The organism is Atopobium sp. ICM42b (genome assembly GCA_000564995.1).
Taxonomy (GTDB): Bacteria; Actinomycetota; Coriobacteriia; order Coriobacteriales; family Atopobiaceae; genus Lancefieldella.
Genome location: JDFH01000015.1, coordinates 1 through 56,705, shown reverse-complemented (window position 1 = coordinate 56,705; position 56,705 = coordinate 1). Strand labels below are relative to the sequence as shown.

Annotated in this window: 52 protein-coding genes and 1 tRNA gene; 29 read left to right on the top strand and 24 right to left on the bottom strand. The window is 50.1% G+C overall.

The genetic code is table 11. The annotated features are described in order from the left end of the window. Positions 1 to 243: 243 nt before the first annotated feature. Positions 244 to 1,113, bottom strand: a complete 870-nt coding sequence (locus HMPREF1493_RS04780) for a pyridoxamine kinase (RefSeq protein WP_035428225.1) — start codon at positions 1,111 to 1,113, stop codon at positions 244 to 246. Positions 1,114 to 1,229: 116 nt separating this feature from the next. Between HMPREF1493_RS04780 and purE the strand changes: the two genes are divergently transcribed. The 5 genes from purE (at position 1,230) to purN (ending at position 6,281) form a co-directional block, all read left to right on the top strand. Then, complete coding sequence (purE, locus tag HMPREF1493_RS04775; protein ID WP_035428223.1) at positions 1,230 to 1,691, top strand: 5-(carboxyamino)imidazole ribonucleotide mutase; 462 nt, start codon at positions 1,230 to 1,232, stop codon at positions 1,689 to 1,691. 234 nt (positions 1,692 to 1,925) lie between these two features. After that, positions 1,926 to 2,864: a class B sortase gene (srtB, locus tag HMPREF1493_RS04770; RefSeq protein WP_035428222.1), complete on the top strand. Its 939-nt coding sequence runs from the start codon at positions 1,926 to 1,928 to the stop codon at positions 2,862 to 2,864. A gap of 219 nt (positions 2,865 to 3,083) precedes the next feature. Next, a complete protein-coding gene (gene purF / locus HMPREF1493_RS04765; RefSeq protein WP_035428221.1) occupies positions 3,084 to 4,577 on the top strand; it encodes an amidophosphoribosyltransferase in 1,494 nt (497 codons plus the stop codon). Positions 4,578 to 4,588: 11 nt separating this feature from the next. Next, positions 4,589 to 5,677, top strand: coding sequence for a phosphoribosylformylglycinamidine cyclo-ligase (gene purM, locus HMPREF1493_RS04760; protein WP_035428220.1), 1,089 nt, complete (start codon positions 4,589 to 4,591; stop codon positions 5,675 to 5,677). Beyond that, the gene (gene purN, locus HMPREF1493_RS04755) at positions 5,667 to 6,281 is read left to right on the top strand and encodes a phosphoribosylglycinamide formyltransferase (protein WP_035428219.1); all 615 of its coding nucleotides are present in this window, start codon (positions 5,667 to 5,669) and stop codon (positions 6,279 to 6,281) included. The genes purM and purN overlap by 11 nt, the downstream gene beginning before the upstream one ends. 44 nt (positions 6,282 to 6,325) lie before the next feature. Here the strand turns inward: purN and HMPREF1493_RS04750 are convergent, their stop codons facing one another. From HMPREF1493_RS04750 to HMPREF1493_RS07155, 3 genes are all read right to left on the bottom strand, one after another. After that, positions 6,326 to 6,739: a hypothetical protein gene (locus tag HMPREF1493_RS04750; RefSeq protein ID WP_035428217.1), complete on the bottom strand. Its 414-nt coding sequence runs from the start codon at positions 6,737 to 6,739 to the stop codon at positions 6,326 to 6,328. Between the two features lie 57 nt (positions 6,740 to 6,796). Beyond that, positions 6,797 to 7,081, bottom strand: coding sequence for a SemiSWEET family transporter (locus HMPREF1493_RS04745; RefSeq protein WP_051485274.1), 285 nt, complete (start codon positions 7,079 to 7,081; stop codon positions 6,797 to 6,799). Between the two features lie 68 nt (positions 7,082 to 7,149). Beyond that, on the bottom strand, positions 7,150 to 7,278 hold the full coding sequence (locus HMPREF1493_RS07155) for a hypothetical protein (RefSeq protein ID WP_286127389.1): 129 nt from the start codon (positions 7,276 to 7,278) through the stop codon (positions 7,150 to 7,152). A gap of 149 nt (positions 7,279 to 7,427) precedes the next feature. On the opposite strand from HMPREF1493_RS07155, the gene HMPREF1493_RS04740 reads away from it, so the two are divergent. Genes HMPREF1493_RS04740 through HMPREF1493_RS04730 form a run of 3 tightly spaced genes read left to right on the top strand, consistent with a single transcriptional unit; the run spans position 7,428 to position 9,720 of the window. Further along, positions 7,428 to 8,051 (top strand): DUF47 domain-containing protein, encoded by a 624-nt coding sequence (locus tag HMPREF1493_RS04740; RefSeq protein WP_035428216.1) that lies wholly within the window; start codon positions 7,428 to 7,430, stop codon positions 8,049 to 8,051. Next, a complete protein-coding gene (locus HMPREF1493_RS04735; protein WP_035428214.1) occupies positions 8,044 to 9,039 on the top strand; it encodes an inorganic phosphate transporter in 996 nt (331 codons plus the stop codon). The genes HMPREF1493_RS04740 and HMPREF1493_RS04735 overlap by 8 nt, the downstream gene beginning before the upstream one ends. A gap of 3 nt (positions 9,040 to 9,042) precedes the next feature. Beyond that, positions 9,043 to 9,720, top strand: coding sequence for a tRNA (cytidine(34)-2'-O)-methyltransferase (locus tag HMPREF1493_RS04730; protein WP_035428212.1), 678 nt, complete (start codon positions 9,043 to 9,045; stop codon positions 9,718 to 9,720). A gap of 141 nt (positions 9,721 to 9,861) precedes the next feature. On the opposite strand, the gene HMPREF1493_RS04725 is transcribed toward HMPREF1493_RS04730, so the two are convergent. The 8 genes from HMPREF1493_RS04725 to HMPREF1493_RS04690 all read right to left on the bottom strand — a co-directional run bounded on the left by HMPREF1493_RS04725 (position 9,862) and on the right by HMPREF1493_RS04690 (position 18,712). Then, positions 9,862 to 10,125: a SemiSWEET family transporter gene (locus HMPREF1493_RS04725; protein WP_035428211.1), complete on the bottom strand. Its 264-nt coding sequence runs from the start codon at positions 10,123 to 10,125 to the stop codon at positions 9,862 to 9,864. Between the two features lie 251 nt (positions 10,126 to 10,376). Continuing rightward, positions 10,377 to 12,956, bottom strand: coding sequence for an InlB B-repeat-containing protein (locus HMPREF1493_RS04720; protein ID WP_035428210.1), 2,580 nt, complete (start codon positions 12,954 to 12,956; stop codon positions 10,377 to 10,379). A 169-nt stretch (positions 12,957 to 13,125) separates the two neighbouring features. Then, positions 13,126 to 14,115: a CPBP family intramembrane glutamic endopeptidase gene (locus HMPREF1493_RS04715; RefSeq protein WP_035428208.1), complete on the bottom strand. Its 990-nt coding sequence runs from the start codon at positions 14,113 to 14,115 to the stop codon at positions 13,126 to 13,128. Between the two features lie 87 nt (positions 14,116 to 14,202). Then, complete coding sequence (locus HMPREF1493_RS04710; protein WP_035428206.1) at positions 14,203 to 14,811, bottom strand: L-2-amino-thiazoline-4-carboxylic acid hydrolase; 609 nt, start codon at positions 14,809 to 14,811, stop codon at positions 14,203 to 14,205. Positions 14,812 to 14,921: 110 nt separating this feature from the next. Beyond that, the gene (locus HMPREF1493_RS04705) at positions 14,922 to 15,689 is read right to left on the bottom strand and encodes a nucleoside phosphorylase (protein ID WP_035428204.1); all 768 of its coding nucleotides are present in this window, start codon (positions 15,687 to 15,689) and stop codon (positions 14,922 to 14,924) included. 55 nt (positions 15,690 to 15,744) lie between these two features. Beyond that, positions 15,745 to 16,491 carry an alpha/beta fold hydrolase gene (locus HMPREF1493_RS04700; protein ID WP_035428203.1) on the bottom strand — a complete coding sequence of 249 codons (747 nt, stop codon included), beginning with the start codon at positions 16,489 to 16,491 and terminating at the stop codon, positions 15,745 to 15,747. A gap of 105 nt (positions 16,492 to 16,596) precedes the next feature. Then, positions 16,597 to 17,103, bottom strand: a complete 507-nt coding sequence (locus HMPREF1493_RS04695) for an EXLDI protein (protein WP_035428201.1) — start codon at positions 17,101 to 17,103, stop codon at positions 16,597 to 16,599. A gap of 349 nt (positions 17,104 to 17,452) precedes the next feature. Continuing rightward, positions 17,453 to 18,712 (bottom strand): class I SAM-dependent RNA methyltransferase, encoded by a 1,260-nt coding sequence (locus HMPREF1493_RS04690; RefSeq protein ID WP_035428199.1) that lies wholly within the window; start codon positions 18,710 to 18,712, stop codon positions 17,453 to 17,455. 168 nt (positions 18,713 to 18,880) lie between these two features. Between HMPREF1493_RS04690 and HMPREF1493_RS04685 the strand changes: the two genes are divergently transcribed. From HMPREF1493_RS04685 to HMPREF1493_RS04655, 7 genes are all read left to right on the top strand, one after another. Continuing rightward, positions 18,881 to 19,849 carry a lactate/malate family dehydrogenase gene (locus tag HMPREF1493_RS04685; RefSeq protein WP_035428198.1) on the top strand — a complete coding sequence of 323 codons (969 nt, stop codon included), beginning with the start codon at positions 18,881 to 18,883 and terminating at the stop codon, positions 19,847 to 19,849. 705 nt (positions 19,850 to 20,554) lie between these two features. After that, positions 20,555 to 21,544, top strand: a complete 990-nt coding sequence (locus tag HMPREF1493_RS04680) for an SPFH domain-containing protein (RefSeq protein ID WP_035428197.1) — start codon at positions 20,555 to 20,557, stop codon at positions 21,542 to 21,544. Between the two features lie 17 nt (positions 21,545 to 21,561). Next, the gene (locus tag HMPREF1493_RS04675) at positions 21,562 to 21,762 is read left to right on the top strand and encodes a type II toxin-antitoxin system antitoxin (protein WP_035428195.1); all 201 of its coding nucleotides are present in this window, start codon (positions 21,562 to 21,564) and stop codon (positions 21,760 to 21,762) included. A 1-nt stretch (position 21,763) separates the two neighbouring features. Then, entirely contained in the window at positions 21,764 to 22,909 is a 1,146-nt protein-coding gene (locus HMPREF1493_RS04670) for an ABC transporter ATP-binding protein (protein WP_232215509.1), read from the top strand. A 2-nt stretch (positions 22,910 to 22,911) separates the two neighbouring features. Beyond that, positions 22,912 to 24,756 carry a hypothetical protein gene (locus tag HMPREF1493_RS04665; protein ID WP_035428194.1) on the top strand — a complete coding sequence of 615 codons (1,845 nt, stop codon included), beginning with the start codon at positions 22,912 to 22,914 and terminating at the stop codon, positions 24,754 to 24,756. A gap of 274 nt (positions 24,757 to 25,030) precedes the next feature. Next, a complete protein-coding gene (locus HMPREF1493_RS04660; protein ID WP_035428193.1) occupies positions 25,031 to 27,106 on the top strand; it encodes an elongation factor G in 2,076 nt (691 codons plus the stop codon). Positions 27,107 to 27,919: 813 nt separating this feature from the next. Further along, a complete protein-coding gene (locus tag HMPREF1493_RS04655; protein ID WP_035428191.1) occupies positions 27,920 to 29,677 on the top strand; it encodes a 1-deoxy-D-xylulose-5-phosphate synthase in 1,758 nt (585 codons plus the stop codon). Between the two features lie 214 nt (positions 29,678 to 29,891). Here HMPREF1493_RS04655 and HMPREF1493_RS04650 read toward each other — a convergent pair whose 3' ends face one another. Further along, on the bottom strand, positions 29,892 to 30,986 hold the full coding sequence (locus HMPREF1493_RS04650; RefSeq protein WP_035428190.1) for a glycerol dehydrogenase: 1,095 nt from the start codon (positions 30,984 to 30,986) through the stop codon (positions 29,892 to 29,894). Positions 30,987 to 31,219: 233 nt separating this feature from the next. Here HMPREF1493_RS04650 and HMPREF1493_RS04645 point away from each other — a divergent pair, with 233 nt between their 5' ends. From HMPREF1493_RS04645 to HMPREF1493_RS04625, 5 genes are all read left to right on the top strand, one after another. Further along, complete coding sequence (locus HMPREF1493_RS04645) at positions 31,220 to 32,422, top strand: FprA family A-type flavoprotein (RefSeq protein WP_035428188.1); 1,203 nt, start codon at positions 31,220 to 31,222, stop codon at positions 32,420 to 32,422. Positions 32,423 to 33,073: 651 nt separating this feature from the next. Further along, the gene (locus tag HMPREF1493_RS04640; RefSeq protein WP_035428186.1) at positions 33,074 to 34,417 is read left to right on the top strand and encodes a hemolysin family protein; all 1,344 of its coding nucleotides are present in this window, start codon (positions 33,074 to 33,076) and stop codon (positions 34,415 to 34,417) included. A gap of 46 nt (positions 34,418 to 34,463) precedes the next feature. Beyond that, positions 34,464 to 35,336, top strand: a complete 873-nt coding sequence (locus HMPREF1493_RS04635) for a cyanophycin synthetase family protein (RefSeq protein WP_035428185.1) — start codon at positions 34,464 to 34,466, stop codon at positions 35,334 to 35,336. Positions 35,337 to 35,393: 57 nt separating this feature from the next. Next, positions 35,394 to 35,855: a YtxH domain-containing protein gene (locus HMPREF1493_RS04630; protein WP_035428184.1), complete on the top strand. Its 462-nt coding sequence runs from the start codon at positions 35,394 to 35,396 to the stop codon at positions 35,853 to 35,855. Between the two features lie 65 nt (positions 35,856 to 35,920). Then, the gene (locus HMPREF1493_RS04625) at positions 35,921 to 36,892 is read left to right on the top strand and encodes a hypothetical protein (protein WP_035428182.1); all 972 of its coding nucleotides are present in this window, start codon (positions 35,921 to 35,923) and stop codon (positions 36,890 to 36,892) included. 84 nt (positions 36,893 to 36,976) lie between these two features. Here the strand turns inward: HMPREF1493_RS04625 and HMPREF1493_RS04620 are convergent, their stop codons facing one another. The 4 genes from HMPREF1493_RS04620 to HMPREF1493_RS04605 form a co-directional block, all read right to left on the bottom strand. Next, positions 36,977 to 38,173 (bottom strand): Nramp family divalent metal transporter, encoded by a 1,197-nt coding sequence (locus HMPREF1493_RS04620; RefSeq protein ID WP_051485275.1) that lies wholly within the window; start codon positions 38,171 to 38,173, stop codon positions 36,977 to 36,979. A 189-nt stretch (positions 38,174 to 38,362) separates the two neighbouring features. Further along, on the bottom strand, positions 38,363 to 40,249 hold the full coding sequence (locus tag HMPREF1493_RS04615) for a magnesium transporter (RefSeq protein WP_035428181.1): 1,887 nt from the start codon (positions 40,247 to 40,249) through the stop codon (positions 38,363 to 38,365). Between the two features lie 405 nt (positions 40,250 to 40,654). Next, a complete protein-coding gene (locus HMPREF1493_RS04610) occupies positions 40,655 to 41,197 on the bottom strand; it encodes a LemA family protein (RefSeq protein WP_035428180.1) in 543 nt (180 codons plus the stop codon). Between the two features lie 234 nt (positions 41,198 to 41,431). Further along, positions 41,432 to 41,522, bottom strand: a tRNA-Ser gene (locus tag HMPREF1493_RS04605). A gap of 190 nt (positions 41,523 to 41,712) precedes the next feature. On the opposite strand from HMPREF1493_RS04605, the gene tadA reads away from it, so the two are divergent. Further along, entirely contained in the window at positions 41,713 to 42,219 is a 507-nt protein-coding gene (tadA, locus tag HMPREF1493_RS04600) for a tRNA adenosine(34) deaminase TadA (RefSeq protein ID WP_051485273.1), read from the top strand. 14 nt (positions 42,220 to 42,233) lie between these two features. Here the strand turns inward: tadA and HMPREF1493_RS04595 are convergent, their stop codons facing one another. The 4 genes from HMPREF1493_RS04595 to HMPREF1493_RS04580 all read right to left on the bottom strand — a co-directional run bounded on the left by HMPREF1493_RS04595 (position 42,234) and on the right by HMPREF1493_RS04580 (position 46,032). Next, a complete protein-coding gene (locus HMPREF1493_RS04595) occupies positions 42,234 to 42,728 on the bottom strand; it encodes a hypothetical protein (protein WP_035428178.1) in 495 nt (164 codons plus the stop codon). Between the two features lie 120 nt (positions 42,729 to 42,848). Then, positions 42,849 to 44,168, bottom strand: a complete 1,320-nt coding sequence (locus HMPREF1493_RS04590; protein ID WP_035428177.1) for a class I SAM-dependent rRNA methyltransferase — start codon at positions 44,166 to 44,168, stop codon at positions 42,849 to 42,851. 73 nt (positions 44,169 to 44,241) lie between these two features. Next, a complete protein-coding gene (locus tag HMPREF1493_RS04585) occupies positions 44,242 to 44,622 on the bottom strand; it encodes a DUF1304 domain-containing protein (RefSeq protein WP_035428175.1) in 381 nt (126 codons plus the stop codon). A 42-nt stretch (positions 44,623 to 44,664) separates the two neighbouring features. Then, positions 44,665 to 46,032 carry a DEAD/DEAH box helicase gene (locus HMPREF1493_RS04580; RefSeq protein WP_035428174.1) on the bottom strand — a complete coding sequence of 456 codons (1,368 nt, stop codon included), beginning with the start codon at positions 46,030 to 46,032 and terminating at the stop codon, positions 44,665 to 44,667. Between the two features lie 46 nt (positions 46,033 to 46,078). On the opposite strand from HMPREF1493_RS04580, the gene HMPREF1493_RS04575 reads away from it, so the two are divergent. Next, entirely contained in the window at positions 46,079 to 47,062 is a 984-nt protein-coding gene (locus HMPREF1493_RS04575) for a homoserine O-succinyltransferase (protein ID WP_035428173.1), read from the top strand. Positions 47,063 to 47,191: 129 nt separating this feature from the next. After that, the gene (gene yfcE / locus HMPREF1493_RS04570; RefSeq protein WP_035428171.1) at positions 47,192 to 47,752 is read left to right on the top strand and encodes a phosphodiesterase; all 561 of its coding nucleotides are present in this window, start codon (positions 47,192 to 47,194) and stop codon (positions 47,750 to 47,752) included. 155 nt (positions 47,753 to 47,907) lie between these two features. Here the strand turns inward: yfcE and HMPREF1493_RS04565 are convergent, their stop codons facing one another. Then, positions 47,908 to 48,627, bottom strand: coding sequence for a GntR family transcriptional regulator (locus HMPREF1493_RS04565; protein ID WP_035428170.1), 720 nt, complete (start codon positions 48,625 to 48,627; stop codon positions 47,908 to 47,910). 134 nt (positions 48,628 to 48,761) lie between these two features. On the opposite strand from HMPREF1493_RS04565, the gene HMPREF1493_RS04560 reads away from it, so the two are divergent. The 5 genes from HMPREF1493_RS04560 to HMPREF1493_RS04540 all read left to right on the top strand — a co-directional run bounded on the left by HMPREF1493_RS04560 (position 48,762) and on the right by HMPREF1493_RS04540 (position 53,288). Beyond that, positions 48,762 to 50,159 (top strand): glycoside hydrolase family 1 protein, encoded by a 1,398-nt coding sequence (locus HMPREF1493_RS04560; RefSeq protein ID WP_035428168.1) that lies wholly within the window; start codon positions 48,762 to 48,764, stop codon positions 50,157 to 50,159. 23 nt (positions 50,160 to 50,182) lie between these two features. Beyond that, positions 50,183 to 51,622: a PTS sugar transporter subunit IIC gene (locus tag HMPREF1493_RS04555; RefSeq protein WP_035428167.1), complete on the top strand. Its 1,440-nt coding sequence runs from the start codon at positions 50,183 to 50,185 to the stop codon at positions 51,620 to 51,622. Between the two features lie 76 nt (positions 51,623 to 51,698). After that, positions 51,699 to 51,995: a PTS sugar transporter subunit IIB gene (locus tag HMPREF1493_RS04550; RefSeq protein WP_035428165.1), complete on the top strand. Its 297-nt coding sequence runs from the start codon at positions 51,699 to 51,701 to the stop codon at positions 51,993 to 51,995. A gap of 55 nt (positions 51,996 to 52,050) precedes the next feature. Next, complete coding sequence (locus HMPREF1493_RS04545; protein WP_051485272.1) at positions 52,051 to 52,386, top strand: PTS lactose/cellobiose transporter subunit IIA; 336 nt, start codon at positions 52,051 to 52,053, stop codon at positions 52,384 to 52,386. A gap of 14 nt (positions 52,387 to 52,400) precedes the next feature. Then, positions 52,401 to 53,288, top strand: a complete 888-nt coding sequence (locus HMPREF1493_RS04540) for an ROK family protein (RefSeq protein WP_035428163.1) — start codon at positions 52,401 to 52,403, stop codon at positions 53,286 to 53,288. A 121-nt stretch (positions 53,289 to 53,409) separates the two neighbouring features. Here the strand turns inward: HMPREF1493_RS04540 and HMPREF1493_RS04535 are convergent, their stop codons facing one another. Then, a complete protein-coding gene (locus HMPREF1493_RS04535; RefSeq protein WP_035428161.1) occupies positions 53,410 to 54,927 on the bottom strand; it encodes a zinc ribbon domain-containing protein in 1,518 nt (505 codons plus the stop codon). 166 nt (positions 54,928 to 55,093) lie between these two features. Further along, the gene (gene asnA, locus HMPREF1493_RS04530; RefSeq protein ID WP_035428159.1) at positions 55,094 to 56,095 is read right to left on the bottom strand and encodes an aspartate--ammonia ligase; all 1,002 of its coding nucleotides are present in this window, start codon (positions 56,093 to 56,095) and stop codon (positions 55,094 to 55,096) included. 284 nt (positions 56,096 to 56,379) lie between these two features. Between asnA and HMPREF1493_RS04525 the strand changes: the two genes are divergently transcribed. Next, positions 56,380 to 56,705, top strand: a 326-nt coding sequence (locus HMPREF1493_RS04525) for a Dps family protein (RefSeq protein WP_035428158.1), incomplete at its 3' end; no start/stop codon positions are given.

Sequence of the window (56,705 nt, the reverse complement as noted above, 5' to 3'; positions counted from 1 at the left end):
AATCAATTTCTTCGATTTCCAACTAAACGGATTTTTTACCTTTTTCGCCCTATTTTGAAGCTTAATTTTTGTTTGATAAAAAATGAAACGAATAAAGGACTAGAAAAATGCATTTTCATGCATAACGAAGATTGCTTGCGAAGAATAGGCGCCCACTCTACGCGAGTGAGCGCCTATGACAAAGAAATAGAATGCTTTTTGCGACGCAAAGGCCTGTGCGAGCAGTTTATTTTGTAAAAGCTCTTACTCCTGCAGAAGCTGGGCAATTAGGCCAAGCTTTGTCTCAAACGAAACGCCACGAAGCTCAAAGTTTGGCTGCTCGCGAGTAATTTCCATGGACTCGCAGACAAACTCACCAGCGAACTCAACCGCGTCAGCGATTTCCTGACCACACATAACTGCAGCTAAAAGCGCAGAAGCAAACAGATCGCCGGTGCCGTGCAGCATGTAAGGCAGAAGCTCGGAGACAATCTCGCCACGCTCGGACTCGGTGGCAACAAAATTGCGGATAAGGTCATCGCCGCGAACAATACCCTTAAGGACAACGCACTTTGCGCCCATCGCAAGCAGTGCATCAAGCAGCTCATCTACCTGCTCATCAGTCAAATCCTGACCAGCGTATGGAATACCCGTCAGAATTGAAGCCTCAGTAAGATTTGGTGTCAAAATATCTGCGCCGTTTACCAGGGACTTCATTGCGTCACAAAGCTCTTGCGTATAGGTTGGATACATCTTGCCGCCATCGCCCATAACTGGGTCAACAACGCGGAGTGCCTTTGGATGCTCCTGGTACAAGCGCTGAATGCTTGCAACCTGCTCTGCTGCACCAAGGAAGCCAGAATAAATGACGTCCAGGTCAATACCCTCTTCCTGCCATGCATTCAGGTAATCCTCGAGCATGTTGGTGGTGTCGTGCATGTAGAACGTAGGGAACTTGGTGTGTGCCGAGAAAAGCGACGTAGGTACTGGACAAACGTCACATCCCGCTGCTGACAGAACCGGAATAGCTACGCCAAGCGAGCATTTTCCGTATCCGCAGAGGTCATGCACTGCGGCAATGCGAGGGATGTACGAGCTTTCTCGCTGGTACAGAACAGAGTTGGTTTCATTCATTACAGTTTCCTTTCACGTGGACTGATGGACCAACGTTCTAGAAAATCATACTCTATACTGTGAGATGGATATTTGACGTATCCGCCTATTTTATGAGACGTAACAAAGGAGCAGAGATGGCAGATCAGCCTGTTGTCGGCATTATCATGGGATCAAAGAGCGACCTTGCAACTATGGAGGGATGTACCGCTGAACTTGAGCGCCTTGGCGTTCCATATGAGCTGGTCATTGCATCCGCACACCGCACTCCAGACAAGGTCCATCAGTGGGCCGAGACCGCTGCTGACCGCGGCCTCAAGGTAATCATCGCGGCCGCAGGAAAGGCTGCTCACCTGGGTGGAGTTGTTGCTGCATTCACCCCACTGCCTGTCGTCGGCGTTCCAATGAAGACCTCTGACCTCGGCGGCATGGACTCCCTGCTTTCCATGGTCCAGATGCCATCCGGCGTGCCCGTTGCCTGCGTTGCCATCAACGGCGCCAAAAACGCAGCTATTTACGCCACTCAAATTTTGGGCGCATCTCTTCCAGAGTATCGCGAGAAGATCGTCCAGCTTAAAGCCGAGATGGCTGACGCATAAGCTAACGCGTACCGCACGCACGTAGTCCGCAAATAGAACTCGCATGCGTACTTGCACCCGCAATCGCACACGAGACCCGCGCTTTAGGAGACCTGAGGCGCGGGTTTTGCATACCGCAAAATGTGATTATGCGATGACTTCATAAGATGTACAGAGATTTTTGTTTCGTGCATAGCTAAACTTTTAAAGGGTATGACAAAGGAATGACAAAGAGTACCTTCAGAAGGGAAGTGCATGGAATCAAAAAACGGCAAGCATTTTGCTTCATTCGCCGCTGACGATCAGACGGCTGGAAATACTCACACCTCAAAAACATCCGTCGAGATAGTTTCTATGAAAAATTCCGCGTCTTCAAAAAAAGAGGGAAACAAAAAAACCTCTCCTAAAAAGTCTGGCGAGAAACCCGCTAAGAAGAAAGGTTTTGCCTATATTCTTTCCACACTCTTGCTGGTAGTTGGCATTGGCCTCTTGGTTGTTGCTGGTGTTATGTTTGGCAAAACCCAGCTTGAATACCACGAGCAAGACGTCATCAACGAAGAGCTTGCTACATACGCAACAGTTTCCGAGAAAAAAGACGAGGCTCCAGTTATTGATTGGGCTGGTCTTCAGGCAGTAAACAACCAGGTTGTCGGCTGGATTCAGATTCCAGATACGCAAGTCAACTATCCTGTGTATCAGACTACAGACAACGATCACTACCTGCACACAAACGCAAAGGGTGAGTGGTCAATCGGTGGTCAGATTTTTATGGACTACCAGAACAATCCAAACGGCCTTACTGATCAGCAAACCATTCTCTATGGTCACCATATGAGAAACGGCTCCATGTTCCAGTACATTGGAGCAATGAATGACCAATCTACCTTCGATAAGGTTGAGACCATCTGGTACGTCACACCTACTCAGACATATGAGCTTGAGCCGGTATTTACCTATCACACCGACGAAGACGATGAGGAAGTCAGGCAGTTTAACTTCGGCTCTGTTGATGAGTTCAGGTCTTACTTGAAAGATAGGCTTTCTAGGGCAGTAAGCTCGCGTTCTGATGCAGCAGATGTTATTTCTCGCGCTGATCATGTTCTTACGCTCTTTACCTGTAACTACACTGATCAGTACGGCAGGACTATGCTTATCTGTGTTCCAAAAGCCGAGGCTCAGCCAAAGGCCCAGTAGTCGGCATGCTGACGGTTCAGAAAGAGCATTGGACACAGTTAGAAGCTGTTAGTCAGGGCAGTAAAATGCCACTTTCTTAAAAAATTGTTACACGCTCCGAACATATTTGTTCGGAGCACTTTTTCTTGCAATTTTCCAGGTACACTGTATGTACTGTTGCCAAACGTGAGAGACGTTTGATCAAGGGTGACTCAAGCCGAGGCATCCGGAGGGGATCCAATGGAACTTCACGAGGAATGTGGCGTCTTTGGAGTATGGGCGCCTGACCGTGACGTTGCTCGACTCACTTATTTTGCGCTGCACGCGCTGCAGCACCGCGGGCAAGATTCCGCAGGTATAGCCGTCGGCGACGGTCAGACCGTGCTTATCAGAAAAGACACGGGCCTCGTAACTGAAGTTTTTAACAACGACGATCTCAACGCAATGCCAGGTAAAGTGGCTATCGGCCACTGCCGCTACGGCACCGCGGGTGCCAAGGGCTGGGAGTCGGCCCAGCCACACATGTCGTCCATCGATGAGACCCTCATTGCCCTGGCGCATAACGGCACCCTCGTTAACTTTGACTCCTTGCGAGAAGAACTGTCTTCTCGCCAGATTTCCTTTAGATCGCACACGGATTCCGAGGTAGCAGCCCAGCTCATCGGCTACTTTACTCGTCGTACACACCGTCTGCGCACCGGTATTGCTGCAACCATGAACCTCATCGAGGGTGGTTACGCCATGGTGCTCATCCGCGAGAACGCCCTCTATGCGTTTAGGGATCCTAACGGTATTCGTCCGCTGGTACTCGGCCATATTGGCGAGGAAGGCGAGAATAACTGGGTAGTTGCATCTGAGACGTGCGCGCTGGATATTGTGGGCGCTACGTATGTGCGCGAGGTGGCCCCTGGCGAGATTATCCGCATCTCGGATAATGGCCTGTCTTCTGAGATGGGACTTGCTCCTCGTCAGCAGGCAGACTGCATCTTTGAGCAGGTGTATTTCTCGCGCCCTGACTCTATTATTAGTGGCCGCTCGGTATATTCCGTCCGTCACCAGATGGGTCGTCAGCTGGCAAAAGAGACGCCAGCAGACGTTGACCTGGTAATTGGTGTGCCAGATTCCGGTGTTCCTGCAGCTGAGGGCTTTGCGCAAGAGCTGGACGTACCTTTTGGTACCGGCCTCATCAAGAACCGCTACGTTGCAAGAACGTTCATTCAGCCTACACAACAGCTTCGTGAGCTGGGTGTTCGACTTAAGCTCAACGCACTTTCTGACGTTGTCGCAGATAAACGCATTGTAATGGTGGACGATTCTGTTGTTCGCGGAACCACTTCAAAACAGATTGTTCAGCTACTCAGAGACGCGGGAGCCACAGAAGTGCACGTCAGAAGCGCTTCTCCTAAGGTAGCGTGGCCCTGCTTCTACGGCATTGATACCGCTGACCAGCACCAGCTTGTGGCAGCAAAAATGAGTACAGAAGAAATTTGCGAGTATATCGGCGCAGATTCTTTGGGCTTCTTAAGCCTTGAGGGCCTGCTTGCATGCGTACCCTCAAGGGGTTATTGCGAGTCTTGCTTTAGCGGTAAGTATCCCGTGGAAATTCCAGAGGACTTCCATCAGAGATTCTTGCCAGAGAACAAACCAGACAACTTGCATCCATCGTATGCACTAAAGTTTGACCAGGTAGAACAGCAGTTAATTGATGAGGGCCTTATGCCCTCAGAGCAGTAAGGGGAGAAACAATGACCACTTCCGCTGATCCAACCAAGCAGATTACCTACGCCGACGCAGGCGTTGACGTTGATGAGGGCGCTCGTGCGGTCGACGCCATCAAGGCTGCTGTTGCTACAACTACTCGTCCCGAGGTCATTGGCGGCTTGGGTGGCTTTGGCTCCTGCTTCTCGGCAGCAGCACTCAAAGACATGGAAGAGCCTGTACTGGTCAGTGGCACCGACGGCGTTGGCACTAAGCTTGCTATTGCTCAGCTTCTCAATCGCCACAATACGGTAGGTGAGGACCTGGTTGCCATGTGCGTCGACGACATTGTTCCCATGGGCGCCGAGCCGCTGTTTTTCTTGGATTACGTTGCTGTGGGCAAGCTTAAAGCCGAGGCAGTCGCCGAGGTTGTTGGTGGCATTGCAGAAGGCTGTCGCAAGAGTGGCTGCGCGCTGGTAGGCGGCGAGATGGCCGAGCATCCAGGTGTTATGAATCCTGACGATTACGATCTTGCTGGCTTTGTCGTAGGCGTTGTTGACAAACCAAAGATTTTAGGTCCCGAGAAGGTCATTGAAGGTGACGTCATTCTGGGACTTCCTTCTTCTGGCATTCACTCCAACGGATATTCGCTGGTACGCAAGGTAGCCATTGAGGGCAAAACGGTTGAGGAGCTTAACCAGCCACTAGAGGAGCTCGGTGGAGAGTCACTCGCAGACGCTGTTTTGCGTCCAACTACTATTTACGCAGGTGGATTGCTTGCCGCTCTTCGCGCAGGAGCTCCTATCAAGGCTATGGCACACATCACCGGTGGTGGAATCACCGAGAACCTTAACCGTGCACTGCCAGCTCACCTTGACGCAGAGGTTGATCGTGGTGGAGAGGCTGGTCCTGCATGGGATATTCCACCAGTTATTTCATACGTTTCTAGCGCAGCAAACCTGTCTCTTGATGAGCAGTATCGCACCTTTAACATGGGCGTTGGTATGGCTCTTATCGTAGACATGGACGACGTTGACGATGTAGCAGAAGCCCTCTCTGACCAGGGATTTGAGCCATTTGTCATGGGCCAGATTATCCCAGGCACCGGAAAGGTGGTCTACAACGATGCCAATTAAGCTTGGCGTTCTTCTTTCCGGTTCAGGTACCAACCTGCAGGCTATTATTGATGCCATTGATGCTGGCAAGCTAGACGCAACCATTGAACTGGTCGTTTCTTCTCGCCCCGATGCATATGGTCTGAAGAGGGCAGAGGCAGCCGGTTTGCAAACTCTGACACTCTCAAAAGAGACGTACGAGGATCCGTTTGTCGCGGACATGGTGATTGCTACCGAGCTCAAGCGCTATAACGTCGACTACGTTGTTATGGCTGGTTACATGCGTAAAGTTGGCGTTCCTATTCTGAACACCTTCCCTAATCGCGTGCTCAACCTGCACCCAGCGCTGCTGCCAAGCTTCCGTGGCGCGCACGCTATTCAGGATGCGTATGAATACGGGGTCAAGGTGACAGGCGTTACCGTTCATCTGGCAAACGCCGATTACGACCGCGGCCCCATTATTGCCCAGCGACCTGTTGTGGTTGAGGAGGGCTGGACTGTTGACCAGCTTGAAGAGGCAATTCACCAGGTAGAGCATCAGCTGTATCCTGAGGTGTTACAGCTTTTTGCGCAGGACAAGGTTCACGTTGAGGGCCAAAAGGTTCGCATAGAGGCAGGTAAGTAAATGGCGAGAAGCCCTCTGAATAGTGATGGAACAACCGAGCGTTACTATTCTGCTGCAAGTAAAAGCGCAAATATTGTTTGCGTATAAACAAATGAGGAAGCAAGCCAAATAAGCGGAACAACCAAGTCTCTAATGGTAATAAAACGATCTGATTTAGAGTGTTTTGCTATTTGCGTAAAGATTGCGCATGCAACAGCAATAGCAATAATTCCAACTATATAAGGAACAAGAAATTGCTGCTTAACTACAGTTTTAGTGGTAAGAAGCATTATGTCTACAAAGAAGACCATAGCTATAAAAAGGTAATAAAGTGCGAGCGCTCCACCGCGGAAGAGGTCAAAATTTGTGCGCTTAAAGATTTTGCTCAAGCTTTGCTTTGCAAGAAGGACATATGCCGCTATGAGATACAGGACGACCAGGGGAATATAGACAACTTTAAAGAAACCTATAAGTGCCACATGAACCGTCCCTATCGTTGAGTCTTAGTAAACTGATGGACCTGGCTGGATGCCAGATTATAGCAGCGCTGTAATTGCAGTAACAAGTCCAAAGAGAATACCAGGGGCGTTAGCAATCATAATAGGAACATCGCGCTCTTTCTTGAAAGCGCCGTAAACAAACCAAACAGTGCAGTTAATCATAGCAACCAGAGGCTGGATAAAACTACCCTTGTTTCCAGCAAGATTATTTGTAATCTGTGGGATATAAGAAACATACATCATGACTGAGAGAATACTGCCAAATTGGCCCAGCTTGTTGAAGAAATTCTCGTCAAAAGAAAGTGTGTGCTTTTTTGTCATATAAAATAACCTCCAATGTCTAACAAACAGATTGCTGATACTTACCCAAGTACTAAACAAGATATTCGTTAGTTCGTTGCAGAATAACTTGCATCAATCCATTGACACAGCTCATCAAAGTCAACAGAGCCATCTAAAAGCGCAGAGATCCAATTACCGTACTGATTTGCAACGTATTCAAACAGCTTTTCTCGCATAATCTGGCCTTCCTAGTCCATATCTTATTATGATCAACAGCTTCTCTATGGAGAAGTTGAAATTATCATTATCTCCAGCGTACGCGCCCTAAACAGCTATACTAAATGTGTTTGTATATGTAATAAAAAGTCCAAGTGAAGGGCGTCATATGAGCCGAGTTTCTCGTAGAGAAGATGAGTTCTACAGCATGTTCTCTGAGTTTTCAGCGTTGATTGTTTCAACAGCAAAACTGTTTGTCTCCTATATGGAGTCATTCCCAAGTTCAGAAGATTATGAAGTCCAAATCAAGAACTACGAGACACTCTGCGATGACCAGGTAGGAAAGATTATTTCCACCCTCAACACATCCTTTATCACCCCATTTGACCGCGAGGACATTTCACGTCTTGCCCTGCTTATGGATGAGATTGCAGACGGTATTGAGAGCGTCTCTGCACACCTCAGCATGTATGACATCAAAGAAATGCGTCCAGAGGCAGTTCAGGTGGCACATCTGATTCTGTTTGCATCAGAGGAGCTGCAAAAGGCCTTTGATCGTCTCCCTGATTATCACAAGGATGACTCGGTCATTCGCCATACACGCTCTGCAAATGAGTATGAGGACCAGGGTGATGTTGTTTATCGTAACGCCCTGAGCTCTATTTTCAGAAACGTTGATGATCCGATTGAGGTTCTCAAGTGGAAGAGCCTTTTGGATAGACTTGAGTCTACTCTTGACGCTTGCAAGCACGTTGCAAACGCTGTTCAGAATGTTATCGTGAAAAATGGCTAGCATCCTGCTTATTGCGGTACTTGTTTCCGCTCTGATATTTGAGTTCATTAACGGCTTCCACGACACCGCAAACGCTATTGCTACCACGGTGTATACCAAGGCTTTGCCTCTACGCACAGCAATTATCATGTCAGCTATCATGAACTTTATCGGCGCGCTTATGAGCGAGAAAGTTGCTATGACCATTGCGTCTGGTCTGGTTGATATTCAGCTACAGCTCTACGTTATTTTTGCTGCACTGATGGGCGCCATTATTTGGGACCTCTTTACCTGGTGGTTCTCAATCCCAAGTTCGTCTTCGCACGCGCTCATCGGCAGCCTTATTGGTGCAACCATTGTTTTTACCGGCAGCACAGGTCACATTCTTTGGGCGGGTGTCCTAGAGAAAGTTGTTATTCCTCTGTTTACTTCGCCTCTTATTGGTATGGCCCTGGGCTACTTTATTATGAAGCTGGTATTTGAGATCTTTGCTGATTGGCCACCTAAAAAGGCAAACGGTCTCTTCCACCGTCTTCAGGTGCTCTCAGCTGCCTTTATGGCATACAGCCACGGCAATAATGACGCTCAGAAGACTATGGGAATTATCACGTTGGCCCTGGTTACCGCCGGTCTTCACGACCCTTCTAACGGCATTCCTCTGTGGGTCAAACTACTCTGCGCAACCACCATGGCACTGGGTACCTCCATTGGCGGCGGCCGCATTATGCGCACCGTTGGCGATGGTGTTACTAAGCTCACGCCAGTTATTGGCTTTGTCGCCGAAACAAGTTCTACCGTTGCAATTGAGATTATGACTGCACTTGGAGCACCAGTCTCAACTACACAGGTCATCACCACATCTATCATGGGCGCAGGATCTGCTCGCCGTCGCAGCTCCGTGCGTTGGGGCGTTGCGCGCAAGATTATTGCTGCTTGGTTTGTGACGCTGCCAGCCACCATGGCACTTGGCGGACTTATTGCATTCCTGACCAGCTTTGTTCTGGCATAACCAATGCTCAACGTTGTACTGGTAGAGCCCGAGATTCCCGCAAATACGGGAAACATTGGTCGCACCTGCGTAGTGAGCGGGACTCACTTGCACTTGGTGGGCCCATTGGGCTTCTCGCTTGATGACAAAAGCCTCAAACGAGCAGGCATGGCCTACTGGCAAAGCCTTAACGTTTCTGTCTACGATAACTGGGATCAATTTCTGGAGAAGAACGGTCTTGCCCAAGCATCTGGCGCACCTACTGGGGACGCTGCACACGACGCTGTCTCCACGGTCGACGGCACCTCCGCAACCAGTAGATCCCCGCTACATTTTCTGACTAAGAAAGCTAAAAAGACCTATACGCAGGCAACGTATTGCGATGGGGACTACCTTATCTTTGGTAAGGAAAGCCTGGGATTATCCGAGGAGCTTCTGGCACAGCACGCAGATGAGTGCGAGAGAATCCCAATGCTGCAAGACTCCGCAAGCCTGGTTAATCGTGAGGACTGGAGTCAAAAACACGATGCGCTTGATGGCGATGACCAGTATGCTCACCCAGCGCTTTTGCAGCAGGATATCTGCGGAAACTTTATCGATCCTAACGAGTTCTCGGTCAGTGCGCTAAACGTTTCAAATGCTGCCGCCATTGTGCTGTATGAGGCGCTGCGACAGATTGGCTTTCCGGGAATGGATGTCTAAGAATTAGTTTGTTGAGTTTGTTTATGATGTAGAACGAAAAAAGTGTCAAGAATGGCTACAGAGGTGAGATGCGTGTTAATTAAAATCCGACAACACCATTAGGTGCTGTCGGATTTCTAAATTAAACTTGCTGCTTAATCACTATAAAGCGGTGAGGAATGTTAATCCGCCTAAAATTACACCAGCAGTATTTGGAATAATGAGAATCCAGTCCTTTTTGGGCTCTTTAGTCCAACCATAGATGACCCAAATGAGACAAGAAACTGCTGCAAATAGCGGCTGAAAAGGTTGAGCCTTTACGCCCTGTAGATTTGCAATAATTTGTGGAATATAAGCGATAAAAACAAATACTCCGATAAAAGCTCCGATAGAGCCTACAAATAGATTGATTTGTTTCTTTGACATAAAACACCTCCTCCTTTGTTATTTTAATTACAAGGATGAGGTAACGAGAAAATCAAACTACCTGTGAAATCAGAATTTAATACTGTTGCTTTAGTTATGAAGATTGGTTTGCAGATTTATGGCTAGAGTAATGAGCCTCATTAGGCTTTTCTGATTGTAGAGTTGTGCCCGCCTGTAGCTACTTCAAGAATACGCAAACAAAAACCCGAGTGCGAGGCACCCGGGTTTTGTAGTTGCATTAGAACTTTCTGTTATGCTTCGGTTCTTTTCCTACGACGCAAAACAAGAGAGGTTCCCAAGGAAGCCACAGAGGTTAGAGCTGTGCTAACAAGAATCACGCTTGAAGCGTCGCCAGTCTCGGGCAGAGAGCTTTTACGCTTTGCTGGGGTCTGAGGTGCTGCAGGTGCTTCAGGGTTCTTTGTGTAGTAGAACGTGTATTCAAGCTGGTCAGCAGAAACATATCCGGTGCTGTCACCCTGAAGTGTGTAACCGTCAATCTCACGAGCAGAAACATTCTGCAGGTTGAGCGTCTGGCTGCCAATAATATCGTCGGAATGGATTTGTTCACCGGTCTGTGCGTCAACGTAATGGACGGTATAGCTGTAGCGAGCTTCCTTGCTATACGTAAAGGTCAAGACGTTATTCTCGGCATTCTCATCAAGAATCATAGAGCGAGAAGAAACGTCTACATAGGCGTAGTCTCCGCGATCAGCGGCGTCGAGAGCCCATTTGCTGACAAGAGAACCGATTGGCGCAGTTTCGGTTGTAGTTGCAAGAACTTGACCGTCGTCTGTCTGGTGAATGACCGTGTAGGAGACGGAAGAATCATTCTTCTTCCAGAGTGCGTGAAGGGTAATGTCACCTGTAACTGCTGCGGAGAAGCTGTATACAGAGGGGTTACCATTGGTATAGAGAATCCAACCAGCAAAGGTATAGCCCTCTCGTACAGGATCAGCTGGCTTTGTAGCTGCATCTCCGTAGGTAAGCTCTTGCGAGTTGACTGGCGAACCACCCTCAGAGTCAAAGGTAACGGTTGCGGTAAGAGGCGCCCACTTGGCGTACAACACGGTATTGGTTGCAGGCATAGTGGTGTCGGTAACAGGAGTGCCCACGGTCTCCGAGTTGTCGTACCAGCCCTTGAAAACATAACCAGGGCGTGGAGAAGTTAAAGAGGCGCCAGGAACATCGGTGCTTGCGTTAAACGGCTCTCCGAAGAGATGAGAGTGGGTAGCAACAGTTGTACCAGAGCTTACGTAGGTAACGGTATAGGTATTGCGCTTATAGCGGTGCTCAATCAAGTTGGAATTGTAATCAGTGATGAGGTAATCGTAGTTGTATGGCTGCCAACTGGTCCAACCGAGCGTATCGTAATTGGTTCCATCAAAATGGCCAATGCTCATGCGGTAGCCGTCATACGAAAAACCAGGATGTCTATTCTCGCTCTCAAGATAGCCGTCACCACCGTTTCTAGCAATCTCTGTAATCATGCCAGGTCGAGAAAGCGTGTGGTCTCCGTCCATATCGTAGGTACCATCAAGGTTTTGATAGTAGTAGAAGCGGTAACGTGGACCAAGAGCAGTGGAATTGGTATAGCGGCCGTAAATTTCAAGCACATTATCTGCAGTAATTTTGGATCCTGGGTCAGTTGTTTTTGCTTGGAAAGTGGTTGCAGTACCGCCAACACCAGGGATTATGCCGTACCAATAGTAGGTTCCAGAAGGGTCGTCTGCACGCATGGCAGCGAGCATGTCGTCGCTGTACTTGTTGCCGGTATTGGGGTTGATGGCGTAAGGATTAAACGACTCACCATAACGAAGCGTAAGCGTTGCAAGAATGGAGCCATTTCTCTTTGGACGCACATTGACGGTGATAGTTGCAAGGTTGTAGTAAACGTTAATAGTGGTGGAACCATCTGCTGCAATAGGAGTTGGATCGCTCTCGTGACTGTATGTTTCAAAGCGGAAAACGCCTGTATTTGGTTGGACGGGAGCAGTTGCAGTCATTGTTCCAACAGTTCCGGAAGCTGCGGTGGTTGTAACGTAGTTGTAGTCAGAAGGGTTGTTTGGATCCTGAATAAAATAGGCATAGTGATACGTTGCTGTTGCTGGAGTCCAAAGTGCCTTTGCAGTAACAGGCTCTTGAGGCATGGTGGTAGGTAAAGAATCTGCAATACCATCGTCATTAAGGTCCCAACCAGCAAAGGTATAACCAGTTCGTGTTGGGTTGGGGACGGCAGGAACAGGATCTCCTGGATTTCCAATTACAGGAGACAGCTCACTGCCGGAAGTTGAGAAGTAGATTGCGCTGCGAGGATTGCGATCGTAATAGATGTACTTAACAGCCTTTCCATCTGCGGTAACCTTGAGCGAAAGGTCTGTAGTTGTGCGCACAAAACCTGGATAGGTGACATCGGAAGCGGTAACAATCGAATCGGGCACACCGTAATTTTCTTCGGAGGACGCCTCAACATAATTGCCGGTAGTCATTTCCTTCATGCGCTTAACGGTGTAGGTAACATAACCAGGCATGTAATAGACAGTCTGCTTGATGTAGTGATCTGAGCCAGAAGCAACGCCAGTAACAGTTGCTTGAGCAGGATCTTCCAGGTCATAGCCGGTGATTGTTGGAGCTGTAACAGACCAAGATTCTCCCTCATTTACAACTTGCTTAGAAGGAGCGTGAATCTCTTCGTCGTTTAATACGTTAACGTACGAGACTACAACAGAGTATTTACCTGCGTCTTCAATAGATTCAGCAATTGCAGATGCAGGTAGGCTGCTCAAAACAAGAGCAAGAGCAAATAAGATGCTCAAAACTTTCTTAGCGCGCATTATTTCTCCTCAAACAGCAAAAAAGATAGGTAAATCATAATAAATGACGAGAAGAACTTGCTGTTCAAGCTGTAAATTAACCGTATATACACAATCCACTTCTCCTTAAGGTGCAGGAGAAGTGGGCGAGAAAATCGGTCTATCTGTAAAATTCATAGAACTATAGGAGTTATAAATTGTTGCTTTCGGCTTCAACGGGTTTCTCGGCAGATTTCTTTACAAAAAGTTTGCCAGATTTCTTGAGCTGATAGGCAAGAATCAAGACAGTTACCACCATAACAAGCGTGCAGACGATGGAGCCTTCTGCGCCAAAGCTACCGCCGGTAAGCCAATCTGGCCCATTGCCGGGAGCAAACTGCAGCAAAGAACTGCCTGTAGTGCTACCGCTTACCAGAACGCCAAAGAGATTGCCCTGAGCAAAGTTCCAGGCTCCGTGAATGCCAGCAGCTCCCCAGAGATTGTCAGTTTTGATGATGTAGAACGTCTCTAAGATGCCAAAAAGAATTAGGTCGATCAGGGATTGCATAGTAAAGCCGCTGTTAAACATGTGCAGAAGACCAAATAGGCTGCTTGAAACCACGATTGCAATAATTTTGTTGGATTTTTCTGCCATGACAGGAAGAAGCCAGCCTCTGGTAACAAGCTCTTCTGTTCCTCCCTGAATCAGCCAAAACGGAAAGGTGAGAAGAACAAAACCGAAGGCATAAGGCGTAAAAGTAGTGCCAACCAATTGATAAGATCCGGTCAAAATGAGAATCAACATCACAATAGAGAAGAGAAGAATTCCTAGACCAAAGCCCTTGAGTAGCTCTTTCTTCCAGTTATCTTTGTAAAATCCCAGAGTGACAATCGGACGTTTTTCAAAGAGTTTTACCCACAGGAAAAAGAGGCCTGCGATAAAGACAAAGGAAAGAAGCGTTATCAGAAGATAGTAGTCTCCAAAAATCTCTCTCAGATTGAGGGAATCAGAAAGACGATCTGGTAGATCTGGGTGCGCCATGTAGTAAGGGGCAATAATAAGAGCTGCTGAAATGGTCATTACAATAGCACCAATAATTTGCCCAACAATCAACAAGAACACAGCCAGAAAAGGACTAAGCCAAGCCGGAGTCAGTCTTTTTGCCAGCTTGACGTCGGAAAACATGCGATTTTCTTGCATAAAAACTCCTAGTAGAGGTGCTCAAAGCGCGTCATGTAGATGACAGAATTTCTAGCGGCGGCGCAGGCAAACAGCGTCTACCTGTGATTAGTTTTCTTTATACTCTAAAAGAAAATCGCAGCAATCGCCACCATGGCCTATGGTTTTTGTGCGGCCCCAGATAAGCTGCGGATGCAGATTGCCATATCCCGCATCGTCACTGTCACAGTATGCAGCGGTTATTTCGGGGCAGCCGTATTTTTTGGTTATCTCATAGTAGGGGCAGCTCACAATATTGAGGCGAGCTTCGTTACCATGACTATCTGGATATTCAAAGGCAAATCCTGCGCTTGATGTGCAGCTTTTCTCGATACCTGATTTAAAGAGACTAGGAAACTTGCGCGCAAGGCCAAACGTTTTAATGGCCCATTGGAACAGAGGAACTCGCTTGGCGGCAAAGCGCTGGAAGTATTCGCGAATATACCAGACGGCCTTTTCTTGAGAAATACCCTCCGCACGCAGAGCCTCATATACTGCAATACCAGGGTAAATACGCTTGTAAGAGTGGGCGCGGAGCTCTTTAGAATCGGACGCGTTTTCTGTGCAGAGCGCTTCGTATCGCTTTTGAGCATCCCGTGCAATTTGCTCTGCCTTTGCTGTGCCGATGTCCTCGGAGACTATCGCACATGTATCTTTAATGAGCTGCTGTACTTTCATATGAGCCTCACTATTTGTAGAAATGCCCTGATGAAAAGCAAGTAGAACATGCTAACAATTGTACGCTTAAATTTTACGAAACGCAGTAAGCGCAGGTGCCCAGCAATGGTTTAGGTAAAGTTTCTGAGTATTTCTAGGCCAAGAAGCAGCGCTTTCTCATGGGAGTCTTTGCCAAAGTCCCTCTCGTCATATTCGTGAACGTTTGCCAAAGAGTCTGCTGTAAAGAGAAACTGACCAAACTGCGCTCCTCGTTTTCTGCAGCAAGCGGCTAGTGCCGAGCATTCCATCTCTACAACTGAGCATCCTTCTTGCAGACGATACTCAACCATATCTTTTGTCTCACGGAAGAAACCGTCAGTAGACCAGGTGGTGCACGTCTCAAAAGGGAGTCCGTCTTTTTTGAAGGTTTCTTCTATAACAGAAATTGGCTCCTTATCAAGCTCTATATATCTTGATACTGGAAGATAGTGATAGGACGTCCCTTCCGCTCTAAGAGCTTTAGTTGGGACGAGAAAGGCATTTTCTTGTATCTCTTTTAGAACGCCGCAAGAACCAACTGCAACTATTTTCTTACATCCACAGGTAACCAGTATGTCCATTACGTGTGTGGATGAAGCAGATCCAGTAGGGGATTGAACTAAACAGATTTTCTCGCCATATGAATCCAAAACGTAGACTTTAATGTCTCGAGAAACAGTCACGATTGTTTCTACGATCTCTGCTCCGTGCTCGTTGGCGTAATCATGGACAACGTCTCCAAGAAATGCAAAGAGGCATTTTTCTGGTAGCCGACCTGCGGTCCATTCGTGATCTGCTGAAATAACCTCTGGGGAGGCATCGTCATATTCTAAAAGAGGTATTTCGTTTTTTATAATCACGGAGAGCTCCTGGGTTTTGGAGGACAGATTGATGGGTCAGCGGATGGTAAGGGTCCTATTGGGCATTAATCATGTCTAGGAGTTCTTTTGTATACTCCTCTGGGCAATTGATGGAATATTCGCCATGATATAAGCCTTTCTTTATTTCAAGAATGCTATCAGGCAGCACCTTATGCAATTGCTCTGCTGAACAGATCATCTTTTTCTGTTCTTTTCCTCCGACGAGTATATGGACTTTGGCGTGGACATCTTGAAGGCCGGGTTTTATCTCATAGGATGTATTTGCTTCCAAAAATGCAATCATGTTTTCTTTTGAGATTTGTGACGTGTCCCGATAATAGTCTTCAAATAAATCTTTACGAATATGAAGATAGTCAAATTGCATTTGAGCAAAACTTTTCATTTTTACTAAGCCATAACTTAGAGAAAACGTTGGTTTAATCAGGGCATTTGTCAGCTTGGACGGAATGACAGATGCACTTTCAATGACAGCGTTTTGGCAAATTGAGTTTCGTTGCGTCAGCATTTCTACTAAAATCTGTGCGCCGAGGGACAGCCCTCCAATAAGAAGAACCGAGCCTCCAAATTCTTTATCGATAAAAGAAATGAGCCGACTTGCGTTTTCCTCAATACTTATAAAATCATTGTCACTACCTGCATGTCCGTCAAGAATTGGCAGGACAACGTGATATTGATCCTTCAGCAGTTCAGCCTCAGCTTTATAATTCCACCAAGACAAACCGCCACCATGAAGCAGCATGATTACGTCGTTATGTTGTTTTCCAAATTCTACCGTTTTCATAGCTGCTCGATTCAGTTTGCGACTTTAATCTAAGTGATATATAAATACAAAGCTATCGCATTATTTGCTTGTTATAGTTCTATAAATCTAGTATTTATGCCTAATCTAAATATCCAAAAACTCATAAGGCTTTTCCGAAAGAGAAGATTCGCAGCACTCGGCAAGATACGCATCCTTCTCCTTTAGGCTCTCTGTGTCCGGATATACGTTTAATACTCTGTCCCCCAGATTCCAAAAATCATGTGACCAAGACTGCGGGTTTTCCCATACGTGTGGATTTCCTTTCGCCCAATTCGGAAGCTCCTTGCGAACCTTGGTTGCTACCGCAAGCTGCCCTTTTGCAGTTTTATAAATCGTGTCAATCCTTATTCCACCGTCTACCGGACGTTCTACACGAGTAATCTCCATACCATAGAACATTACCTTTCTTCTTACCCCTTTTTCATAGAGGTTTAACTCAATCTTGTCATATCCTTCGCTTTTGTTGTGTTGAACACTTAGAAAGTCCTGAAGTGCCTGTATCACAGCGGCAGAAACACTTCCGGCGTAATTGGCAGCATCATCAAATAAGTGTAGATCTGCTTCTGCAACATAAATATTTTTTGTGGCCATAACCATACCTCCTTATTTTTTGTAACTTGTATCTGAAGTTTAGTATCTATATAACTATGAACATAGTTATAATCATATAGAGGTATTTTGTCAAAATAGACTTTCTTTCCATCATTATGATGTTGAAGACTGTGATTCTTCACTGAAACTGGGAGCCTAATATCAAAATGCAATATACAAAGTTCTTCGTTTTTGCACAAAAAATAGAGGATGATTCTGCGACCATCCCCTATTACTGTATTCCAGTTATAAACATTTCCCTTAATTAATTTTGCTCTATAAGTTTCCTTGGCAGCTACTAATGAAGGATTATCAGGTATTGCCCCTCAATTCAATTTGCGAATTTAATCTAAGCCCGAGAAAGCATCACAGCGCATTCCACATGCTTGGTGTGAGGGAACATGTCCACAGGCGTCACGCGCTCAATGGCAAATCCACTGTCGAGAAGAACTTTGAGGTCCCTAGCCTGCGTCACAACGCTGCAGCTCACATACACGATTTTCTTCTGAGCTAGCTGGGCAGTTGCCTTGAGGAAGGTGGGCGTGGAACCAGCGCGAGGCGGGTCAAGAATAATAACGTCAAAGTTCTGACCTTCTTTTGCTAAAGCTTGCATGTAGCGAGTGGCATCGTCGCAGATAAACTCAGCATCAAGTTTATTGTTTCGAGCGTTTCTGCGAGCCATCTGAATATTGTTTTCAACCTGATCAACACCAGTGAGCAAGAGGTTGATGCCCTGAGCTTCGGCGGCGTGCGCCAAGCAAAGTCCAATGGTTCCTGTGCCGCAGTAAGCGTCAAGAACTCGTAGGTTGTTGGCTTGAGCAGAGGTTGCTGCTTGTGCGGGAGCACTGGTCAGCGCAGCGCCGTCTTGCGTGGCGCTGGTCTGCGTGGAGCCAGCAAGCGCGCCGTCGATGGCCAGCTGATAAAGCACCTCAGTTTGTTGGGGGTTTGTCTGGTAGAAACTGGTTGAGCCAATCTCAAACGTGCAGCCCAAAAGCTTGTCGCTCATAGACGTTGAGCCCCAAAGCAGACGGGTTTCTCGCCCTAAGATTGCGTTGGTGCGCTTCTGGTTGACGTTCAAGAAGATGCTGGTCAGCTCGGGGTGCGCCTTGCGAAGCGCAGCAACAAACTCCTGTTCATGAGGCAGATGCTGACCGTTGACCACCAGTACCAGCATGACGTCGTCAGTGGCATATCCGCAGCGTACTACGCCGTGGCGAAGCGCCCCTTTGCCGCGATCTTCCTGATAGGCGTGAATGTTGAACTGGCCGGCAAGATACGCCACGTCGTTGAGGATAGCGCGAGCTCGACCATCTTCTACCAGGCATTCCTTTGAGGCAATAATTTTGTGCGTTCCGCTTGCGTAAAAACCAGAGCGAACCGTGCGGCCCTTGCCTGGTGCAAATGGCGTTGCTGCTTTGTGACGATAAGCCAGAGGCTCGTCCATTCCACGAATGGGCTCGATAGTTACGTTATTGATGCTTGCCAGTGGGGCGAGAAGTTCTTCTACCTGCGTTTGCTTGCGTTTAAGTTGGATAGGATAGGGGACCGAAAGCCATTCACAGCCTCCGCAGCTACGTGCAATAGAGCATGTTGGTGTCTTGTATCCCATAGTTCCTCTCCAAATCTTGGGTTACTACTATACCGTTTGCGGGCTTAAATGGCACGTTGAGGGGATTGTTGTATCTAATATGTTTCATTTTTTGTATCGTTTCCCGTTTGTCTAGAAAACCGTTAAGCTAACAGGCACAGTATTTTGGCGAGACAAAAGAGGTGGACTATGGCTCTCATCAGCAAAATTGGTATTATCGGCGCTAATCATGTTGGCGCGCATGTTGCAAACGCCCTACTTTACCAGGGACTTGCAACTGAGCTCTACATTAGCGACACAAATGAGGTCCTCTGCAAGGCTCAGGTAAACGACCTGCTGGACGCAATGCCATTTTATCCACACCCTGCTCGCGTTTTTGAGCTTGATGACCGCTATGAGGAACTTGCTGGCTGCGACATTATCGTTAATGCTGCTGGCCACATTGAGGCTGCAGCAGGTAGTCGTGATGGTGAGCTCTTCGTCACCACTGACGAGGCCAAGAAGTTTGCCAAGCGCATCGCAGACGCAGGCTTCGATGGCGTTTGGGTCAATATCGCAAACCCCTGCGACGTTGTTACCACCGAGCTCCAGTATCTGACCGGCGCCGATCCAAATAAGGTTATCGGCTCCGGTACCACGCTGGACTCCGCTCGACTCCGCCACGCACTTTCCGGCGCTACCGGCTATCCAGCATCTTGCATCAACGCTTGGATGCTCGGCGAGCACGGCAACGGCATGTTTGCTTGCTGGTCACACGTTTCCATTGGCTGCCTCACCCTCGACGAAGTTGCAGCTCAGGCAGGTAAGACCTTTGACCTCCCAGAGCTTGAGCAGGCTGGTCGCATGGGCGGATACGTTACCTACAGCGGTAAGCAGTGCACCGAGTATTCCATTGCAAACGGCGCTGTCGAGGTCATCAAGGCTATTGTTCACGACACCAAGCTGATCACGCCAGTCTCCACGCTGCTCAACGACGTGTATGGCGTTTCTGGCTTCTACTCTTCACTTCCTGCGGTTATCGGCGCCAATGGTGTCGAGAAGGTCTTTGTGCCCGAGCTCTCCGACTCCGAGATTGAGGCATGGCGCAAGTCTTGCGAGCATGTCAAGAGTAACATCGACCAGCTTGGTTGGCTTGAGGTAGACGCTCGTATCGACTAGCGCACCACGGGTTCCGCACCGGCTGCGGCCACGACGGGCGCGAGCAGCACCTGCGAGCATAGCCTGCGAACAGGCAATAGTGCACACCGAACACACCTCGGGGTTTCTCCCGAGGTGTGTTTTTATGCAACCGAGCTGTTCTCCTCCATCTTTTGATTGCCTCTAGTTATGAGCCTGAAAACCGCATCAAGTCTGAGTAAAACAGCTCAGACTTGGCGAGAAAAACCGGCAAATCGCTCAGATATGGTGCGCTTTTCCGGCAAATCGCTCAGACTTGGCGAGAAAATCAGGCTCCATAAGAGTGCTCGTGAAACTAACCTCGGATTCAAAAGTCACGTCCCGAAAGGCCCGCCTGAAAAGTGCAAAGAATCTGTGTTTGGGACACAGATTCTTTGATGAAATCAGGCAGAATCCACCGATTCTTTGATGTTTTCAGGCAAACGTTACAGATTCTTTGCAGAAATCAGGCGCGCTTAGTCCAAGCCTTACAGATCGGTTACTTTTCTCGAAGAGACGAACTTCTCGCCATGCGCCGCATCAAGCGTTTTTCTCACCGCTCACCTCTCGCCGCGCGCCGAGGCCAACAAAACCACCGTCTTACCTGCGATTTTTAAACAATATTTAAATAAAAATTTCTATTGACTTGTAATCAACGTGATATCACAATGATGCCAACATGAAGCTCATTGTCACAAAGGAGATCTTATGAGCACCGAGAAAATCATTAAGTCCAAGAGTGGTTGGCTGTTCCTGCTGATTACCATTGTTCTTTTTGCAGTTGCAGCCCTGTTTTTGGCTAATTTTGTACTCAGCGCTATCGCTGCAGACAGAAATCCTCTCCTGGACCCATCGTTCCCAAGCATCATTGGTGCGCTGGTATTCTTCTTTGCCGGAATGTTTGTTTCAAGCGGCTTATTCAGCCTTCAGCCTGGTCAAGCAAAGGTTTGCGTGCTGTTTGGTAAGTATATTGGCACCGTTAAGGACGAGGGTCTTCGCTGGGCAAATCCTTACTATGCCAAGACTCTTTCCACAAACTTGGGAGACCTTTCTTCTCTCGCTGCAGGCGTTACTCCCAGTGTAAGCGTACATACCTCCATCATTTCCACCCGTGCTCGTACGCTGAACGGCGAAGTTCTCAAGGTCAACGACCGCATGGGCAACCCAATCGAGATCGCCGAGGTTGTTGTTTGGCGCGTGAGCGATACCGCAAAGGCCCTCTTTGACGTCGACGACTACGACAGCTACGTTACTATGCAGGCAGAGACCGCGCTTAGGCACGTCGCGAGCATCTACAGCTACGACCACATGGAGGACGAGTCCGAGTCCAACACCGCAATTACTCTGCGCTCCAACATCGAGGAAGTCTCCGAGGCGCTTCAGTCCGAGCTGAGCCGCAACCTTTCCGTTGCTGGTATCACCGTTGACGACGCTCGTCTCACGCATCTCTCCTACGCTCCCGAGATTGCGCAGGCAATGCTCCGCCGCCAGCAGGCAGAGGCAATCATCGCTGCACGTAAAAAGATCGTCGAGGGCGCCGTTTCCATGGTTGACATGGCCCTCACTCAGCTCTCCGAGAATGGCGTTGTTGAGTTCGACGAGGATCGCAAGGCTGTCATGGCCTCCAACCTCATGGTTGTTCTCTGCGGCGAGTCCGAGGCTCAGCCTGTGCTTAACACCGGTTCCTTGCAGCAGTAAAGCATGGCGAGAAACCCATGGCACCTCGCAAACAATATCCACTTCGTGTAGCTCCAGAAGTCTGGGAGGCGGTTGAACGCTGGGCGCAAGACGACATGCGTTCAACTAACGCTCAGGTAGAATGGATTTTGCGCGATGCTCTGAGAAGGGCAAAGCGCTCTCCAAAAGTTCAAGACACTCGTGTGAACAAGATAGATAAATTGGAAGAAGGAAACTAACATGGCCGACAATATTCCACAGCCACCTGTTCCTAACGCTCCCGTACCTCCCGCTGCTCCTGCTGCTCCTGCGGCTCCCGCCGCGTCAGCCGCACCAGCCGCACTTGCAGCTGCCGCTGCGCCTGTGTCTGCGGCTTCTCCCGCACCGGCCCCAGCCCCAGCAGCCCCAACACCAGCGGCTCCTGGCGAGGTTGTTCCCGTGTTGAGCGTCCAGCACTTTACCAAGAAGTATGGCTCCAAGGTAGCTGTTTCTGACCTTTCGCTCGACGTTATGCCTGGCGACATCTACGGTTTTATCGGCCACAACGGCGCAGGTAAGACCACGCTTATCAAGTCTATCGTTGGTGCTCAGCCATTTGAGGGCGGCGTCATTTTTGTGGATTCAAAGAATGTGCTGGTTGACCCTGTTGGCTCAAAGCAGGTCATCGCTTACGTCCCAGATAACCCAGACATTTACGAGTTCATGAGCGGCATTAAGTACCTCAATTACGTCAGTGACATCTTTGGCGTTCCTGCAGAGAACCGCGTCGAGCGCATTACTACGTTGGCCAACCGCTTGGGCATCACTGATTCCCTGGCAAACGCTATTGGCAGCTACTCTCACGGTATGAAACAGAAGCTGGTTCTGATTTCCGCCCTGCTCCACGAGCCAAAGCTTATCATTTTGGACGAGCCATTTGTTGGCCTGGATCCAGCAGCAAGCTTCGAGTTGAAGAAGATGCTGCACGAGCTTGCCGACCGCGGATCTGCCGTGTTCTTCTCGTCACATGTTCTTGAGGTTGTCGAGAAACTCTGCAATAAAATTGCAATTATTCGTCAGGGCAAGCTTCTTGCCGCAGGTAAAACGGATGAGATTCGCGGCAACGCTTCTCTTGAGGAAGTCTTCCTTGGACTTGAGGCCGGCGCTCCTGGTGTTTCTGCCGAGATTGCTCAGGATATGGCCACCACAAAGGACGGCGCCACTGTTCAGCCAGTCATTCCTGCAGCACCAGCAGCTCCAGCTGCTCCAGCAGCCCCTGCAGCACCTGCGGCACCCGCAGCACCAGCAGCACCTGCAGCACCAGCCGCACCTGCAGCACCAGCCGCGCCCGGAGCACCAGTACCTCCAGGCGCTCCAGTTCCTCCTTCCTTCCCTAAGGAGAACTAGTCATGGCAAATAACGTTCCACAGGCTCCTCAGCGCCCTGATGTGCCTGAGCAGAACCTGCAACTTTCAGGAGATGTCTTTATTCCAGCTCAAGTAAGCGCTGGTCAGGTTCCTGTTCTTGATCGCTCCGAGCTCAAACTGCCTTCTGACCTCAAAGTGTTCTGGATGCTGCTTAAGGTTCAGATCACCATGATTTGGACTACGCAGGTTATAGGTGCTCGAAAGAATTTTGAGAGAAAAGTTGGCGCAAATGCTCTGCCTATTGTCGGTGGCGTTTTTGCAGTTGTTGGCGCACTCTTTATGATGGTCTACATCTACGGCGTTTCAACAACGTTAGCCATTGCCGGCTTCACAAGGCTGCTGCCTCTCGCAGGAATTCTAGCTGGTGCTCTACCTGGTGTTATTTTGACATTTGTAAAGGCCAATGGCGTGCTTTTTGCGTACAAGGATTACGACTTTATCATGTCGTTGCCAATCAAAAAGAGCACCATTATCTATTCTCGCGTAGCTGCTCTTTATGCTGCAGAGGGTATCTGGTCTATCACCATTATGCTGCCAGTCTTTTTGGCTTACTTTAGCTTTGAGGCAGTCACGCTTCCACGTTTGATTGGCGCTTTGTTTGCGCTTCTTCTTGGACCTAACCTTGCAGTTTCTGCTGCAATTCTCTTGGCTTTTGCGGTTGCAGCCCTTGCTGCAAAACTGCACTTTAAGAACTTGGGAATGGTCATTGGCGGCGTTTTTGGCCTTTTCTTTATGGTCGCGTATCTGTTCTTTATCTTTACGGTATCTTTCAACGCGGACAAGTTTGTCCCAGGTGTGGTGGATAACTTCCGTGATACCGTCTTTAACGTTGCAAGTTCAGTTGGCGTAGTTTATCTTCCATCACTGTGGATTGCGGATTTCTTTAATTCTGGTTCCCTTGTTAGCTTCTTGCTGTTTGCGCTGGTCTCTGTTGGAGCTCCTGCGGCAATCGTGGCAATTATTTCTCGCTTCAACGACCGCATTAATGCGCTGGTAAGCGAGGACAAGGTCCAGAAGAAGTTCACCACTAAACAGATTTCCACCAAGTCTGCGACGCCATTTGTTGCCCTGATCAGAAAAGAAATTCAGACCATCACGGGCTATCCAGCAGTCTTTATAAACATGCTTTTTGGCTGCTTGCTGATGGTTATTCTCGCCTTTATTTCTATGTTCTTTAGCACGTCGTCTATCGTGGCCTATTTTGTTCCTGCGTCCGAGGTCCCGCGCTATCTACCTCTGGCAAGAACCATCCTTGGCATGATAACCACCTGGTTTGGCACCTCGATGTTCTGCGCCGCCAACTCCGCCGCCATTTCGTACTCGCTGGAAGGCCGCTCAAACTGGCTGATGGCGACTATGCCTGTATCTCCAAAGCAGATTTTTGGCGCAAAGATTGCCGTTAACATGATCTACGTGTTCATCTTCAGCGTGCTGACCCAGATTTTCTTCCTGATCCCAGGTCACATCACCCTTGAAACGGCGTTGAGAAACGTTATTCTGCCACTCTGCATTGTGTTTCTGGTGTCTAACGTGGGCCTGGCCATTGATATTCGCCGACCAAACTTTGATTGGACTTCCGTTGTCGATATCACCAAGAGAAGCCTTTCGGTCACCGTTTCTTCTCTTGTGGGTACGCTGGGCTCCATGTTTGTTATCGGCGGAACGTTCATGATGATGATTATCCCGGTTATGGACTCGTTCAGCTCTTCAGCAGGCGTGGTCAACGAGACACTTCCCAACATTATCTTTGTCACGCTGTCGCTGGTGAACGCGATTATCGGCTACCTGATCTTTAACAACACCGTTCACCGAGGAGTTAGAATCTAACTTTTGTGATGCACGCGGGTGATATGGCAAAATTTCGCGTCATTTACCTGCGGTAACAGTTCAAATTCTTCTGTCGAGAAGAAACTTTGAGGCACCCACCACATGTCGTTTATCGAATGGTGGGTGTCTCTTTTTACGCTTTGCGGTACGGTAGGGTGGCTAGAGGTTTTCTTGTTCGGTAAGTAGCAGGAAGGGCCGAGGCATATCGCGTTAGACTCGGGCGCGTACTATCGGCTGACCTTCTCGGCTGCTTGCCGCAGTCAGAGGAGGCATCATGGCCGAAAAAAATGTTTCTAAGGTAAAGAATGTGGTCCTGGTGGGCCAAGGTGGCGTGGGCAAAACCATGCTTGCCGAGGCAATGCTGCATCTGACGGGTGCAACCACTCGTTTAGGCGGCCACGCAGGCACAAAGCCCACGCTTGATTACGATTCACAAGAGTCAGAGCGCGGATTCTCTATCTCTACTACTATCGCACCAATTACCTGGGAAAATACACGCATTAACGTGCTTGACGCACCGTGCTATCCTGACTTTGTAGGTGACGCCTATTCGGCAATGAGCGCTGTTGAGACTGCGCTGTTTGTCGTTGATGCAGCTAGTGGACCTGGCACTATCACCACCAGGCTTTGGTTTGCCGCCGAGGACCTGTCTCTCTGCCGCGCGCTGTTCATCAACCGCTTGGACCGCCCTGATGCAGACTACGAGACCGCAATGGCTATGCTCCAGGATCGTTTTGGCTCCTCGCTTGGTGCAGTGACCATTCCAATGGGTTCTGGCGAGGCGTTCTCCGGCATCATTGACGTTGTCCATCAGAAGGCGCGCAAGCTGGTAGACGGCAAGCCTGAGGTAACCGATATTCCTGCCGAGTTCCAAGCAGAGGCAGAAGCTGCCCGCGCTGCCCTGACCGAGCTAGTTGTTGAGGCAGACGATGAGCTGATGATGCGCTACCTTGAGGGCGGAGAGATTACCCAGGAAGAGCTTGAAGGCCTGCTGGGTAAGGCCCTTATGGAGCGCATTTTTGTTCCTGTCTTCTCGGGCTCTTGCGTCCGTGAAGAGGGCGTCATCTCCCTGCTTGACGCCATTGATGGCTGGTTCCCAACTATGTCCGACTTTGGTCGCATTCCGTTGGTCAACGGTGAGCAGCTTGATATTTCACCTGATGACGAGCGCCCTGTTGCGTTTGCCTTCAAGTCGCTGCAGGATCCACAGAACGGCAAGCTTACCTTTGTGAAGGTGCTTGCGGGTACTGTTTCTGCAGGTGCCGAGCTTATCAACGCTCGCACCCGCAAGCCCGAGCGCCTTTCTCACCTGTATCGTATGTGCGGCAAAGACACGGCTGACGTCAGCACCGCCGCAGCCGGCGACATCGTGGTAGTTCCAAAGCTCGAGGCCATGACGGGCGACACGCTTTCCGTTACCGGCAAGGTTGAGGCTGCCGCGTTCAGGTTCCCCAACTCCCTGTACCGCACGGCCATTGAGCCTGATGAGCGCGGTACCGAGGGCAAGCTGTTCGCGTTCCTGGAGAAGGCCGCCGACGCCGATCCAACCCTCAAGGTTGAGCGCGACGAGGATACCGGCCAGACCATTGTTTCTGCAATCGGCGAGGCACAAGTAGCCGTTCTTCTCGAGCGTCTTGAGCAGCGAGCCGGCGTTTCCGCACATAAAGTTGCGCTTCGCATCCCATATCGCGAGACGATCCGTCGAGTCGCAAGCGCTCAGGGTAGGCACAAGAAGCAGACCGGCGGCTCCGGCCAGTACGGCGACTGCTGGCTGCGTATTGAGCCAAACCCAGACGCAGGCTACGAGTTTGTCGACGAGATTGTGGGCGGCCACATTCCTCGCGGCTTTATCCCTGCAATTGACAAGGGCGTTCAGGAGACCATGCGCGAAGGCGTTTTGGCTGGTTATCCTATGATTGACGTTAAGGTTGCTGTCTACGAGGGCTCTTACCATCCTGTTGACTCCAATGAGATGGCATTCAAGACCGCTGCTCGCATTGGTTTCCAGAAGGCTGTTGACCAGGCAGAACCAGTTCTCTTGGAGCCTATGGCTCACCTGGAGATCACCGTTCCAGACAGTTACGCAGGCTCCGTCATGGGCGACGTCTCCGCTTCCCGCGGTCGCGTTGAGGGAATGTCTTCCGGCACCGGTGTTTCCGCTGGTGAAACTACCATTAAGGCGACAATCCCATACGCCGAGGTTACCGATTACGCTACAAGGCTGAGGTCCCTCTCGCGCGGAACGGGCGAGTATACCGTTGAGCTGGCAGGATACGAGCAGGTGCCACACGACATTCAGGCTCGTCTTGCTGCCGAGTACGCCGAGCGTCGCGCCGCCGGCGAGCGCTAGCCCACAGGTCAGACGCACACTGCGAGCGCGGAAGGCGCTGCGAACGCGGCACCGTTGCGGGCACACTGACGCTGCGAGCATGGCAGGCGCTGCGAACACAGCACGGAGTCGCGGCCGGCGAGCGCAAGGTCGTAGGTAAATAACGAGTTTCAAGCAAGAACCCTCGCATCTTTCAGGTGCGAGGGTTCTTTTACGCTGGTGCAATGCGTCTAGCGTTGGTTTTTTAGGCTTTGCGCACAAAATTTCGTAGCTTTGTTAAGCCTCGCTGAAGAATCGTTAAGCGCTTAATCAAGATAACCGGATAACTGGGCTCAATGTCTGACATTTAGAGAGCCTTAATACCTGATATACATTTTTATGCATAAATTTCATTTAATATGCTGGAAAATGAATAGAAAGGTATAAATAATTTAACTATCGGTAAATTCCGCACCTAAGGAACACACCTATGTCAGATATTCTGCTCAATTACGGGTTTATTACACACCTAATGACGATATTCTGCACGTTTCAGGTGTTTTAAGCGTCATGTATACGTCTTTTTGACAGATTATCCGACATAGGTGTGTTCAGTCATCTTCAGCCATCTTCAACCATCATCATCCATCATCAAAACAGTACAAGCAACTAATGATGTTGCCCGTACGGTATGGTTGATCGTGGGCGTAAGCTTTTAGCACTCACTTGCTCATGTGGCTTATTTTCTTGCCTGTCGGTATTGCGCGGCGGCTATCTGGGTACGTATTTCAGACAAACAGCGTTGAGATGGCGATGTTATTCGTGATGGTAGCTTAAATCCAAGAAAGGCCGCACATGTATATAGAGCAAATCAATGGACCGGAAGACGTAAAAAAGCTGGACGCGGAGGCTCGCGTGGTGCTTGCGCAGGAGATTCGCGACAATCTGCTGGTCATGGAGTCAAAGCATGGCGGCCACTTTGGTCCAAACTTTGGCATCGTCGAGGCAACAATTGCGCTCCACACTGTGTTCAACTCGCCTGTTGACCATATCGTTTACGACGTCTCGCACCAGACGTATCCGCACAAGATGCTCACCGGCCGCAAGCAGGCATACATGGATCCCGCGCTCTACGACTCGGTGTCTCCTTACACCGATCCCGCCGAGACCCCGCATGACCTCTTCAAAATCGGCCACACTTCCACGTCCATCAGCTTGGCGCTTGGCCTGGCAAAGGCTCGAGACATTATGGGCGGCAAGGAGAACATCATCGCCGTTATCGGCGACGGCTCCATGTCTGGCGGCGAGGCGCTCGAGGGCTTGAACGTTGCCGGCGAGCTGAACAGCAACTTTATCATCGTCTTCAATGACAATCAGATGTCCATCGCCGAGAACCACGGTGGCATGTACGACCAGTTTGCTGAGCTGCGCCGTACCAACGGAGCTGCCGAGAATAACCTCTTCAAATCGATGGGCCTGGACTACCTGTATGTCAATGACGGCAACGACATCGAGGCTCTTATCGCCGCATTTGAGCAGGTAAAAGACTCAACTCATCCGGTCGTGGTCCACATCAATACGCTCAAAGGCAAGGGCTACGCTCCTGCGGAGGCAAACAAGGAGAAGTGGCACTGGCACATGCCGTTTGACATCCAGACTGGTCAGAGCCCTGCATCCGGTTCCTCCGAGTCGTACGCCAGCATCTTCGCAGAGTATGCGCTCAAGCGCGCAAAGACTGATCCTAAGTTTCTGGTGCTCATGTCGGCTGTTCCTGGTCTTCTCGGCCTTACGCAGGAACGTCGAGAAGAGCTAGGTAAGCACTACCTTGACGTGGGCATCGCTGAAGAAACTGCAGTTGCAATGGCTTCCGGCGCAGCTCACGCCGGCGCGCACGTGGTTTGGGGCTCAAGCGCAACCTTCATCCAGCGCACCTACGACCAGCTGACCCAGGACCTGGCGCTCAACCAGAATCCTGCGGTTATCGTGGGCTCCGGCTCCATTAGGGGATTGATGGCCGCCACCCACCAGGGCCTCAGCAGCATTTCCATGATCGCAAACATCCCTAACATGGTGTACCTCGCGCCGTCCAACGCCGAGGAGTACGTTGCCATGCTCGACTGGGCGCTTGAACAGGACAAACACCCTGTCTACATCGCAATTCCTTCCGGTCCCGTGGTCCACGCCGAGGGACCCGTCCGCGCAAACTTCGACGACCTCAACACCTACGAGGTCACGCGCCAGGGCTCCAAGGTGGCCGTTCTTGCCCTGGGCGATTTCTACGACCTTGGCGAGAAAACCGTTGAAGCCCTCAGCTCCACCTTGGGAATTGAAGCTACGCTGGTCAAGCCATACTTTGCCTCGGGCGTTGATCAGAATCTGCTCGACAACCTGGTAAAAGACCACGACGTCATCGTGACCATTGAGGACGGCATCATCGAGGGTGGCTGGGGACAAAATATAGCCAGCTACCTGGGAACTTCTTCCGCACGCGTGCTGAACTACGGCGTCAAGAAGGCTTTCTACGACCGCGTTAACATCGCGGACCTTATGCGAGAAAATCATCTGGAGCCTAAGCTGATTGCTGCGGACATCAAGCAGGTGCTGGGCATGTAGGCGTGTCGATGCTGCTGCCTCGGTGCGAGCCTCGTCTGTGCTGTGTGCCGTTGCGACATCGTCCGCACTTCTCGCCATCACATCAAAACTGTAACAAAAAAGAGGGGCCGCATCTGCGGTCCCTCTTCTGTATCAAGCGAATGTGCTGTTGCGGCTGCGAATGTGCTGTTGCGGCTTGTCGACGTGTGTCGCGACGCGACGTTCAGCTAAAACCTTAAGCCTTAAGAGCGCGGCCCATAGCGTCAGCCTGAACGATAGCTGCATAGAGCTCGTCAGGAGTGACGTCGCCAGCAAGGTTGTGGATGGTCTCGCCAGGAACGCAAGCAGCCTCAGCGATCTTCTTGATCTGCTCGTCAGTGGTGATGCCAACCTCCTCGAGGGTAGTTGGAAGACCAACCTCAAGGCAGAAGTCCTGGACCTCGTCGAACTCCTCCTGAGGAACGCCCTCAAGAACAAGCTGGACCAGGGTACCAAAAGCAACGCAGTTGCCGTGAGGTGCGCTGTGGCCACCAAGAGAGGTGAGGCCGTTGTAGAAGGAGTGAGCTGCTGCGCAGTTAACGTTGTCAGCGCCGACACCACTCATGTAGACGGTTGCCTCGCAGATAGCCTCAAGAGCTGGGGTTACAACGTTGTTCTCGCAAGCCTTAATTGCCTGTGAACCGTAATCGCGAAGGGTGAGGTAGCACTCCTTAGCAATTGCCATACCAACGCGGGTAATGCCGGTTCCCTCGAGGGAAGGAGACTCGGTGCGGATGGATGCGCGGCCCTCAAAGTAGGTGCCCAGTGCGTCGCCCATGCCTGCTACCAGGAAGGAAACAGGTGCGTTAGCGATGATCTGGGTGTCGACCATAACTGCATCTGGGTTCTGTGGGTAGAAGAGGTACTTGTCAAAGGAACCGTCATCGTTGTAAATAACGGAGAGGCCGGTGCATGGAGCGTCGGTAGCTGCAACGGTAGGAAGAATAACGATGCGCTTACCAGCGTAATATGCGGTTGCCTTTGCGGTGTCAACAGCGCTGCCGCCGCCGATAGCGACGACTACGTCGATGTTGTCCTCCTCGACGATAGCCTTCATGCGGTTAATCTCGCCGTTGGAAGAGATGCCACCGAAGACCTCGTAGCGACGGTAATAGTCGCCCTTGCCCTCGAAGCTCTGCTCGATCATGTCGTGGGTTGCTTTGTAGCCGCTGTTAGAGCAAACAAAAAGGAAGCGTTTTCCCATGTAGCCCATCTCTTTTTCAAACTCGAGACAAGCATTTTTGCCCTGAACATACTTCAGTGGCTCACGCATTGCGCGCAGCATTTTCATAGGTTCCCCTCTCCGGATACGTTTTAGACCTATGTAAATTATGGTAACACTGTCAAAAGAACATAACAGCAAGGAAAATATTTAGATTCGGACAAAGTGAAAATCTAGATTCCAGCACGGAAAGAATTTAGATTCGGACAACTTCTGGAAAGTTTACGTGAACATACATTCACTAGCCGGCAAATGATATCCTTGTAGTGTCAAATTTTCGCACTGTGGTCTTTGGAGGACACATGCTTAGTTCTGTCGAAATCAAACCCGATGTCTACTTTGTAGGCGCCCTGGATTGGAACGCTCGCGAGTTCCACGGCTACACCACTGAGCAGGGCATCACCTACAATGCATACCTTATCCTGGACGAGAAGGTCACGCTCATTGACACCGTCAAGCGCCCATTCTCCGAGGAGCTGGTCGAGCGCATTAAGAGCATCATCGATCCAGCAAAGATTGACGTTCTGATCTGCAACCACATTGAGATGGACCACTCCGGCAGCGTTCCTCGCATTCTGGAGCTCGCGCCAAACGCCGAGGTCTACGCAAGCGCACCTCAGGGCGTCAAGGAGCTCAAGGCTTTCTATGGCGAGAATATCAACGTCAACGGCGTAAAGACGGGCGATACGCTCAACATTGGTAAGCGCACCCTGACCTTTGTGCAGACCCCAATGGTCCACTGGCCAGACAACATGGTCACGTATTCTGACTACGACAAGATCCTCTTCTCCAACGATGCATTTGGTCAGCACTACGCTTCAAGCACCCGCTTTGAGGACGAGTCCGACTACTGCGAGGTCATGAAGCAGGCTCGCAAGTACTACGCAAACATCGTTCTCCCTTACGGTCGTCAGGCTGACTCCGCTGTTACCGCAGTTAAGGGCATTGGTCTGGAGAACATCGATATTATCGCCCCAGCTCACGGCGTTGCATGGCGCTCCCACATTGCCGACATCATCTCCAAGTACGAGGAGTGGACTACCGGCAAGCTTGAGGAGAAAGCCCTGGTTGTGTACGACTCCATGTGGGGCTCAACCGACAAGATGGCTCACGCTCTTCTGGACGGTTTTCTGGCTGAAGGCATTCCTGCCCAGCTCATCGACCTCAAGGAGACTCATATCTCCAACGTCATGTATCACTTCTTGGATTCCAAGTATGTCTGCGTTGGTTCGCCTACGCTGAACTCTAAGTTCCTGCCTACCGTTTCTTCCTTCCTGACCTATATGAGCGGTCTTTCTCCAAAGAATGACCACCGTATTGGCTTTGCGTTTGGCTCTTACGGCTGGGCTCCACTTGGACCAAAGATGGTTCAGGCCGAGCTTGAGGCAGCTGAGTTTACCATGCCACTGCCTGTTCACGCTATTGGCTGGATTCCTTCTGACGAGGACCTGGACGCCGTTCGTGCGCAGGTCAAGGACCTGGTCGCGGCTGGCAAGCAGCTCTAATCTAGCGGTATATTGAGCAAGACCCCCACACTCAGCTGAATGTGAGGGTCTTTTGCTGTTAAGGGAGTTAAGCGGACAAAAATGATGCAAATGACCCCGAAGTGACCCCGAAATGACTCCGAAGTGACCCGAAGTGGTAAAAAATGCGTTTAGTTGGAGATTTCATTTTTCTGCATACAACGTTTGCCCAGATAAAAGTTTTTAAGGCGGTAAAAAATCGTCTTAGTTGGAGATAAATCAACCAATTTTCAATTTTCATTTCCAACTAAACGGGTTTTTTACCTTTTTCGGCACATAATTTTAGGCGTAAAAGTTACGTATTCATGGAAATGAATTAATTGGACGAGTTATTCAAAATTCTGCATCAAATATTGGGAACTGCGTGTTAGCCAGAATTAACGCAGAAAATAGAGAAGCATGATATTAAAATGGCTGGCAAAATCGCAGAAAAGTAATTCGTATCGCGGGAAAAGCGTGCTGCTCGTATAGTTGACGCTATCACCTCGCGGAGCCGTTCGCGCCATCGCGTCTCGCGCCTGACGTTTCATGGCGAGACTGTGTCAAATTCCTGAAGACTACAAGGTAGAGCGCGTTAGAGTACAATAGTCTGTACAAAAAGTAACTTCGAAGAGGTAGGTGCCCATACACTCGATGGACATTGCGTTAAGTATTGGAATAACTCTGCTGCTTACCCTGGTAAACGGCTTTTTTTCTGCGGCCGAGATGGCCATTGTTAGCTCTCGTCGCGCGGCACTTGAGGCGGACGTGGACGAGGGCGATCCAAGAGCCCTTGCTGTCATTGACATTGCCACTGATCGCGGATATTTCCTCGCAACAATCCAGGTCGCAATTACCCTGGTAGGTTTTGCGTCCTCAGCATTTGCTGCAACAAGCCTTTCCGCGCCATTTGGCACTTGGCTTATTAGCATTGGTGTCCACGCTGACCTGGCGCTTCCTTTAGCTGTCGTGGCTATTACGCTGATTGTTTCCTTCTTTTCCGTGGTCATCGGCGAGCTGGTTCCAAAGAGTATTGGCCTAGCAAACTCCGAGGCAGTGGCCAAAGCAGTCGTCGGCCCTATGAAGGCGTTCATGCAGATTGTGCGTCCACTCGTGTTCATCACGTCTGCCTCGGCAGATGCGGTTACCACGCTGATGGGCATTGACACTACCAACGACCATCAAGAGGTCACCGAGGAAGAGCTCCGCTACATCGTCAAGGATTCCGAGGACCTTTCTGAAGAAGAAAAATCCATGATCCACGAGGTCATCGAGATGGGCGACACTGTTGTCCGCGAGGTAATGGTCCCGCGCGTTGACATGACCGCCATGGAGGACACCGCAACTATCGCCGAGGTCCTGCGCGTCATGCGCCAGACGGGCTTCTCGCGCATCCCTATCTACCACGAGAATATCGATCGCATCGTGGGCATCGCTCACATCAAAGATTTGCTGGAGCCGGCGCTTGACCAGCACGCTAGCGACGAGAAGATCGCGCGCTTCGTGCGTTCTGCTGACTACGTACCCGATACCAAAGACATCATTCCGCTGCTCACTGAGATGCAGACAAGTCGCGACCAGATGGTCATCGTGGTTGACGAGTACGGCGGAACCGCTGGTGTTATCACCGTTGAGGACATCGTCGAGGAGATTGTTGGCGAGATTGAGGATGAGTTTGATCCGGACAACAAGTATCTGACGCAGCTCTCTGATAGAGAGTGGCTGGTAGATGGTCGCTTCTCGCTCAATGACGCAGCTGAACTTGGATGGCCGGTCGGGGAATCCGAGGAGTACGAGACTATCGCGGGCTTTGTGCTGGATTTGGCAAATCATTTGCCTCGTCCAGGTGAGGTTTTTGAGAAGGATGGCTACGTGTTCCGCGTGCAGTCGATGCGTCGTCGCCGACTATCTTTGTTGCGTGTAATTGCCCCAGAACCACAGGTAGACGGTGAATCTGAGCCAGCCGGCGAAAACTCTGACACATCAGAAAATGAATAACTAAAAGAATGATTACAATAGAGTGAACCAATAGAAAGAGGTTGAAATGGCGCAGTTGATTTCTATCAAAAAAGTTGTGGTAGGACCTAAAAACTTGACCGCTACCGTTGAGTTTTCGGCCAAAGCGCCACGTTTGACCTCGGAAAACGCTGAGGCAACTGAGCGCGTACTTGAGCTTTTGCCAGGTCTTTCCAATCATCTGTGCTTGGGTGACGCCGACGCTCGCTTTGGCCTTGTTGCCAAGGACACCGAGGTTGCGCACCTGCTTGAGCACGTAACCGTTGAGCTTCTGGCCCTGACCAACCTCGCGGGAGACGTTGCTTCGGGCAAGACTTCCCTGGTAGATTCCCGTCGCGGCCTCTACGAGATCATCCTCGCATGTCCAGACGACGTGCTGGTTGCAGCCTCGCTTTCCAGCGCTGTGTGGCTCCTCAACTGGGCATATGGCAACCAAGAGGACGCCGACCCAGACATCAATGCAATCGTTTCTGGCCTCGTTGCGCTTATCCAGAGCCTTGACGGCGAGAAGACCGATGAGCTCGCAGACTCCGCGGAACCTGAGGCGGACGCTGTACCCCAGGCAGAAAGCGTAGACGCAGAGGATTACGCTGCCGACAACTCCTCCGAGGACGTCGCTGATGCCGCAGCTGCTGATGCAGTTGAGGCTGAGGTTGCAGACGCTGAGGAGAACAACGCTGAGGTCGCAGGCATCGATGCAGCCGACGAGGACGCGGTCGCACCCGCTGCCGACGCCGAGCCCGCAGCCATCGCCGAGCCCGCAGCCGACGCCGCCGAGGCACCCGCCGACGAGCTTGCCGAGGCAAAAGCTGATGAGGACGCTACGGACGACTCCGAGGTCACTGACGTCCCAGATGACTGGAACATGATTAACGTTCCTCGTTCAAAGCCCGTTCGATAAACGCCCTTATTGCGGTATGATTACGTACAGCGTTTTGCTGTTTAACAGGAGGTACTTATGAGCAAGAAGTCTGCTGGTTTCTTTCTAGGCGCTATTTTTGGTGCTACTGCTGGCGCTGTAGCTGGTCTTTTCCTGGCTCCACGTTCCGGCGAGGAGACTCGCGCTTTGGCTGCAGATGCTGTCAATGACGCATGGGATTCCGCACTTGATTCTTACGAGCGCACATCAAAGGTTGTAAGCACTAAGATTGACGAGGTCAAGCCTACTGTTGACGCAAAGACCGACGAGCTCCGCGCAAAGGTTGATCTTGCTCGCGAGCGTATGGATCAGCTCCGTGAGTCACTTTCTGACGCTGTGACCTCTGCTTCTAATACTGTCGCAGATGCTGCTGATGTTGTTGCAGACTCCTTTGTTGTTCCAGAGCCAACCGCCACAACTGCTGAGGCTCAGGCAGTTCGCATCGAGAACGTTGAGTCTCACGAGCAGGAGCACGCTGGCGAGGGCTACCAGGAGGCATAAGCCTCACTTACAAGCAATGTGACGGGACGCCTTATGACGTCCCGTTTTTTATAGAGAGGTTTCACGTGAAAACAACCGAGCTCCTAGGCGCAAAGGTCCTTCTCCCCAAAAAGCCTGCTACAAAGGGCAAGCACGCGGGAGAAGAGCGGTTTTCCAAGTTAGGAAAAATTCATAACGTGGTTTTTGCGCCCTTCAAACAGGGTCAGTCCTCGCAGGTAGTGGGCGTGATGGTTCAGAAGCCCGATATTGCCGGCATGATTAAGCAGGATGACGCGTTTGTCACTCTGGAGTCTCTGGAGACCATTGAGCAGGGACTTTGCGTTAAAGATCCCGAGAATAACGTCGATAAAGCTGCAATCAAACGCCTGAACTTGGACTTTGATACCTGCATTCTATGGCACGGCATGGAAGCCCGCACTAAGAATGGAAAAAGTCTGGGCTACGTGAGCGGTGCAGAGTTTGACCAGGTCACTGGTGTGGTCTCGGCATTTCTTGTGGGTGACGGTGCTGGATCTGAGGCGCTGGTAGGCTCGTTTGCCATCAAGCCTGAGTGGTTGCTTGGCTATTCTAACGGCGCCATGGTCCTCTCTGACGAGGCAGCAGATGCCCAGCTCACCGGCGGCTTAGCTGCAAAAGCAGGCGAGGGATACGCAGCCGCCGCCGCAAAGGCTTCTGAGGCTACCGCTAAGGCCGGAAAGGCTGTTGCAGAGGCCACCGAGAAGGGCGCGTTTGTCCTGGGTAAGACGCTGGCCAAGGCAAAGCGTGCTATCGAAGATGCTACCGAGCCCGACGCAGAAGACGATTCCGAGCGCCCAGCTCCCGTTGCTGCAGAGGACGTTCGCCTCGAGAAGCCATCTGCAGAGGAGCAGGTCGCCGCTGACAAGTCCGCTGCAGAAAAGTCCGCCGCTAAGTCTGCAAGCAAGTCGTCTGCACAGGCTACTGCAAACAAGGCTGCAAAGGGCTTTGGCATGCAGCTTGGACGCATGGGCAAGATGTTCTCTGACTTTAAGGACGAGTTTGACAAGGCAAGCAAGTAATAAGCAGCAGATAAACGCATAAAACGAAGGGCGAGAAGATCGATCTTCTCGCCCTATTTTTGTGTTGCAGTTGCGTGACGTTTGCTACAAGCCCATGGCCTGCAGAATGAACATCACAATGGTCAGGATGATAACGGTGACGATGGTAAACCAGGTCAGTGCGTTCCAGATGCGGCCGTTGGCGTACTTGCCCATGATGTGTTTGTCGGCCGCAATGATAACCATAAAGACAAGCAGAATTGGCAGCAGAATACCGTTGATGACCTGGGCGGCCATCATGATGCCAAAGAGGCTCATGCCTGGGATCAGAACAACCAGCGCAGAAATGACCAGGACGGTAGTAATAATGCCGTGGTAGACAGGGGCCTCCTGCCAGCTACGGTCGGCTCCGCGCTCCCAACCAAATGCCTCGCAGATAGCGCTTGCGGTAATGCCTGGCAGGACGCACGCTGCAAGGAAGGATGCGCCGACCATACCCAACGCAAAGAGGGTACTAGCATACTGACCAGCAAGTGGTTCAAGGGCGCGAGCAGCGTCGGCAGCGGAGTCAACAGAGATTCCACGAGGGAAGAGGACAGCGCCGGTGGTCAGCATGATGAACCAGGTAATGACCTCGGCCAGGATTGCGCCGGCAACATTGTCTGCACGCTGTGCGGGAATGTCGCTGGTATCAAGGTTCTTCTCGACAACATTTGATGCAACCAGGAAGATCATGTAGGGGCTGATGGTAGTACCAATATTTGCGACCAACAGAGAAATGTATGACGGTTCGGCGGAGGGCTGTGGAATGATGGTGACGCGCAGGGCCTCGCCCCAGTCAGGCTGAGCCAGCACGCCGGCTACCACGTACGTGACAAAAATGCAGCTAATTGCCAGCAAAATCTTCTCGATACGGCGGTACGATCCGCCAACGGTCAGAAGCCACACCATCAGGGCACTGATAGGCACCGAGACGTATGTTGGGATGCCAAAGAGCTCCATACTGGACGCAATACCTGCGAATTCGGAGAAGGTAACAGCAATGTTGGAGAGCAGCAACGCACCCATTGCCAGCGTGGACAGGCGGATACCAAAGCGCTCGCGCACCAGCGATGCAATGCCTTTACCAGTGACACAGCCCATTCGAGCTGCGGTTTCTTGAACAACAATCAGCAGGAAGCACATGAGCGGCACGGTCCACAGCTGCGAATAGCCAAACGTAGCGCCCGCGCTGGAGTAGGTTGCAATGCCACCGGCGTCGTTACCAGCAAATGCAGCGAGAAGACCGGGACCCATTGCCATCAAGATGTACTTGAGGCTGTTTTTGTTGACCGGAGCCTTCTCTTTAGATGTGCGTTTGCCCTGCTCGACAACGATTCCGTCGCCCGCAGAAAGCTGACCAGCCGCGTCCTGTTCTGCAGCAGCGTCCTGCTCTACAACCACGCCCTGCTCTGCAACCGCGTCCTTTACGTGTGCGTTCTCCTGCGCCATTTACATCACACCTACAAGCGAGAGAGCGTAAGAGAGGACGAAGAATGTCACCACCGAAAGGCCCATGGAAATCAGGGTAAGCGTGAGACCTGAGGTTTCCTGGTTTTTCTCCTCACGATGGCGAAGTACAGCCAAGAAAATTGGGGTCAGCAGGAAGGAGATGAGCGTAGAGCCAGCTGCTGCGCCAAAAATCTGAATAATAGTCTGGTCAAAGAGCGCGGCGTAGAATACGCCTGCATTTGGATCGTACGGATGGAACAGAGCCTCTAGCAGGGCGTGAGCTGCGGCACCAAGGATGCAAATGAGTCCGCTGACCAGAAGACCCAGTAGAAGCGAGCGGAAGGCAAAGCCTAAGATAGAAGGAGACTTCTCGCTGCCAGGATCGTCTGTGAGGAAGAAGTTTGTCACGTAGTTGACGGTATTCTCGCTCAAGTTCAGCGAGATTGGCATCGTAATAGTGCAAAGAGCTGCGAAAATACCCATGATTGGATTAGATGTTGCGGCTGTTCCTACAAAGGCAGCAGTCACAACGGAGGCAACCCAGAACAAAAGCCAGAGGTTGCGGTGGAGGAACCAAATAATGTTGCGGCCGCGGTCGCCAGAATCGGAATCGCTCCTGCCGCCACCAACAATCTGCAGGTCTTCGGCGTGTTCCTCTTCAAGAACGTCAAGAGCATCGTCGACGGTAACAATGCCCAACAGGCGGTTGTCGTCAGAAACAACAGGCATGGCCAGCAGGTTGTACTTTGCAATGTTTCGAGCAACGTCCTCCTGGTCGTCCTCTGGTGAGGCTGTGACCAGGTTCTTATTGGCAATCTCCTCCAGACGAGTTTCTGGCTCGGAGACAATCAGGCGGTTCAAGGTAACAATTCCGGACAGACGGCCATCCTCGTCAGTAAGGTAAAGGTAGCGGACGGTCTCAAAGTCCTCGTCCAGGTTGCGCAGGCGATCAAAGGCGTATGCAACGGTCTGGTCCTCAGGAACAGAAAGCGCCTCGGACGTCATAATACGACCGGCGGTGTACTCGCGGTATCCCAGCAGCTGCCTAATTGCACGCTGCTCCTTAACGCCCATCAAGCGCAGGAGTTTCTCGGCACGGTCATAGCTCAGCTCGGAGACAAGCTCGGCTGCGTCGTCTGGATCCATCTCGGACAGGATGCGAGATGCTTCTTTTTCGTTCAGGCCGCCGATGAGCTCAACTGCCATAGCGTCGTCGTTGAACTCTGCCATTGCGCCGGCTCGCTGCTCGTCATCAAGCTGGGCAAACACCTGACTACGCAGGCGCGAGTCCAGGCGCTCGATGATGTCTGCGACGTCAGCAGGGTGCAGCTCGTCCAGCGTCTTGTGGGAAACGGAGAGCTTAACGTTGGAGAGGTCGCGCTCAACCAGGTCCATGTAACTCCACGCAATGATGCGCTCCTGCATGGGGTGACCCATGGCGCGCGCAATGCGGGTAACCAGGTGCTCTAGCTGGGGAGAAAGGCTGCGCAGCAGACCGCGTGCGCCAACCTCTGCGCCCAGAAGACGCAGCTGCGTTGAGCTAGTATCGGAAAGCTTGAGGTCGTTTACGCGGACGACGCGAATGCCACGCGTATCAACAATCTGCTTGTTCAGAATATCTCGGGCGAGAAGAACTTCGTTAGGCTGGAGGTACGAGAAACGAATCTCAGTTGAAGGCACCTTGAGCCTAATGACGTCCTCATCGTAGGTATCAACATACTTGCGCCAAGAAATCATCATTGGCGTGCGGCCAGGGCCCATAAAAGCCAGGGAAGTAATGCGAGGAAAAACTTCTCCGGTAGCAATTCCAAGGTCGGAGACAGAACCGATCTTCTCGCCTTCTGAATCTAGAACCGGATTACCCATTAACTGGGAAAGATAAATCATGTGTGCTCCTTACATGCGTCCGAAGACTAAAGCGTGGCTTTGGCGAGAAACTCTGCGTATTTGCCACGGGGACTGCATTGCGATTTCACCCCTCACGGTGCAAATCGGCACACCGCAAGAGGTCAGCGACTGTGAGGTCGAGGTTTCATGCTGACCTTTCTCTTCATCCAATAGAACGTGAATTGTGCTTGCGAGGACAATTCACAGATGTAACTATTTTAACGATTTTCTCGCGAGGCTGTAAAGACTCTTCACATAATCTAGCTGCTCGGATTTACCTGCAGTCGAGGTGCGACCAGCGCATGACCAGCCCGATCCGCAAAGCTTCACGGCGCACAAAAAAGCCCGGTACCTGCGGAACGCAGATACCGGGCTGAGCTGGTACAAAGTGTAACGAAACAGCTCTTAGAACTGTACGTTTGGTGCCTGACGAGCGGACTCGTCGGTGACCTGGAAGCTTGTACGTGGGGAACGTCCACCAGCAAGAAGGTTGTTTGGGAAGACAGCGATGATGTTGTTGTAGTTCATGACAACATCGTTGTAGCTCAAGCGAGCGTAGCTGAGGCGGTTCTCGGTGTCAGTAAGCTCTGCCTGGAGCTCCAGGAAGTTCTGGTTAGCCTTGAGCTCTGGGTAGTTCTCAACAACAGCAAACAGGTTGGTCAGAGCGTTGGAAAGAGTGCCGGAAGCCTGCATCTTCTCTTCAGGAGTGTGAGCGTTTGCGACTGCAGCGCGAGCGGAGGTAACTGCCTCAAAAGTCTTAGACTCGTGAGTTGCGTAACCCTTAACGGTGTTGACCAGGTTAGGGATCAGATCGTTACGACGCTGAAGCTGCGTATCGATAGCTGCCCAAGCGTTATCGCACCTGTTGCTTGCGCGGATGATGTTGTTGTGAATGCTAATGGCCCAGAAAACAAGAAGGACAATAACTACAACTGCGGCAATAATCATGCTAAATCCTTTCAATCACTGACAATTTTGTGTCAGCCATCCATTTGGACAGGTTAATTATACCCAAAACTAAAAATCTAAGGCGTTTTTGATTAAAGCTTTTAACTTGTTAAGGAATCTTTCGGTAAATGGAATGCTCGCCCACACACTGACGAGAAGAACGTTGAGCTAGAAATGACGTGAAATGGAATGGAAGTTCTGGAAGTAAAACATGGAGTTGAGGGCCGCCAAAAATGGCGGAGAGGGAGGGATTCGAACCCTCGGAACGGGGACACCGCTCAACGGTTTTCAAGACCGCCGCATTCAACCACTCTGCCACCTCTCCAAAGCGGTAATATCCTACCGCATAATTCAGTTTTTTGCGAGTAGGGGATTTAGCAAGTTAGGTTTTGCTTCATAATTGAGTGAAGACAAATATGCGTCAGGTTCGTGACAGAATCGCGACGGATTTGCGTCAGAGCCGAGACAGAATTCCGTAAGATTTACGCCAGCAATCGGACAAGAGAGGAGCAGCTATGAGTGACGAAGCACAAGAGCCTTTGACCCCACAGGCTGCTCTTGATCAGAAGTACATGAAACTTGCTCTTGAGCAGGCAGAGCTTGCAGCACAGATAGGAGAAGTGCCTATCGGAGCAGTTGTGGTGTGCGATGGAGAGGTTATTGCCGTTGCCCACAATCGCCGTGAAATTGATAACGACCCTTCTGCGCACGCTGAGTTTCTCGCCATGCAAGAGGCCTCAAAAAAGCTTGGCCGCTGGAGGCTCTCGGGTTGTACGGTTTATGTGACGCTGGAACCTTGCTTGATGTGCGCGGGATTGATGGTCAACGCTCGTATTGATCGTTGTGTGTTTGGTACGTTTGATCCCAAGGGCGGCGCAACGGGTACGTTGTTTGACGTTAGTAGCGATCCAAGACTCAATCACGAGTTTGCTGTCTCAGGCGGAGTATTAGCAGACGAGGCATCTGCACAGCTCAAAGCCTTCTTCAAAGAGCGTCGTAAAAGCAAAAGTTTGGAAAATTGAGAAGTTTAGAGGAATTATTTAAAAGAGATCTTGATTCCACTAGCGTTTATCAGCAAAGCCCCAAGACCAATAAAAGCTACTAGAAGAATGAGCTTTATAGCCATTGAGATGCTGAATACAAAAGATAGAGTCGCGCTTACTAACAGGAATAATGCAAATACAGTGATTGTGATTAAGATTAATTTGTCATTCTCGTCAGCTGTTTGGGGCTGAGACGCGTGCCCTTGGACATTTTGATTAGTTACATTTTTATCAAAGACGATAGAGAGTGTAATAAAAGAATTTATAAGCACGAGAACAGCATAGAGATACCAATAGTTGTAAGAGACAAGAAAATAGAGGAAACACCCAGATAATACAGTCCTGAAGGACGAGATTTTACCTGTTCTATAAAATGTATGAAGTCCGGCAAAGCCACCAATAAAAGCTAATAGCCCGTAGGTTAATCGGGACGAGTATTTGCTTGAGGTTACTTGTTCAGATGAATTACTGACATCCGTCTCAGCCATAAGAGCCTCCAAAGTATGCCGTAAACACTCTTATAAATTCATAAAATATTTTATAAGAGTATTATATCACAATATGTAATAAATTTCATAAAGTGTTCTTTGGAGAATGGAATTGTAGTTCTAGATCACCTGGAAAATAAAGAAATCAAGGTAATGGCTCTCGGGAACACCCCAAAGAATTGGGTGGTCAGGAGCTTGCTGTCGCTCTTCAATTTGCTTGAGCTGTACGTTGGTGTGGTGAGCTGCCTCGGCAATTGCTTGGGCGAGAAGATCTCTGGTCATGAAGTGTGAGCAGGAACAGGTTGCCAGGTAGCCGCCTCGAGGTAGCAACTTCATGGCTGCAGCGTTGATTTCCTTATAGCCACGCATGGCGCTGCGAACCTTGTCGCGTGTCTTAGTGAATGCGGGCGGATCCAGAATGATGAGGTCAAACGGACCTCCCTCTGCTTTGAGCTGAGCGCGGTCTTGAGCTAACTTTGGCAGATATTCGAGAACATTTGCGCAGGTAAAGTCCATGCGGTCTGCCAAGCCGTTGAGCTCCGCGTTTTGGCGCGCAAGGTCAATGGCGGTTTGACTGACATCTACACAGCGGACAAATTCTGCTCCACCAGCTGCGGCATTAAGACCAAAAGGACCAACGTGACAGAAGCAATCCAACACACGGCGACCTTGCGCAAGCTGACGAGCTGCTCGACGATTATATTTTTGATCTAAGAAAAAGCCGGTTTTCTGGCTGTTTTCCAGGTCAAGATTGAATTTGAGCCCGTTTTCGGTTGCAAGAACATGAGTTGAAGGCAGCGTAAGAGGATTTTCTGTAATCAAGCTATTCTCGTCAGAAGAACCACTTGTCCACCAGCCCTTATATTGCGGAAGTCCCTCTTTAAGGCGAGAGGGGGAGTCATTTCTTTCGTAAATGCCGTCGATTACCTGGCCGTCTGCAGAGAAAACTTCAAGTAGCAGTGGATAGATAGCATCACGCAGATGCTCCATGCCAACGGTTCCTACCTGCGCAACAAGCACATTCTCGTAGCGGTCAACGATTAAGCCAGGAAAGCCATCGGCCTCAGAGAAGATGACACGGCAGCAATTGGTATCGGGCTCAGTGCCTGGTAGAGCGCGGTTTCCCATAGTGGTTTTGCGGTGCTCCCACGCCCAGCTAATCTTACGACTCCAAAACGCTTCGTTAAGCCTATCGTTGGCGTTTCTTGTCACAATTCTGACGCGAATCTTGCTCATTTCTGACAGAAGGCCGGTTCCCTGGTAGGTACCGTTCTCTTCAAAGACATCAACAATGCAACCGTTTTGAGCATGCTTGCCGCTTTCTGGAGACGGTTCTACACGAATAACCTCGCCCTCAAAGACCCAAGGATGTCCGCCCGCAAGCGCGCGAGCTGCTTTCTTGGTGACAATAACCTGTGGATATGGGCGGAGTTGTTTCATGATGGTCCTTCTCGCGAGAAGCGCTTACAAAAAAGCTGGGTGTCTGCAAGCGCCCAGCATCTATGTTCAAAAGTTACAGAATCAAATTGCAGAGAGCCATAATGGGGAATATTGCCTGCTTGATGGCTGCAGAGCGTTTGTCGGGAGAAGTTACATAGAGAAGAATTGCGGCAAATGCCATTGAACATACAGCAAAGATAACAAGCGCTTTGCCTGCTGGATTTCTGGTGGCCATCAAGAAGACGCCAACGAATACCTCAATGGCAAGAAAGAGATTGTAAAATCCCTGGTTAAAAGCTATTTTTTCGGTGCTCTCTGCCTCTTCTTTTGTCATGTTAAAGGCCTTGAGTGTGCCGTCAGAAGTCCAGGCAAATGACTCAAGATAAAAAATAACCACATGAAGAGCTGCTGCTCCAAGAGCAAAAATTACACCAACGCCATTAAAAGGGCCCATTTTGATTCCTTTACTGTATGAGCTGACTGCATCGATTATAGATTACGTATGTCGGCCATATCTGCCGCCAAATCCAAATCCTTTGCCTCTTGACCTTGAGCCCGAGAACATCGAACGCGTGGTCTTGGAGGTAGAGCGGGGGTCCTGGAGCATAATGCGTCCAGTATCGTAAGAAAAGCCAGATAGATCCCATGTAGGAATGAGCGCTTTTGTAAAATATTCAATTTCTCTGAGAGGCGTGACCTCGTCTGGTCCCATAAAAGTGAACGCCTGACCTGCGGCTCCTGCACGGCCTGTTCGGCCAATGCGGTGAACATAATCCTCAGGGTCAAGCGGCACGTCAAAGTTAATGACTGCGTCAATGCCCTGGATATCAATACCGCGGCTCATGACGTCAGTTGCAACAAGAACCTGAATGGCGCCACTACGGAATCGCTCCAGCGCTCTTGCGCGAGCTTTTTGCGGACGGTCCGCATGCATAACGTCAACCTTGAGACCTGCGGCTTTGAGATTTTTGTAAATGCTGTCAACGCGCGACTTTGTCCTACAGAACACCAACACACGCTCTGGCGCAGGATCAAACGAGTCGATAAGCGCCTTTAAGAGCTGCGGTTTTTGTCCCTGAGTGACCGAGCATAAATGTTGCTCGATTGTTGCCGCAGTCTGTCCGGTTCTTGCAATCTCAATGCGCTCTGGATCTTTAAGCAGCGCGTCTATAGTCGATGTGATTGATGCGGGGAGCGTTGCCGAGAAAAGCAGCGTTTGATGCGCTTTGGGCAGCTGCTCCATAATGCGATGAACGCTTGGCCAAAATCCCATGTCAAGCATACGATCCGCCTCGTCGAGCACCAGTACCTGGATGTTCTCAAGGCTTGTATGCTTCTTGTCGAGAAGATCTATCAGGCGGCCAGGTGTTGCCACCAGTACATCGCAACCTTTTTGCAGCGCGGTTATCTGGTGCTTGTAGCGAGCGCCACCGGTAACAATGACGGCCTGCTGACCGGTGGATGCGCAAACGCTCTTGGCAACGGCATCAATTTGAGCAGCTAGCTCTCGCGTTGGCGTGATGATGAGCGCGCGAGGATATGTATTGCGTTTGGCGTCGCCTCGCTTGGCGTTATGCTTGGCGCCGCGTCCGGCGGCCGCGTTGGGTTTGGCGCTCGCGTTGGGCTCCTTGGCATCGAGCTTCTCGGTCCCACCGGGTTTCTCGACAGCAATGCGCTGCAGCGTAGGCAACATAAACGCTGCAGTTTTACCTGTTCCCGTTTGCGCAGACGCAACAACGTCCTTTCCCGCGAGGACAGCGGGAATTGCCGCGGCTTGCACGGGAGTAGGCGCGCTGAACCCAAGTGTTGCTACGCCTGCCAGAATTTGCTCGTTTAGCCCGAGCTCGGCAAAAGTTATTTCCATATAAACAAGTATACTTATGTGCAACGATTAGCCAAAGGAAGTTGCCATGCCTATTAATATTCCAGATGGTTTACCAGCTAAGAAGACACTGCAAGAGGAGCGTATTTTTGCGCTTGAGGAAGAAGTTGCAGAACACCAGGAGATTCGCCCGCTGCGCCTGGCAATTTTGAATTTAATGCCTAAGAAAATTCAGACAGAAACTCAGATTCTCCGTTTGATTTCAAAGTCTCCTATTCAGGTAACGTGTGACTTTATGCGCATCTCTTCGCATGAATCTAAAAACACTGCCGCCGACCATCTGGTCACGTTTTATTCAACTTTTGATGACTTCAAAGATAAGAATTATGACGGTCTGATTATTACGGGTGCTCCTATCGAAGATCTTAAATATGAGGACGTTGACTATTGGGATGAATTCTGTCGCATTGTTGATTGGTCTCAGGAGCACGTCTTTTCTACGATGTACCTGTGCTGGGGCGCACTAGCTGGCCTGTATTACCTGCACGATATTCCCAAGAAGATGCTGGGCGCTAAGCTTTTTGGTATTTTTCCGCAGCGTTTATGCGATGAGTATTGCTTCCTCACCAATGGATTTGACGAGGTACATTACATGCCACACTCTCGCCATGCTGCAATTGAGACATCAGCTTTGGTGAATCATCCAGAGCTTGCCGTGCTTTCTGAGGGATTTACCAGCGGACCTGCACTTCTCGCCACCAGAGATTTCCACGAGATTTTTGTAACCGGTCATTTTGAATATGATCGCGATACGCTTGCAGAGGAGTATTGGCGCGACTTTCACAAGGGCCTGCCTATTCGCCTGCCAGAGAACTATTTCCCTGATAACGATCCAGAAAAGCAGCCGCTGTTTACCTGGCGAGCGCACGCCAACTTGCTGTATCGCAACTGGATTAACTGGGTGTACCAGATGACGCCATACAACACAGACGAGATACCTGCAGCTATTGCAGATCTTCGTAAGCGTGTTTCCGAGGCTGATCCTGACGCAAGGATGACCGGTAGGTTCTAAGCTGGCGTTTACACGGTGACCGAATTGCCAGCGCTTGTAACTGGTTGGACGCCATCAATACCATAAAATAATTTATTGATACACGCGTATGAAGCTACGTGTAGAAACACGTATAGAGAGGATACGTTGATGAAGGTTGTAATTGCTTCAGATATTCACGGCGCTGCCGACTATTGCGAGAAGCTCATGCAGGTCATAGAGGAGGAGCAGCCAAAGTACGTTTTGCTTCTGGGAGATCTGCTCTATCACGGCCCTCGCAACGATCTTCCTGCAGACTACGCACCAAAGCGCGTTATTGAGATGTTGAACAGCATTTCCGATAAGGTCATTGCGGTCCGCGGAAATTGCGAGGCAGAGGTTGACCAGATGGTTCTGGACTTCCCCTGCATGGCTGATTACAACATCTTGTTTGATAAGGATCCAAAGACGGGCAAGCAGTTCACCATCTTCTTTACTCACGGTCACGTCTTTGGCCCTGGCATTCACAACAGCGTTGATAAGTGGCCTCAGATGCCAAGTCTTGACGCGTTTGTGTACGGCCATACGCACAGAAAATATAACGAGAAGGGCCATGATCATCCTGAGGTCACCGTGTTTAACCCAGGTTCTGTAGGTATTCCAAAGGATGGCACTCACAGCTGCGGAATCTACGAGGACGGCGAGTTCAGGCACGTCATTCTCGGCGAGTAGTTGCCGAGCAGCTGCCGAGCAGCCGTCGAGCGCTTGCCGAGCAGCAACCAGGCTGCGTTGCGCTGCGTGCTGCACCCCGCGCCGCGCGCCCATACACGCAAAAGGCGAGAAGATCAATTGGTCTTCTCGCCATATTTGTAACGTTATACCAGGGGTTAGTGCATAGAAATGGTCATGAATTCATAGCCATGCGCATGTCGCGAGATGGAATATTCAAACGCGCGACCATCGTCGATATAACCGATTTGCTCAACCTCTAAGAGGGGGTCGCTTGTACTAATTTCTAGCCTTGAGGCCTCAACCTCTGTAGGCATGACGGCTCTAATTACGCGGTGCGCATTGGCAATTCTGAGCCCAATTTCGCTCTCAATATAGTTGTAAATTGAGTGCTCCAGATGAGCCTTTTTAAGATTGGGTACTAAGCTGATAGGCATGTAGGTATACTCGATGACCTGCGCAATTCCTTCAACAAGCCTAACGCGCACAATTCTATAGACAAAATCTTCGGTAGTAATATCAAGAGCTTTAGCAATGTATTCAGAGGGACGCTCAACTTCAAAGGTATAGACCTTTGATTTAACGCGCTCACCTCGGGCAGCGTGTTCAGCCATGAAGCCTTCCATTTGACCGGAGACTTCTTTACTTGGCTTAATTTGTGTTCCTTCTTCCAACTTTTTGACAAAAGTGCCGGAGCCTTTTCGCCTGAAGATAAGCCCTTGCTGCTCAAGAACTTCTAGTGCCTTATTAATGGTAATTTTGCTCACTTCATATTGCTCGCAGAGCTGAGCAACAGAAGGCAGGCGAGAATAAGCAGGATACGTGCCTATAGCAATATCAGTTTTGAGATCCTGAACAATCAAGTCGTACTTATTCATGACACCTCCTCAGGTAGCAAAATTTTTACTTTGCATTCTAGCTGATTTGCATTAGTATACTACATAGAAAACCTAACATATCTATTTCATAAAGTTGACATGTCAGGTTTAGATACTTTTGAGAAAGGATAGGCATGTCGTATCAGTTGCCTGAGAATTTCTTCTTTGGTGGGGCAATGTCTGGTCCACAGACCGAGGGTAAATGGCAAGACGGAGGAAAGCTGCCAAACCTTTGGGACACCTGGTCTAACCTGGACATTCATGCATTCCACAATCGCGTTGGATCCTACGCCGGAAATGACTTTACAGAAAGAATGGAAGACGATCTTCAGCTTCTCAAGTCTCTTGGCATGGATTCCATTCGCACTTCTATTCAGTGGAGCCGTTTGTTGGACATTAACGGCAACCTTAATCCAGAGGGCGAGAAGTACTATCATCACCTTTTTGCTGTTGCTAAGAAGGTTGGTATTGAGATTTTTGTAAACCTCTATCATTTTGACATGCCTGAATACCTCTTCAATCGCGGTGGCTGGGAGTCTCGTGAGGTTGTTGAGGCATATGCGCATTACGCGCGCATTGCGTTTGAAACGTTTGGAAAAGAGATTCGTTATTGGTTTACCTTTAACGAGCCAATTGTTGAGCCAGAGGTCCGCTACACACTTGGTGGCTGGTACCCCTTTGTTAAGAATTATTCGCGTGCTCGTGCAGTTCAGTACAACATTTCACTTGCTCACGCACTTGGCGTGCGCGAGTATCGCCGCGCAAAAGCCGCAGGCTTTATGCTTGAGGACTCTCGCATTGGCCTCATCAACTGCTTTGCACCACCATATACCAAAGAGAATCCATCTGAGGCAGATCTTGAGGCGCTGCGCATGACCGACGGCGTCAACATTCGCTGGTGGCTTGACCTGGTAACTAAGGGAGAGCTTCCACAGGATGTCATCGATACACTGCAGACCCGTGGTGTTGACCTGCCTATTCGCCCTGAGGACAAGCTTATTCTTGCCGACGGCGTTGTGGATTGGCTGGGTTGCAATTATTACCACCCAGAGCGTATTCAAGCTCCTGCAAAAGATACTGACGAGAATGGCATTCCAAACTTTGCTGATCCCTATATTTGGCCAGAAGCAGAGATGAATGTTTCTCGTGGTTGGGAGATTTACCCACAGGGTCTCTACGACTTTGCCATGAAGGTTCGTGATGAGTATCCAGAGCTTGAGTGGTTTGTTTCCGAGAATGGCATGGGCGTAGAGCGAGAAGATCTTAAGAAAGACGAAAACGGCGTAATTCAAGACGATTATCGTGTTGATTTTGTCCGTCGTCATCTTGAGTGGATTGCTCGTGCAATTCAGGACGGCGCAAAATGCCGTGGTTATCACTACTGGGCCATCATCGATAACTGGTCCTGGGCAAATGCCTTTAAGAACCGTTATGGCTTTGTTGAGGTTGATCTGGAAGATAACTACAACCGTCGTCTTAAGAAATCAGCTGAGTGGCTTAAGCAAGTTGCCACTACACATATAGTTGACTAGAAACTCGTGAAAGGAGTTTGTTCATGGCAAAAGATAATGGCCAGGCATCGTTTCTAGATAAATTTGCAGAAGTTTCTGCAAAAGTAGGTAATCAAGTTCATTTGAGAAGCCTGCGCGATGCATTTGCAACTGTCAGTCCAATTTACATTTTGGCTGGTATTGCAGTACTGATCAACAACGTTCTGTTCCCACTCATCTTTGCAAATGATCCAGTTACCTTGGCTAATTTCAAGGTTTGGGGCGCAGCAATTGCTCAGGGCACTCTGAGTTTCTCGGCAGTTATTCTTGCAGGCATTATTGGTTATTGCCTCGCTCGTAACAAGCGTTTTGAAAACGCAATCTCTTGCGTTGTTATTGGTATTGCTGCACTTATCATCATGATGCCTCAGAGCATTGTTGCTACTGCAGGTGCTGTTCTTCATGCAGCAAACGCCGCTGATGCAGCTGCAGCAGCAGTTGCACTTCCTGTGGCTGATGTTGCTAAGCTTCTGCCAACCGGCTATGCAGTTACTGGTGTTGATGTAACTGGTGCTTTCTCCACTTCCTTCACCGGTACTAACGGCCTCTTTGGTGCAATCATCATTGGCCTGCTTTCTACCACCATCTTCATTAAGCTCTCCAGCGTTAAGCAGCTGAAGGTCAGCCTTGGTGAGGGCGTTCCACCAGCGGTTGCAGATTCTTTTAACACCATGATTCCTATGATGTTGACCCTGACCGTCTTTGGTATTGCTTCTGCTCTTCTTGCAGTTTGCGCTGGTACCGACCTTATGACCATCATTGCAACAAGCATTTCCGCCCCACTGAAGGGCCTCATGAATGCTGGTCCATTTGCAGTCATCATCATCTACACCTTTGCAAACCTGCTCTTCTGCCTTGGCATTCACCAGTCCACCATCTCTGGTGTTCTGATTGAGCCAATTTTGACCATGCTTATTGTTGACAATATGGCAACCTTTGCAGCTGGTCAGCCAATTCCTCAGGATCACTACATGAACATGCAGATCATCAACACCTTTGCGCTGATCGGCGGTTCTGGTTGTACTCTGATGCTGCTTCTTGACACCTTTGTCTTCTCCAAGAACAAGGCTTCTAAAGACGTTGCAGCACTTTCTCTTCTCCCAGGTATCTTCAACATCAACGAGCCAGTTATTTACGGTTATCCAATCGTCTTTAACCTTCCTCTGATGATTCCATTTGTTCTTGTTCCAGATTTGTTCATTGGTTTGACTTACCTGTTTACCAACCTTGGTTGGATTAGCCCTTGCGTTGCAATGGTTCCTTGGACCACCCCAGTCTTCCTGAGTGGTTGGCTGGCAACCGGCGGCGACTATCGTGCCGTTATCTGGCAGGCTATCGAGGTTCTTCTCGCCATGGCAATTTACCTGCCATTCATGAAGATCTCCGAGCGTGCACAGGCCAAGCAGGCTGAGGCTCTTGCAGAGAACGCTCAGGATGCAGAGTAGTTTGTAAGCTTATAATCTGAGTATCACTTGAAGCCAGCCATCGTATTTGGTGGCTGGCTTATCAAAAGGAGATCACATGAAAATCTTACTTGCTTGCAACGCCGGAATGTCCACGAGCCTGCTTGTTCAGAAGCTTCAGAAAGAGGCTGCTTCTCGTGGTTTGGATGCAGAGATTATTGCAAATCCTCTTAATAAGGCACTTGAGCTCATTGATGGCGCAGACGTCTTTTTGCTTGGACCTCAGATTGCGTATGCAAAGGCAGACGTTGAGGCTGCAGCAGGATCTACTCCTGTAGCCGTTATTCCTATGGTTGATTACGGCAGGATGAACGCTGCAAAAATCCTTGACGACGCACTGGAGCTTATTAAATAAGCGGTAAAAGATTTTCTGAGCTCCCAGGTGCTCAAGAAAAGAGTATGGGGTAAAAATGGATTTAGATGACGGCGTGACTGCTACGCAAGAAGCAGCCTTTGAGATTATTGCTACTGTTGGAACGGCAAAGTCAATGTATATTGGCGCTATCCAGAAGGCAAAAACGGGCGATATTGATGGCGCGCGTGCAGATATTATTGCTGGTACAGAGATCTTTAATGAGGGCCATAGCACGCATCTGAACATGCTGCAGCAGTCCGCAATTGATAACAGCAATGTTGAGTTCTCGCTCATTTTGCTCCACGCTGAGGACCAGCTTATGCAGGCCGAGTCTTTCCGCATTATTGCTGAGGACTTCATTGACGTGTACGAGAAGCTCCTTAACAAGTAACTGGCGAGAAAAACATGTGTGCAGAGACGCTTCTTGGTGGTATTGAGTTTGGCGGAACAAAGATTGTTCTTGCCACGGGTACACCAGACGGAAAAATTTGCGAGCGTGAGGTCTTTTCCACGGCAGCGCCAGAGTCTGTTTTGCCAAAGATTGTGGACTGGTTCAAAGCTCGCTCTATTCAGGCTCTAGGTGTTGGCGCATTTGGCCCCACGGGAGTCAATCCTGACCTGCCTAGCTACGGAAAGATTCTCTCGACTCCTAAGCAAGGTTGGCGCAACTTCAATCTGTTGCAGGCGTTGAAGGATGGACTGAACGTCCCCGTTGGATACGATACCGATGTCAATGCAGCCTGCTTAGGAGAAGCAGTTTTTGGTGCAGCTCGCGGCCTTGATAACGTTGTCTACCTGACAGTAGGAACCGGAATTGGCGCCGGCGTGTTGCTTGAAGGAAAACTCCAGCACGGCATGCTCCATCCCGAGGCTGGTCATATTCTTGTTGAACGTGAGGCAAACGATCCTTGGCAGCAGACTAAGTGTCCCTATCACCAGAACTGCCTTGAGGGGCTGGCATCAGGTCCTGCTATTCAAGAGCGCTGGGGGCTTCCAGCTGTTGAGCTTACCGAAAAAGACGAGGTATGGGAGCTTGAGGCTGCCTACCTTGCAAAAGCCCTCTCCACATATGTAATGTGCTACTCACCTCAGCGCATTATTTTGGGCGGAGGCGTCATGGAGCAGAAGCAACTGTTCCCGCTTATCCAGCAGAAACTTATTGCGTACCTCAACGGCTACATCAACACTCCAGAGATAGAGGACATACAGAATTACGTTGTTCCTGGAGGTTGCGAGGGAAACCAGGGCATTCTAGGTGCTTTAGTGCTTGGACAACGTGCACTTGGCGCGTAGGAGTTTGGCAAGAAGAACGACTACCGTGTGGAACAGCGTTCGCTTTGTAAACAAATGGCGAGAAGATCGATCGGTCTTCTCGCCATATTTGTGTCTGTGACGTGCGGTTTTCTAGTCAGCGTTACTTCCTAGAAAGTGTGTCAGTATTCCAAGTACTGCTCTGAGAGCTGATGGTTACGGTTCTTCCACCGTTGGTGGAAGAGAGGGTGAAGGGCTCGCTTCTACCACTGACCTGGCCGTTGAAGTTAAGCTCAAGCTTTGACTCGTCACCAGTCCAGGTGCCACGAACTTCTGGCTGACCGCCGATGCGCCAAATGACCGTGCCGTCCTTCTGAATGACAACCTCCATTGGCTTGCCGTCGGTGCCGGTACCGCTATAGGTGCCAACCCACTTTTGGGCCTTTTTGCGGTCTTCCTCGGACTTCTTGTCTTTATCCTTCTGCTCTTGCTCTTTTTTGGTCTTCTCGGCCACGCCAGATTTAAGAGTTTCACCCTTCTTTATCTGGTCAGATACGCGAGAGTGGTATGAATCATAGGTTGAATTGTTGCCTGTATCGTCGCCCCAGATAACCTTCTCGTGCTCAATATCTCCGAGAAGAGCCTGTAGCTCAACAAGCTTATTTGCCACAGACTTTTGATCCATAGTATTTGCGGTATCTGTGTCGTTGAAGCTGTTTGCGGTTAGCCTGCGCTTGTAGTCGGCCTCAAACCAGTCGCGAATGCTTTTCTGTCGATCAGAGATTGAGCTATTCAGAACGTTGATTCCTGTATCGTCACTGCCATTAGGCATACGGAACTGTCCATTCTTCTGATCAGTCTGAATTTGTTCTTCAATCTCATTGAGCTTCTCGTACTGGTTAAGAAGTTCAACGCGACTGCTGTCACTGCGAGGATCAACGCCAACGCTCTCAATCTGCTCCTGATAGGTTGCAATGCGCTGCTGGACGGCGCTGCGCTTAGCTGCGTCGTCTTGGTGGGACTGAATGACCCAAGCAATGGCCAGTACGCCTACAACCAAAACAGCCGCAAGTAGGCCAAATGCCACTTTGCGGAGTGTGTCCGAGCCGTCCTTGGTTTGCTTGCGCTCAACGGAACTAGGTCCGCTTGAAACAACGGTGAACTGCGAAGGGTCGAAGTGCGAAATAGCAGTTGAATCAACATCGTCAGAGGTGAAGACGTCGATGCGATCTGGGTCATTAATGAAGGTCGTAGGCTCCTCGGCAGAAACGTTGGAGTTTGCGATTACGGTGGGGTCTGCGTCAGCATCTGCTACAGCGTCCAAGTCGGTGACAACGGTAGGCGCCTCATCTGGGGTGATGTAGGAGTCGTCTGCCGATACCTCTAGGAGCGAGGTTTCTGCAGCAGTTGCGTCTTTGTCATCGATCGGATACTCTGCCAGGACAGTTGCGTCTGGATCAGTTACGGTTTCAGCTGGCTCATCAGCTTCTGCTGGCGCGATAACCTCGGTGGCTGTGGTGGAGTTGTCGGGTGCGGTTTCTGGTGCGGGTTCTGTGGAATCGGCGAGCGCATCGGTTTTCTCGACGTTAGCAGCGTCCGCGACATCAGAAAGCTTCTGTCCGCAGTTGGAACAGAACTTTGCGTGTTTGCTAATTTCAGCTCCGCAGTTGGGGCAATTCATAGAGTCGCTCCTTAAATCGCCAGTTAGACTCAGTGGCATTTAATTACACTGGGTTACTATTGTAGCGTTAACAGGAGAAACGCCAAAATGTTTTTAGTTTTGAGGGCGGCTACGCGCGTTTAGTGACACGCGATGTAGATCCGCTTCGCGTGTTCAGGCCCGCTGCTTAGAGCAGAGAAACGCCTGCTTCTGCACAGCGGTCTTCGGTCTGCTTGTCCCAGATAGATGCCTGCACCTCTCCGACGTGCGCTTTTTCTAGCAGCAGCATGCAAAGACGACTTTGGCCAATGCCGCCGCCAATGGTAAAAGGCAGCTCGCCGTCAATGAGCATCTTATGGAACGGCAGCTCAAGGCGGTCCTCACATCCAGCGATTGCCAGCTGCGACTTAAGTGCCTCAGCGTTAACACGAATGCCCATACTGCTGATCTCTACCGCACAGTCCAAGGTCTCATCCCAGAACAACAGGTCACCATTGAGTGACCAGTCGTCGTAGTCGGGAGACCTGAAGTCGTGAGGCTGTCCGGAGTTTAGAGCGCCGCCAATACCCACGATAAAGGTGGTTGGATGCTCGCGAACAAACAGATTTTCTCGCTGCTTAGGCGTCTGGGTAGGGTAGAGGTCCTCAAGCTCCTGCGAGGTCACAAAGGTAACTTCGCGACTGAGCTGCGTGTTAAGCTGCGGATAGTGCCACTTGAGCTCGTCAAGGGTTCCGCAGATTGCCTCAACAATGCGACAAACGGCGTCTTCCAGCGTATCGGTATTGCGCTCGTCCTGCGTGATGATGCGTTCCCAGTCCCACTGGTCCACGTAAATGGAGTGCAGGTTATCGGGCTGTTCGTCGCGACGGATAGCGTTCATGTCGCAGACCAGACCGCGACCAACGGCAAAGTTGTAGCGCCAAAGTGCATAGCGCTTCCATTTTGCGAGCGACTGAACTACCTCGGCGTTCTTGCCTACGTTTGGCAGGTCAAAAGCAACCGGATGCTCAACGCCATTGAGGTTGTCGTTCATGCCGGTAAGCGGGTCAACAATCAGCGGAGCAGTGACGCGCGACAGCTTCAATGCGGCGCACAGTTTGGTCAGAAACACGTTCTTGACCTGCTCAATTGCTTTCTGAGTATCGTAAAGCGAAAGGCTTGAACGGTAGCCCTCTGGAATCTTGGTCATGTGGTCTCCTTGGAAGAGAACGCTAAAAATTCGATTGCGCTGATTTTGCCTTCTTTCTTTAACCCTTTGGCGAGAAACCCGTGTGATTTAACCGTTTTGTCAAAAAGACGAGTGCAGGTCGACTGCAATAGCAAAAATCATGCAGGTTATTGTGGAGTTGCGACTTCAAACATTGCATCTCAAAAATTTTTAGAAAGTTTGTATATCCCATCCAAAGAGGGGAATATAGATATTAAATAGTAATCATTCCTATTTATTAGGAATCATATAGAAAGGTTTTAATTATGCTAAACGACAAGCTCAATGTTCTTCTCGCTAACTACGCTGTTGAGGCTCACAAGATTCACAACTTCCATTGGTATGTCAGCGGCCCTTCTTTCTACAATGTGCACACTGACCTCGACAAGGTTTACGGTGCAATGTATGACCAGCTTGACGAGGTTGCCGAGCTCATTCTGATGAACGACGGCTCTCCACTGGGCTCCATGGATTCCTTCCTCAAGAACGCAACTCTTTCCGAGGCAGCAGAGGGCTTCAAGAAACCACAGGAGATTTTCGACGCTATTCTTGCTGATTACGAGGCAATTCGTGCATTCGCAGCAGAGATCAA

Excerpts from the sequence above, each read along its gene's own strand:
- HMPREF1493_RS04540 (WP_035428163.1), top strand. The coding sequence starts at position 52,401 with ATGTGTGCAGAGACGCTTCTTGGTGGTATTGAGTTTGGCGGAACAAAG.
- HMPREF1493_RS04565 (WP_035428170.1), bottom strand. The coding sequence starts at position 48,627 with ATGAATAAGTACGACTTGATTGTTCAGGATCTCAAAACTGATATTGCT.
- yfcE (WP_035428171.1), top strand. The coding sequence starts at position 47,192 with ATGAAGGTTGTAATTGCTTCAGATATTCACGGCGCTGCCGACTATTGC.
- purE (WP_035428223.1), top strand. The coding sequence starts at position 1,230 with ATGGCAGATCAGCCTGTTGTCGGCATTATCATGGGATCAAAGAGCGAC.
- purM (WP_035428220.1), top strand. The coding sequence starts at position 4,589 with ATGACCACTTCCGCTGATCCAACCAAGCAGATTACCTACGCCGACGCA.
- HMPREF1493_RS04700 (WP_035428203.1), bottom strand. The coding sequence starts at position 16,491 with ATGAAAACGGTAGAATTTGGAAAACAACATAACGACGTAATCATGCTG.
- HMPREF1493_RS04610 (WP_035428180.1), bottom strand. The coding sequence starts at position 41,197 with ATGATTATTGCCGCAGTTGTAGTTATTGTCCTTCTTGTTTTCTGGGCC.
- HMPREF1493_RS07155 (WP_286127389.1), bottom strand. The coding sequence starts at position 7,278 with ATGCGAGAAAAGCTGTTTGAATACGTTGCAAATCAGTACGGTAATTGG.
- HMPREF1493_RS04595 (WP_035428178.1), bottom strand. The coding sequence starts at position 42,728 with ATGGCTGAGACGGATGTCAGTAATTCATCTGAACAAGTAACCTCAAGC.
- HMPREF1493_RS04665 (WP_035428194.1), top strand. The coding sequence starts at position 22,912 with ATGGCAAATAACGTTCCACAGGCTCCTCAGCGCCCTGATGTGCCTGAG.
- HMPREF1493_RS04555 (WP_035428167.1), top strand. The coding sequence starts at position 50,183 with ATGGCAAAAGATAATGGCCAGGCATCGTTTCTAGATAAATTTGCAGAA.
- HMPREF1493_RS04615 (WP_035428181.1), bottom strand. The coding sequence starts at position 40,249 with ATGATTTATCTTTCCCAGTTAATGGGTAATCCGGTTCTAGATTCAGAA.
- HMPREF1493_RS04735 (WP_035428214.1), top strand. The coding sequence starts at position 8,044 with ATGGCTAGCATCCTGCTTATTGCGGTACTTGTTTCCGCTCTGATATTT.
- HMPREF1493_RS04585 (WP_035428175.1), bottom strand. The coding sequence starts at position 44,622 with ATGGGCCCTTTTAATGGCGTTGGTGTAATTTTTGCTCTTGGAGCAGCA.
- HMPREF1493_RS04655 (WP_035428191.1), top strand. The coding sequence starts at position 27,920 with ATGTATATAGAGCAAATCAATGGACCGGAAGACGTAAAAAAGCTGGAC.
- HMPREF1493_RS04695 (WP_035428201.1), bottom strand. The coding sequence starts at position 17,103 with ATGGCCACAAAAAATATTTATGTTGCAGAAGCAGATCTACACTTATTT.
- HMPREF1493_RS04590 (WP_035428177.1), bottom strand. The coding sequence starts at position 44,168 with ATGAAACAACTCCGCCCATATCCACAGGTTATTGTCACCAAGAAAGCA.
- HMPREF1493_RS04725 (WP_035428211.1), bottom strand. The coding sequence starts at position 10,125 with ATGTCAAAGAAACAAATCAATCTATTTGTAGGCTCTATCGGAGCTTTT.
- tadA (WP_051485273.1), top strand. The coding sequence starts at position 41,713 with ATGAGTGACGAAGCACAAGAGCCTTTGACCCCACAGGCTGCTCTTGAT.
- HMPREF1493_RS04690 (WP_035428199.1), bottom strand. The coding sequence starts at position 18,712 with ATGGGATACAAGACACCAACATGCTCTATTGCACGTAGCTGCGGAGGC.
- HMPREF1493_RS04550 (WP_035428165.1), top strand. The coding sequence starts at position 51,699 with ATGAAAATCTTACTTGCTTGCAACGCCGGAATGTCCACGAGCCTGCTT.
- HMPREF1493_RS04660 (WP_035428193.1), top strand. The coding sequence starts at position 25,031 with ATGGCCGAAAAAAATGTTTCTAAGGTAAAGAATGTGGTCCTGGTGGGC.
- HMPREF1493_RS04640 (WP_035428186.1), top strand. The coding sequence starts at position 33,074 with ATGGACATTGCGTTAAGTATTGGAATAACTCTGCTGCTTACCCTGGTA.
- HMPREF1493_RS04745 (WP_051485274.1), bottom strand. The coding sequence starts at position 7,081 with ATGACAAAAAAGCACACACTTTCTTTTGACGAGAATTTCTTCAACAAG.
- HMPREF1493_RS04715 (WP_035428208.1), bottom strand. The coding sequence starts at position 14,115 with ATGCAAGAAAATCGCATGTTTTCCGACGTCAAGCTGGCAAAAAGACTG.
- HMPREF1493_RS04560 (WP_035428168.1), top strand. The coding sequence starts at position 48,762 with ATGTCGTATCAGTTGCCTGAGAATTTCTTCTTTGGTGGGGCAATGTCT.
- HMPREF1493_RS04575 (WP_035428173.1), top strand. The coding sequence starts at position 46,079 with ATGCCTATTAATATTCCAGATGGTTTACCAGCTAAGAAGACACTGCAA.
- HMPREF1493_RS04780 (WP_035428225.1), bottom strand. The coding sequence starts at position 1,113 with ATGAATGAAACCAACTCTGTTCTGTACCAGCGAGAAAGCTCGTACATC.
- HMPREF1493_RS04720 (WP_035428210.1), bottom strand. The coding sequence starts at position 12,956 with ATGCGCGCTAAGAAAGTTTTGAGCATCTTATTTGCTCTTGCTCTTGTT.
- HMPREF1493_RS04685 (WP_035428198.1), top strand. The coding sequence starts at position 18,881 with ATGGCTCTCATCAGCAAAATTGGTATTATCGGCGCTAATCATGTTGGC.
- HMPREF1493_RS04630 (WP_035428184.1), top strand. The coding sequence starts at position 35,394 with ATGAGCAAGAAGTCTGCTGGTTTCTTTCTAGGCGCTATTTTTGGTGCT.
- HMPREF1493_RS04670 (WP_232215509.1), top strand. The coding sequence starts at position 21,764 with ATGGCCGACAATATTCCACAGCCACCTGTTCCTAACGCTCCCGTACCT.
- HMPREF1493_RS04675 (WP_035428195.1), top strand. The coding sequence starts at position 21,562 with ATGGCACCTCGCAAACAATATCCACTTCGTGTAGCTCCAGAAGTCTGG.
- purF (WP_035428221.1), top strand. The coding sequence starts at position 3,084 with ATGGAACTTCACGAGGAATGTGGCGTCTTTGGAGTATGGGCGCCTGAC.
- HMPREF1493_RS04645 (WP_035428188.1), top strand. The coding sequence starts at position 31,220 with ATGCTTAGTTCTGTCGAAATCAAACCCGATGTCTACTTTGTAGGCGCC.
- HMPREF1493_RS04635 (WP_035428185.1), top strand. The coding sequence starts at position 34,464 with ATGGCGCAGTTGATTTCTATCAAAAAAGTTGTGGTAGGACCTAAAAAC.
- HMPREF1493_RS04580 (WP_035428174.1), bottom strand. The coding sequence starts at position 46,032 with ATGGAAATAACTTTTGCCGAGCTCGGGCTAAACGAGCAAATTCTGGCA.
- srtB (WP_035428222.1), top strand. The coding sequence starts at position 1,926 with ATGGAATCAAAAAACGGCAAGCATTTTGCTTCATTCGCCGCTGACGAT.
- HMPREF1493_RS04680 (WP_035428197.1), top strand. The coding sequence starts at position 20,555 with ATGAGCACCGAGAAAATCATTAAGTCCAAGAGTGGTTGGCTGTTCCTG.
- purN (WP_035428219.1), top strand. The coding sequence starts at position 5,667 with ATGCCAATTAAGCTTGGCGTTCTTCTTTCCGGTTCAGGTACCAACCTG.
- HMPREF1493_RS04535 (WP_035428161.1), bottom strand. The coding sequence starts at position 54,927 with ATGAATTGCCCCAACTGCGGAGCTGAAATTAGCAAACACGCAAAGTTC.
- HMPREF1493_RS04620 (WP_051485275.1), bottom strand. The coding sequence starts at position 38,173 with ATGGCAATGGGTCCCGGTCTTCTCGCTGCATTTGCTGGTAACGACGCC.
- HMPREF1493_RS04710 (WP_035428206.1), bottom strand. The coding sequence starts at position 14,811 with ATGAAAGTACAGCAGCTCATTAAAGATACATGTGCGATAGTCTCCGAG.
- HMPREF1493_RS04650 (WP_035428190.1), bottom strand. The coding sequence starts at position 30,986 with ATGAAAATGCTGCGCGCAATGCGTGAGCCACTGAAGTATGTTCAGGGC.
- HMPREF1493_RS04545 (WP_051485272.1), top strand. The coding sequence starts at position 52,051 with ATGGATTTAGATGACGGCGTGACTGCTACGCAAGAAGCAGCCTTTGAG.
- HMPREF1493_RS04740 (WP_035428216.1), top strand. The coding sequence starts at position 7,428 with ATGAGCCGAGTTTCTCGTAGAGAAGATGAGTTCTACAGCATGTTCTCT.
- HMPREF1493_RS04730 (WP_035428212.1), top strand. The coding sequence starts at position 9,043 with ATGCTCAACGTTGTACTGGTAGAGCCCGAGATTCCCGCAAATACGGGA.
- asnA (WP_035428159.1), bottom strand. The coding sequence starts at position 56,095 with ATGACCAAGATTCCAGAGGGCTACCGTTCAAGCCTTTCGCTTTACGAT.